The organism is Vreelandella rituensis, assembly GCF_003336665.1.
GTDB lineage: Bacteria > Pseudomonadota > Gammaproteobacteria > Pseudomonadales > Halomonadaceae > Vreelandella > Vreelandella rituensis.
Genome location: NZ_QPIJ01000001.1, coordinates 53964 through 108233 on the forward strand (window position 1 = coordinate 53964; position 54270 = coordinate 108233).

The 54270-nt window shown below is 58.1% G+C and carries 69 protein-coding genes (2 of these 69 running past the window's edge); 27 read left to right on the forward strand and 42 right to left on the reverse strand.

All coding sequences use genetic code 11. The features are described from left to right. From DU506_RS00350 to DU506_RS00375, 6 genes are all read right to left on the reverse strand, one after another. On the reverse strand, positions 1-1268 hold the 5' portion of the coding sequence (locus tag DU506_RS00350) for a hypothetical protein (protein ID WP_114484968.1). The gene continues 790 nt to the left of window position 1, outside the view; the window shows 1268 of its 2058 coding nt (coding positions 1-1268); its start codon is at positions 1266-1268; the stop codon falls past the left edge of the window. 279 nt (positions 1269-1547) lie between these two features. After that, entirely contained in the window at positions 1548-1754 is a 207-nt protein-coding gene (locus DU506_RS00355; protein WP_114484969.1) for a hypothetical protein, read from the reverse strand. 28 nt (positions 1755-1782) lie between these two features. Then, positions 1783-2460 carry a hypothetical protein gene (locus DU506_RS00360; protein ID WP_114484970.1) on the reverse strand — a complete coding sequence of 226 codons (678 nt, stop codon included), beginning with the start codon at positions 2458-2460 and terminating at the stop codon, positions 1783-1785. Next, a complete protein-coding gene (locus DU506_RS00365; RefSeq protein WP_114484971.1) occupies positions 2429-2974 on the reverse strand; it encodes a hypothetical protein in 546 nt (181 codons plus the stop codon). Before DU506_RS00365 ends, DU506_RS00360 begins: the two co-directional genes overlap by 32 nt. A 351-nt stretch (positions 2975-3325) precedes the next feature. Further along, complete coding sequence (locus tag DU506_RS00370; RefSeq protein ID WP_114484972.1) at positions 3326-4483, reverse strand: RNA-guided endonuclease TnpB family protein; 1158 nt, start codon at positions 4481-4483, stop codon at positions 3326-3328. A 31-nt stretch (positions 4484-4514) separates the two neighbouring features. Then, a complete protein-coding gene (locus DU506_RS00375) occupies positions 4515-4844 on the reverse strand; it encodes a hypothetical protein (protein WP_114484973.1) in 330 nt (109 codons plus the stop codon). A gap of 173 nt (positions 4845-5017) precedes the next feature. Between DU506_RS00375 and DU506_RS00380 the strand changes: the two genes are divergently transcribed. Continuing rightward, positions 5018-5551 (forward strand): hypothetical protein, encoded by a 534-nt coding sequence (locus DU506_RS00380; protein ID WP_114484974.1) that lies wholly within the window; start codon positions 5018-5020, stop codon positions 5549-5551. Between the two features lie 77 nt (positions 5552-5628). Here DU506_RS00380 and DU506_RS00385 read toward each other — a convergent pair whose 3' ends face one another. The 3 genes from DU506_RS00385 to DU506_RS00395 all read right to left on the reverse strand — a co-directional run bounded on the left by DU506_RS00385 (position 5629) and on the right by DU506_RS00395 (position 9703). Further along, the gene (locus tag DU506_RS00385; protein ID WP_114484975.1) at positions 5629-8304 is read right to left on the reverse strand and encodes a hypothetical protein; all 2676 of its coding nucleotides are present in this window, start codon (positions 8302-8304) and stop codon (positions 5629-5631) included. 65 nt (positions 8305-8369) lie between these two features. Further along, positions 8370-8720 carry a hypothetical protein gene (locus DU506_RS00390; protein WP_114484976.1) on the reverse strand — a complete coding sequence of 117 codons (351 nt, stop codon included), beginning with the start codon at positions 8718-8720 and terminating at the stop codon, positions 8370-8372. A 35-nt stretch (positions 8721-8755) separates the two neighbouring features. After that, a complete protein-coding gene (locus DU506_RS00395; RefSeq protein ID WP_114484977.1) occupies positions 8756-9703 on the reverse strand; it encodes a recombination-associated protein RdgC in 948 nt (315 codons plus the stop codon). Positions 9704-9850: 147 nt separating this feature from the next. Between DU506_RS00395 and DU506_RS00400 the strand changes: the two genes are divergently transcribed. The 12 genes from DU506_RS00400 to DU506_RS00455 all read left to right on the forward strand — a co-directional run bounded on the left by DU506_RS00400 (position 9851) and on the right by DU506_RS00455 (position 19368). Then, the gene (locus DU506_RS00400; protein ID WP_114484978.1) at positions 9851-10063 is read left to right on the forward strand and encodes a DUF1289 domain-containing protein; all 213 of its coding nucleotides are present in this window, start codon (positions 9851-9853) and stop codon (positions 10061-10063) included. A 148-nt stretch (positions 10064-10211) separates the two neighbouring features. Continuing rightward, on the forward strand, positions 10212-10490 hold the full coding sequence (locus DU506_RS00405) for a hypothetical protein (protein WP_114484979.1): 279 nt from the start codon (positions 10212-10214) through the stop codon (positions 10488-10490). A 109-nt stretch (positions 10491-10599) separates the two neighbouring features. Then, positions 10600-11124, forward strand: coding sequence for a hypothetical protein (locus tag DU506_RS00410; protein ID WP_114484980.1), 525 nt, complete (start codon positions 10600-10602; stop codon positions 11122-11124). A gap of 60 nt (positions 11125-11184) precedes the next feature. Beyond that, positions 11185-11448 carry a hypothetical protein gene (locus DU506_RS00415; protein WP_220254260.1) on the forward strand — a complete coding sequence of 88 codons (264 nt, stop codon included), beginning with the start codon at positions 11185-11187 and terminating at the stop codon, positions 11446-11448. Positions 11449-11605: 157 nt separating this feature from the next. Further along, complete coding sequence (locus DU506_RS00420; RefSeq protein WP_114484981.1) at positions 11606-11992, forward strand: hypothetical protein; 387 nt, start codon at positions 11606-11608, stop codon at positions 11990-11992. A 3-nt stretch (positions 11993-11995) separates the two neighbouring features. Further along, positions 11996-12646 (forward strand): hypothetical protein, encoded by a 651-nt coding sequence (locus DU506_RS00425; RefSeq protein WP_114484982.1) that lies wholly within the window; start codon positions 11996-11998, stop codon positions 12644-12646. Positions 12647-12786: 140 nt separating this feature from the next. Continuing rightward, positions 12787-13653, forward strand: coding sequence for a hypothetical protein (locus DU506_RS00430; protein WP_114484983.1), 867 nt, complete (start codon positions 12787-12789; stop codon positions 13651-13653). Positions 13654-13811: 158 nt separating this feature from the next. Beyond that, on the forward strand, positions 13812-14093 hold the full coding sequence (locus DU506_RS00435) for a hypothetical protein (RefSeq protein ID WP_114484984.1): 282 nt from the start codon (positions 13812-13814) through the stop codon (positions 14091-14093). A 167-nt stretch (positions 14094-14260) separates the two neighbouring features. Beyond that, positions 14261-15160 (forward strand): hypothetical protein, encoded by a 900-nt coding sequence (locus DU506_RS00440; protein WP_114484985.1) that lies wholly within the window; start codon positions 14261-14263, stop codon positions 15158-15160. 11 nt (positions 15161-15171) lie between these two features. Next, positions 15172-18276 carry an SNF2-related protein gene (locus tag DU506_RS00445; protein ID WP_114484986.1) on the forward strand — a complete coding sequence of 1035 codons (3105 nt, stop codon included), beginning with the start codon at positions 15172-15174 and terminating at the stop codon, positions 18274-18276. Positions 18277-18288: 12 nt separating this feature from the next. Then, entirely contained in the window at positions 18289-18573 is a 285-nt protein-coding gene (locus DU506_RS00450) for a hypothetical protein (protein WP_114484987.1), read from the forward strand. 183 nt (positions 18574-18756) lie between these two features. Continuing rightward, positions 18757-19368 carry a hypothetical protein gene (locus DU506_RS00455; RefSeq protein WP_114484988.1) on the forward strand — a complete coding sequence of 204 codons (612 nt, stop codon included), beginning with the start codon at positions 18757-18759 and terminating at the stop codon, positions 19366-19368. Between the two features lie 149 nt (positions 19369-19517). On the opposite strand, the gene DU506_RS00460 is transcribed toward DU506_RS00455, so the two are convergent. Then, positions 19518-20366: a hypothetical protein gene (locus tag DU506_RS00460; protein WP_147273697.1), complete on the reverse strand. Its 849-nt coding sequence runs from the start codon at positions 20364-20366 to the stop codon at positions 19518-19520. 346 nt (positions 20367-20712) lie between these two features. Between DU506_RS00460 and DU506_RS00465 the strand changes: the two genes are divergently transcribed. The 3 genes from DU506_RS00465 to DU506_RS00475 all read left to right on the forward strand — a co-directional run bounded on the left by DU506_RS00465 (position 20713) and on the right by DU506_RS00475 (position 23086). After that, entirely contained in the window at positions 20713-21525 is an 813-nt protein-coding gene (locus tag DU506_RS00465; protein WP_114484990.1) for a hypothetical protein, read from the forward strand. A 110-nt stretch (positions 21526-21635) separates the two neighbouring features. Beyond that, positions 21636-22082, forward strand: a complete 447-nt coding sequence (locus DU506_RS00470) for a hypothetical protein (protein WP_147273698.1) — start codon at positions 21636-21638, stop codon at positions 22080-22082. Positions 22083-22126: 44 nt separating this feature from the next. After that, positions 22127-23086: a hypothetical protein gene (locus DU506_RS00475; protein WP_114484992.1), complete on the forward strand. Its 960-nt coding sequence runs from the start codon at positions 22127-22129 to the stop codon at positions 23084-23086. A gap of 85 nt (positions 23087-23171) precedes the next feature. On the opposite strand, the gene DU506_RS00480 is transcribed toward DU506_RS00475, so the two are convergent. Then, on the reverse strand, positions 23172-23513 hold the full coding sequence (locus DU506_RS00480) for a hypothetical protein (protein WP_114484993.1): 342 nt from the start codon (positions 23511-23513) through the stop codon (positions 23172-23174). Between the two features lie 73 nt (positions 23514-23586). After that, entirely contained in the window at positions 23587-24228 is a 642-nt protein-coding gene (locus DU506_RS00485; RefSeq protein ID WP_114484994.1) for a hypothetical protein, read from the reverse strand. A gap of 204 nt (positions 24229-24432) precedes the next feature. Here DU506_RS00485 and DU506_RS00490 point away from each other — a divergent pair, with 204 nt between their 5' ends. From DU506_RS00490 to DU506_RS00515, 6 genes are all read left to right on the forward strand, one after another. Further along, positions 24433-24720 carry a hypothetical protein gene (locus tag DU506_RS00490; RefSeq protein WP_114484995.1) on the forward strand — a complete coding sequence of 96 codons (288 nt, stop codon included), beginning with the start codon at positions 24433-24435 and terminating at the stop codon, positions 24718-24720. A gap of 14 nt (positions 24721-24734) precedes the next feature. Beyond that, positions 24735-25490, forward strand: coding sequence for a hypothetical protein (locus DU506_RS00495; protein ID WP_114484996.1), 756 nt, complete (start codon positions 24735-24737; stop codon positions 25488-25490). A 58-nt stretch (positions 25491-25548) separates the two neighbouring features. Then, positions 25549-26604, forward strand: a complete 1056-nt coding sequence (locus DU506_RS00500) for an AcrVA2 family anti-CRISPR protein (protein ID WP_114484997.1) — start codon at positions 25549-25551, stop codon at positions 26602-26604. Beyond that, positions 26601-26825, forward strand: a complete 225-nt coding sequence (locus tag DU506_RS22730) for a helix-turn-helix domain-containing protein (RefSeq protein ID WP_114484998.1) — start codon at positions 26601-26603, stop codon at positions 26823-26825. Before DU506_RS00500 ends, DU506_RS22730 begins: the two co-directional genes overlap by 4 nt. A 93-nt stretch (positions 26826-26918) precedes the next feature. After that, positions 26919-27953: a hypothetical protein gene (locus DU506_RS00510; protein ID WP_114484999.1), complete on the forward strand. Its 1035-nt coding sequence runs from the start codon at positions 26919-26921 to the stop codon at positions 27951-27953. Positions 27954-28123: 170 nt separating this feature from the next. Next, positions 28124-28585, forward strand: a complete 462-nt coding sequence (locus DU506_RS00515) for an antitoxin Xre/MbcA/ParS toxin-binding domain-containing protein (protein WP_114485000.1) — start codon at positions 28124-28126, stop codon at positions 28583-28585. Between the two features lie 80 nt (positions 28586-28665). Here DU506_RS00515 and DU506_RS00520 read toward each other — a convergent pair whose 3' ends face one another. From DU506_RS00520 to DU506_RS00550, 6 genes are all read right to left on the reverse strand, one after another. Next, the gene (locus DU506_RS00520) at positions 28666-28956 is read right to left on the reverse strand and encodes a HigA family addiction module antitoxin (RefSeq protein WP_114485001.1); all 291 of its coding nucleotides are present in this window, start codon (positions 28954-28956) and stop codon (positions 28666-28668) included. A gap of 13 nt (positions 28957-28969) precedes the next feature. After that, positions 28970-29248, reverse strand: a complete 279-nt coding sequence (locus tag DU506_RS00525) for a type II toxin-antitoxin system RelE/ParE family toxin (protein ID WP_114485002.1) — start codon at positions 29246-29248, stop codon at positions 28970-28972. Positions 29249-29316: 68 nt separating this feature from the next. Further along, positions 29317-29766, reverse strand: a complete 450-nt coding sequence (locus DU506_RS00530) for a GNAT family N-acetyltransferase (RefSeq protein WP_114485003.1) — start codon at positions 29764-29766, stop codon at positions 29317-29319. Between the two features lie 48 nt (positions 29767-29814). Next, positions 29815-30462, reverse strand: coding sequence for a hypothetical protein (locus DU506_RS00535; RefSeq protein WP_114485004.1), 648 nt, complete (start codon positions 30460-30462; stop codon positions 29815-29817). A gap of 175 nt (positions 30463-30637) precedes the next feature. Next, on the reverse strand, positions 30638-30874 hold the full coding sequence (locus DU506_RS00540) for a TrfB-related DNA-binding protein (protein WP_114485005.1): 237 nt from the start codon (positions 30872-30874) through the stop codon (positions 30638-30640). A 409-nt stretch (positions 30875-31283) separates the two neighbouring features. Then, positions 31284-31556: a hypothetical protein gene (locus tag DU506_RS00550; RefSeq protein ID WP_114485007.1), complete on the reverse strand. Its 273-nt coding sequence runs from the start codon at positions 31554-31556 to the stop codon at positions 31284-31286. A 328-nt stretch (positions 31557-31884) separates the two neighbouring features. Here DU506_RS00550 and DU506_RS00555 point away from each other — a divergent pair, with 328 nt between their 5' ends. Further along, positions 31885-32637 carry a hypothetical protein gene (locus tag DU506_RS00555; protein WP_114485008.1) on the forward strand — a complete coding sequence of 251 codons (753 nt, stop codon included), beginning with the start codon at positions 31885-31887 and terminating at the stop codon, positions 32635-32637. A gap of 106 nt (positions 32638-32743) precedes the next feature. Here DU506_RS00555 and DU506_RS00560 read toward each other — a convergent pair whose 3' ends face one another. Further along, a complete protein-coding gene (locus tag DU506_RS00560; protein WP_114485009.1) occupies positions 32744-33046 on the reverse strand; it encodes a hypothetical protein in 303 nt (100 codons plus the stop codon). Between the two features lie 389 nt (positions 33047-33435). On the opposite strand from DU506_RS00560, the gene DU506_RS00565 reads away from it, so the two are divergent. Together DU506_RS00565 and DU506_RS00570 are read left to right on the forward strand one after the other, a co-directional pair. Next, positions 33436-34296 carry a hypothetical protein gene (locus DU506_RS00565; protein ID WP_147273699.1) on the forward strand — a complete coding sequence of 287 codons (861 nt, stop codon included), beginning with the start codon at positions 33436-33438 and terminating at the stop codon, positions 34294-34296. A gap of 153 nt (positions 34297-34449) precedes the next feature. After that, positions 34450-35118, forward strand: coding sequence for a hypothetical protein (locus DU506_RS00570; RefSeq protein WP_114485011.1), 669 nt, complete (start codon positions 34450-34452; stop codon positions 35116-35118). A gap of 100 nt (positions 35119-35218) precedes the next feature. Here DU506_RS00570 and DU506_RS00575 read toward each other — a convergent pair whose 3' ends face one another. Beyond that, complete coding sequence (locus DU506_RS00575) at positions 35219-36004, reverse strand: SIMPL domain-containing protein (protein ID WP_114485012.1); 786 nt, start codon at positions 36002-36004, stop codon at positions 35219-35221. Between the two features lie 269 nt (positions 36005-36273). On the opposite strand from DU506_RS00575, the gene DU506_RS00580 reads away from it, so the two are divergent. Continuing rightward, a complete protein-coding gene (locus DU506_RS00580) occupies positions 36274-36753 on the forward strand; it encodes a hypothetical protein (protein ID WP_114485013.1) in 480 nt (159 codons plus the stop codon). A gap of 14 nt (positions 36754-36767) precedes the next feature. Here the strand turns inward: DU506_RS00580 and DU506_RS00585 are convergent, their stop codons facing one another. The 22 genes from DU506_RS00585 to DU506_RS00685 all read right to left on the reverse strand — a co-directional run bounded on the left by DU506_RS00585 (position 36768) and on the right by DU506_RS00685 (position 53896). Continuing rightward, positions 36768-36959: a hypothetical protein gene (locus tag DU506_RS00585; protein WP_114485014.1), complete on the reverse strand. Its 192-nt coding sequence runs from the start codon at positions 36957-36959 to the stop codon at positions 36768-36770. 68 nt (positions 36960-37027) lie between these two features. Further along, a complete protein-coding gene (locus DU506_RS00590) occupies positions 37028-37318 on the reverse strand; it encodes a hypothetical protein (protein ID WP_114485015.1) in 291 nt (96 codons plus the stop codon). 129 nt (positions 37319-37447) lie between these two features. Continuing rightward, the gene (locus DU506_RS00595) at positions 37448-37708 is read right to left on the reverse strand and encodes a transcription termination/antitermination protein NusG (protein WP_181870646.1); all 261 of its coding nucleotides are present in this window, start codon (positions 37706-37708) and stop codon (positions 37448-37450) included. A 303-nt stretch (positions 37709-38011) separates the two neighbouring features. After that, a complete protein-coding gene (locus DU506_RS00600; RefSeq protein WP_114485016.1) occupies positions 38012-38497 on the reverse strand; it encodes a hypothetical protein in 486 nt (161 codons plus the stop codon). A gap of 111 nt (positions 38498-38608) precedes the next feature. Further along, complete coding sequence (locus tag DU506_RS00605; protein WP_220254261.1) at positions 38609-38839, reverse strand: TrfB-related DNA-binding protein; 231 nt, start codon at positions 38837-38839, stop codon at positions 38609-38611. A gap of 87 nt (positions 38840-38926) precedes the next feature. Then, positions 38927-39367, reverse strand: coding sequence for a phage protein NinX family protein (locus tag DU506_RS00610; protein ID WP_114485017.1), 441 nt, complete (start codon positions 39365-39367; stop codon positions 38927-38929). Between the two features lie 18 nt (positions 39368-39385). Next, positions 39386-39613 carry a hypothetical protein gene (locus tag DU506_RS00615; protein WP_220254262.1) on the reverse strand — a complete coding sequence of 76 codons (228 nt, stop codon included), beginning with the start codon at positions 39611-39613 and terminating at the stop codon, positions 39386-39388. A 48-nt stretch (positions 39614-39661) separates the two neighbouring features. Further along, positions 39662-39967, reverse strand: a complete 306-nt coding sequence (locus tag DU506_RS00620; RefSeq protein ID WP_114485018.1) for a hypothetical protein — start codon at positions 39965-39967, stop codon at positions 39662-39664. Positions 39968-40111: 144 nt separating this feature from the next. Beyond that, positions 40112-40480: a hypothetical protein gene (locus DU506_RS00625; RefSeq protein ID WP_114485019.1), complete on the reverse strand. Its 369-nt coding sequence runs from the start codon at positions 40478-40480 to the stop codon at positions 40112-40114. A 92-nt stretch (positions 40481-40572) separates the two neighbouring features. Further along, positions 40573-41577, reverse strand: a complete 1005-nt coding sequence (locus DU506_RS00630; protein ID WP_114485020.1) for a hypothetical protein — start codon at positions 41575-41577, stop codon at positions 40573-40575. After that, positions 41577-42629 carry a DUF2442 domain-containing protein gene (locus DU506_RS22055; protein ID WP_235825395.1) on the reverse strand — a complete coding sequence of 351 codons (1053 nt, stop codon included), beginning with the start codon at positions 42627-42629 and terminating at the stop codon, positions 41577-41579. The genes DU506_RS00630 and DU506_RS22055 overlap by 1 nt, the downstream gene beginning before the upstream one ends. Before the next feature lie 107 nt (positions 42630-42736). Beyond that, on the reverse strand, positions 42737-43744 hold the full coding sequence (locus DU506_RS00640) for a hypothetical protein (protein ID WP_114485021.1): 1008 nt from the start codon (positions 43742-43744) through the stop codon (positions 42737-42739). Then, entirely contained in the window at positions 43741-43866 is a 126-nt protein-coding gene (locus DU506_RS22420; protein ID WP_268877296.1) for a hypothetical protein, read from the reverse strand. Before DU506_RS22420 ends, DU506_RS00640 begins: the two co-directional genes overlap by 4 nt. Before the next feature lie 54 nt (positions 43867-43920). After that, positions 43921-44589: a cold-shock protein gene (locus DU506_RS00645; RefSeq protein ID WP_114485022.1), complete on the reverse strand. Its 669-nt coding sequence runs from the start codon at positions 44587-44589 to the stop codon at positions 43921-43923. A gap of 118 nt (positions 44590-44707) precedes the next feature. Next, positions 44708-45655 carry a hypothetical protein gene (locus DU506_RS00650; protein ID WP_114485023.1) on the reverse strand — a complete coding sequence of 316 codons (948 nt, stop codon included), beginning with the start codon at positions 45653-45655 and terminating at the stop codon, positions 44708-44710. 41 nt (positions 45656-45696) lie between these two features. After that, positions 45697-46584 (reverse strand): hypothetical protein, encoded by an 888-nt coding sequence (locus DU506_RS00655; protein WP_114485024.1) that lies wholly within the window; start codon positions 46582-46584, stop codon positions 45697-45699. A 72-nt stretch (positions 46585-46656) separates the two neighbouring features. After that, positions 46657-48378, reverse strand: a complete 1722-nt coding sequence (locus tag DU506_RS00660; protein WP_114485025.1) for an ATP-binding protein — start codon at positions 48376-48378, stop codon at positions 46657-46659. Between the two features lie 21 nt (positions 48379-48399). Beyond that, positions 48400-49257: a hypothetical protein gene (locus tag DU506_RS00665; RefSeq protein ID WP_114485026.1), complete on the reverse strand. Its 858-nt coding sequence runs from the start codon at positions 49255-49257 to the stop codon at positions 48400-48402. Between the two features lie 52 nt (positions 49258-49309). Then, positions 49310-51481 (reverse strand): helicase-related protein, encoded by a 2172-nt coding sequence (locus tag DU506_RS00670; protein WP_114485027.1) that lies wholly within the window; start codon positions 51479-51481, stop codon positions 49310-49312. Positions 51482-51513: 32 nt separating this feature from the next. After that, on the reverse strand, positions 51514-52311 hold the full coding sequence (locus DU506_RS00675) for a hypothetical protein (protein ID WP_114485028.1): 798 nt from the start codon (positions 52309-52311) through the stop codon (positions 51514-51516). 2 nt (positions 52312-52313) lie between these two features. Next, complete coding sequence (locus tag DU506_RS00680) at positions 52314-53201, reverse strand: hypothetical protein (protein WP_114485029.1); 888 nt, start codon at positions 53199-53201, stop codon at positions 52314-52316. Next, entirely contained in the window at positions 53198-53896 is a 699-nt protein-coding gene (locus DU506_RS00685) for a hypothetical protein (RefSeq protein ID WP_114485030.1), read from the reverse strand. Before DU506_RS00685 ends, DU506_RS00680 begins: the two co-directional genes overlap by 4 nt. A 160-nt stretch (positions 53897-54056) precedes the next feature. Between DU506_RS00685 and DU506_RS00690 the strand changes: the two genes are divergently transcribed. Then, positions 54057-54270, forward strand: partial view of a hypothetical protein gene (locus DU506_RS00690; protein ID WP_147273700.1) — the start only. Its footprint extends 518 nt past the window's final position; 214 of the gene's 732 nt are visible here — the first part of the coding sequence; it begins with the start codon at positions 54057-54059; its stop codon lies off the right edge, out of view.

The window sequence follows — 54270 nt, forward strand, 5'->3', positions numbered from 1 at the left end:
CTGATGCCTGAAGTGCTTTCGATCTTCTCGCGCATCGCCCGGCCAGTCTTTTTATGAGTCAAAAAGTCCTCATAGGTACTTATAGTGACGGGATATCCTGCCGTTTTTTTGGTGTAATAAAGGTCGTAGTTTCTCCAGTCCCAAATGAAGTCAAATAGCTGTTCACGACTAGGGTTGCAGCTACGCCCGATTCGTCCGGTCCCCCCGCAATAAATAGCAAAGGGATTCGGATTGCCAGACACTTCTATTCTATTCACCTCACCATTAGGTCTCTCGACAAGTTTATGGCCAAAAATCTCGCTACGCTTCAGCTTTTTTAGAAACGCAGGACTTTCTATCCTATGAAGTGTCAAGCTATACTTTTGCTGACGAGCGTTAGTGTAATAATTGTAGAGAGAGCCAGAAACATTGCGACGTATATGGCTTACAACAGAATCACGTTCGCGTTTGATGGAAGGTCCAAGTTTGATCCATGAGTCGCGCAGCTCATTACGCGCAGGAATCCATATCTTATTGAACTCTGCATCAGATATGCCTCGCGAATTATATGTCGCTTTTCGGCTGGCCTTTAGATAATCATCATAGGTGGCTCTTAATTGAGGCTCGTATTGTAGATATGACGCATAGGTTTCATCCATCGCCGACATGGCGTGAATGGATGTGTAGTAAATCAGGCCTTGTTTTGCACCCTTCGCCTCAAAAGGCCCGGAATTAAGGTTTTGATTCCTAAGGCCCTCGTGCATGGACCCTACCAATGGAAAAGAAGCCAGGTAGGTCATAGCTTCTGGATGATGAGGGTCTACCATCATCTCCTCACGATATGGAAATTTTCGAGTGAAGCCAGACGCATGCAAGCGCTTTGCGTAATCCATTGTGACAGCGATATAGCGATCTTCGGCATTTGACTGTTTGACAAGCCCTTGCTCAATTAACGTCTCCGTTGCGAAATAGAAAATAGGCCCTATGGTAACCAACGCCAGGAAAAAGGTAAGCATGGCGCCCTTAATGGTAAATGCATCAAGCCCTCGTATCTTGGCACTAAATACGCCAAATAGAGTAATTGTACAGCCGACACTTGCTAAAACTCGGCCAAATAATTCGACTTGATGGAACTTTTCGTCATCGACAGTAAAACCACTAGAAACATTCAGCAGCATCGCGTTAAACATAAACTCAATGACTACATAGAGAAGAATAAAAGCTAGAAAAAACCAGATCCATATCCGATAGTTTCTCTTTTCTTCGGCAGATATCATAAATGGGCGCATGTAATTCCCTTTGAAAACGGTGTGCTTAGTTTATTGGCGCCACAATGGACTACAGGAGATAGGCGGGAGGACCGTCGCCTTCCCTGGCTTAGCAACCCTAGAGCAGCAGTGCAGAGGGAGCCGGCGACTGGGCCGGGCCAAAGAATACCAGATAGTCCGTTGTCTCGGGCTTGCATGCGTTAGGCCTTGATTCCCTTCGAAGTTGGGAAATGTCAGCCGGGAAACCGGTAACGTTTGGTTTGGGTACCCTTTGGGACGCTAGAAGATCACTCTATTGGGTCACTTCCGGCGTGGTTGTGGTGAATCGTTAATGACTCGGTTAACGGGCTCACCGTCGCGGGAGGTGCCAAGCATGGGCTTCTGGCCATCCTCCAGCACCCAGGGCATGACGGTACCGCAGGCGTGACAGACTTTCTCATTGAGGCTCGAAAAATGTCGCAACACCTTGCTATCGCAATTCCAGCAGGCTTTGGTCGTGCGTTTCATCTTGTTTTTCCTTGTTGTAGTGCTCAGGCTATCGAAAAGCCACGTCGCGGAATGTCAGTCGATAGGGCCGATCGTCGTCTTGGGGGACTTCCGCCTCGAGGATCAGCCCCGGAACAGTGGGGTGGAACGCCAGGCGCATGGGGTCTCGATTGTTCGCTTCGCGGGCGATGATCCCGGCGGGTACCAAGCTTTCGCCATGGATCAGTTGTGCGGGAAACTCGTATTGATGGTACGTGATCTGTTTTATCTTGCCTTGGTGGTCGGCATACGCCAGTGAGCAGGGTGACGCCTCGGGGCAGGACTGATTACGGGCATCGCGGGATAGCTGATAGAGCATCATCTGGCGATCCAGAAGGCCGCTGAGATCCGCCTGACTCATGCGGTGCTCTTTCTTAAATCCAAAGGTGCTTTGGGCGCTGACATAGAGCAGGGGCGTGAGGGTGTCGCTCATGTCCAGGAACCGGCTTCTCTCCGTGGCGCTGGCAATCCCGCCCGCCTTGCCTTCCATGCTGCTTTCCACACGGTACTCATTGAACGCCAGCTGGTGCTCGATGGTAGTCACGGGCATGCCTGGCGCATCCAGCCGGTAATGCGCCTTGAAGCCGTTGGCGGGACTGTCGGCCGCCTGCCCACTGTTGGCGGCGGCGGGTGAGGTGGCGAGCAGGGCGGCAAGGCTAGCGGTCGAGACAAGAAATTTCAGGTACATGTAACGGTTCTCCTGAGTCCTCGGCGGACTCGATGACTGGCATGGCGTCTGGCGCTGGGCCATCGGCATAGCGCACGGTCACACCCAGATAGCGATAATGGCGAAAAGGCGGGTTGGGGTTTTCAATCTCAGCAATCGCCTTGTCCAGGACCTGGAAAACCTCATGTGCGCGTTTGACCGGCTCCGGAATATGCGGGTGGCTGATGCCGTGATGGCTGTTTTCCCCATAGCCCAGCAAGGCCTTGGCCTGGACCATCAGGGTATCGAGCGTGGTGCAGGTATCGGGCGTTGCCTGTGGGTTGTGATCGACAAGCGCTCCCGGCGCTTTTTTCGGCGGAAACGACTGCGGTTGCATGTTTGAGGTGGGCAGGTGGCCGAGACGTGCCAGCATCGAGACTTCATCCAACTTTCCCTGACAAAGCGCGGTATATAGGGCCAAGGCTTTAGCGTTCGCCTCGGCCTGCTCAAGAGTGATGGTTAACTGGATGCGTCGGGTTGGGTCTCGGCTTAACATGGCTCAGCTTTCCTGATGAAATAACCCTTATTTTCTCACATCGCCCCCGATTCAGGGGGCGAGGCAATCCCGGTCAGGCGGCTTTGAGCGATTGCGCCGAAGGGCGTAGCTCGGGGTGGTAATGTCGGGCATCCCCATGCAGGCGCACCGCCATGGCGTCCGTATCCACGATGCGGCACAGGCTTTTGCGCGCCAGCGATCGGGCGGCACTGTGCCAGTCAGCAGGGATGGAGATTTGACCTCCTCACCGCCTGAAGGACGGTGATTCCCGGTTGTCGCCTTCCGGGTTCCTGCTTCGCAGCCCGTTGCCCTTGGTGATGGCACCTCGGGTCTTACACAAGCTCCACAGGCTTAACCTCCCGTAAGCCCTACGGTAGTTTTCTCATGCTGGCGGAGCTTGTCAGCACCCGCCAGAATGGCTTTGCCCGATTGCAAAATATTGCGGGCAGCGTTCACATCCCGGTCGATACCTTGAGTGCCACAGCTTGGGCAGTCCCAGGTACGGACGTTGAGCGGCATCTTCTCGGTGATATGGCCACAGTGAAAGCAGCGCTTCGAACTGGGATACCACTTGTCGATCTGGACGAAATCGCGCCCGTACCGCTCGGCCTTGTACGCCAGTTGTTGCGTGAGCTGATGCCAGCCCACGTCGCTGATGGCTTTGGCCAGTGAGCGGTTTTTCAGCAGGTTCTTGATCTGCAAGCTCTCGGCAGCAATGACTTGGTTCTCGTGAATAAGCTGCGTGGAGAGTTTGTGGGTGGCGTCGCGGCGTTGGTCGGCCAGCTTAGCATGCACCTTGGCGACCTGAAGCCGCGCCTTGGCGCGGTTATTCGAGCCTTTCTGTTTGCGTGATAGCTGGCGCTGTGACCGCGCCAGCTTGCGCTCGGTACGACGTAGAAAACGCGGGTTGGGGATTTTGTCGCCGTGACTGGTGATAACGCGGTGGGTTAGCCCCAGGTCGATACCGACCATCTTAGGTGTCACGGGGAGCGGCGTCACCGCTTCTTCCACCAAAAAACTGACGTGGTAACGGCCAGCGGTATCGCAGCTCACCGTGATGCTGCTCGGTGTGCCGGAAAAATGCCGACTCCAGCGGATATTCAGCGGGTCTTTGTGCTTGGCGAGCCACAGCTTGCCATCGCGCCAGCGAAAACCATTGGCCATGTAAGTGGCTGATTGCTTGCGCTGTTTTTTCTTGAAGGTGGGATACCGCGCTTGGCCTTTGAAGAAGTTACTGAACGCTCGATCCAGATGCCGGAGCGATTGTTGCAAACAAACATTGGACACCTCAGCCAGAAATGCTGTGTCCGGCTGTTTCTTGAGGATGGTGAGCGCTTTGGCGGTGGCGTTGTAGCCCATCCGCTCTTGATGCTCGAACCAGGCATCGGTGCGCTGGCGGAGGAAGTGGTTGTAAACGTACCGCACACAGCCAAATGTCCGGGCAAGCTGGTCGGCCTGTTCGGGCGTGGGGTAAAACCGATAACGGTAGGCGCGATGTACGGTGGTCATGGTTAGAATCTAGCGTGGTAATAATAGCAAGTCAACCAAGAGGCGCTACGCGCCACGCGCTATCCTTCCTCGCACTAAAAGTACGAGGTTTGTCGCGCATTTGATCAAGGGTGTCGGCAAGGGCAGGATTGATGCTTTCCCAGTGCTGGGCCTCAAGAATGAGCCCTAGCAATAGCTGGTGTTCGTGCTCGCTCAGCGCCGCCAGCTTGAGTTCCAGGCGTTTGGCGCGACGCAGGGCGTCAGTGGCGCTTGAGGCAGCCATCGGATAGAGGGCGTGTCCCTGTTCCGAGGGTGCCTCAGCGGGGGCGTGGGTGCTCCATTGACGAGTGGTGCGGCTCTTGGCAATGATGAAGGTTGGCATATTGCGCTCCTTATTGGATGACCCGGTTGGGTGCTTGCTAATATACTGGTTGCATACAGTTTATATATGAGTGGTACGGCACACAACCTTTGATTGCATAATTCAGTAAAACCCCACGGCTGGCGCCTATCCAGCGCCAAGGCGTGACACATTATTCTCAAGAGGGACGACATATGAGCAGCGACATTACTATCCAGCCGGTTAAGCAGGGCGACGACACAACCGGCTTTGCGATTGTCCAGAATGGCCACATCCTTCGTGAACTTGCCTTTTCCCTGGACCTCAACGAAATTAATGACATTGCCGTGGAGGTTGCCGGGTGCGAGCTTTCTCTTGAGCAGGGCTTCGAACTCGAGATCATGGTGCACGATGAAACCGTCAGGGTTTCTCATCAGGTGGCGAAGCGTCTTGAGGGCCTTCCGGCAGGGACGGTCGCCGTGTTCGATGAGTGCGGCCTTGTTGGCTGGGTAACGTCCCATCACCCCGGAAAGTTGCTGGTGACGCCGGTGCCTGCCGAGTCGATCGATAGCGCCAGCGATCCGGAGCAACTTGGCGCGATGACGCCGGAAGATTTCGATGGCAATGCCCATGATGTGGTCAATGAGGTACTTGTAGTGTTTCGCGGGTGGCGCGATGCCGAGACCCCCAAGACACACCTTGTGAACCCTGAGCGTATAACCTTCCCGCTGGCATACCCCACTGAGTAGGCCGCCCCTGACGCTGGTTGAGAGGGGCTTTCCCCTCTCAGCCGTTTATCTGTCAGGGACTTCCCGCTAGAGGGTATTCACCCGACGCTGCATGCCAGATAGCGCCGCAGTACCGTGGGGTCGATCGGGGCGTCATCGTAGCGTTTGGTATTGATAGGGCTTGCGTCACCGGCCAAGGTGAATGAGATACCGTTGCGTGATGGGGAGGGCATGTCACCCATGATCGATTGGTACTCATTCATGACCAGGCTATCGATCTCTTCATCCAAGGGGATGTACCCCTGACCAGCGGCGATAATGTACAGGCTATGGCGAAGCTGACCGATGGAGGTAAAGGGCTGCAGGGTCACTTGGCGAACCTCGGTGATTGCCAGGCGCGGCTCGCGCTTTTTCTTGCCTTTGGGCTTTTCCTTGGGCGTGTCCGCCTCGCTTTCGCTGTTATCCGGCGCTATTACGTCACTCATCGAGACCAAGCGGGTAATGGCCTGATTAGCCCGTAGCGTGAAGTCGTCGGACAAGCACGCGAGCATAGCGAAGTAGGTATGCCAAATCCTGGAGGCCTTGTTGCCGGGGAAAGACAGGCAACCGCTTTCCTCGATCCACAGGCCGCATCGCGCTTCCAATTCCAGCGCTGAGATCTGTCTGGGGCGGTACCCAATCAAGTGACAAAAATCCTGCAGGTTTCCGCCCTGGTCGCGCAGCACGCAGAAACGCTGCATCAGGTAGCCTGCATGGCTGGCCTTGAGGAGGCGCGCCTTAATATCCGCCTCGGACAGGGAGAGAAGGGCCGTGTCGCGCTGCACAAGAATACCGGCCACTGCGTCCAACATCGCTCTTCCGGTGAGCATGGGCCTGCCGGCGACCAATGGCGTGCCGACGTCGGCATCAGGCAAGTCGCCGTCCCCGCTGGGCAGGATGCCATAATCGTGATTCTCCCAGCCGGGGGCAGCCTCCACGTCATCAATATCGATTTCGGCTATGTCGTTGCCATCAATTACGAGTTCGGCGGGCGGCGGGGGTAGCGGCTCAGGGGTGTCCTCAATCGCATCCGCTTCGCAGGTGTAAGGGGCAGGGCCCGGCGCCGAGGCGGCATCCGTTGGCGCTGATTCGCGGCGACTTCTAACACAGCTCAGAAGAAGGTCAACTGCGCTGCGTTTTTGGGCCGGCGCCTGATTCACACCGGTATCGGGAGTCACGGTGGCGAGTGGCGTAGCGCTCGGGGGCCTATCGTCTGAACTTGCGGGCTGCTCGGGTGCTGGGCCGTGGAAAGCCGACAGGCGTTCAAGAAATGCCGCATCACCATGCTCGAAGGTATCGAATAGCTCGGCGACCTGCTTGAAGGTGTTGCGGGGCACGCTGTTCTTGGCCTGCAGAATCGATGCGAATAGCTCTTGGGCGCCGGGGCTTGTGATGAGGTCGGCGTGATCGGCGGCGGCAAGACACGTCGGGTCGCCGGAGGTTGCCGCGTTCCGGTAGAGCTCCAGCATGCGCAAAACGGTGTGTTTCGGATCGCCGTCACGAAAGCTTTGCATATGCCAGGAGCCATGATTGACGCTGAACTGCTTGTTAGCCGTGTAGAGCCGATCCTCCAGGGCCGGATAGCGCTTGATCACCTTGAGCCCGTCATAGGTGCTGAACAGGAACAGGCCACCGCTGCTTTGATCATGCTCGGGGTCGCGATGATTGATCGCGTCGATGATCTCACGGTAAAGCCCCAAGCAGACCTGCAGCCGGCCTTCGTTGAGGGCGACATAAGACTCAAATTCATCGACCAGCCACAGAGGGAAGACCTGGCAGCGCCGAATGAAGTTGATGGTGGACAGGATGAACGTCGTGCCTTCCATGACGTTGAACTTCGAGGACACCATGCCCTGATCATGCTTGGCAATGAAGCGATTGATCGGTCCGCAGCGCGAGTTGGAGCTATTTTTGACCCACTGCTGCATGGCTTCGATAAATTCCCGCACCACGCCATCGAGGTCGTCGTCTGGGGCTTCCTGAGTGGCGTCTCTCTTCGTGCGTTTTGATTTCTGGCAAGCCCGCACGAAGGCACGAAAGGCAGGGTGGGCTTCGCTCTTCTTCGTCGTCTCGAGTAAAGAGGTGATAGAGGGCTTGCCAGGCTTGGAGTTGATGTACTCGGCGCAGGCGTGAAACAGAACAGGGGCGAAGAACAGCGCGCCCAGCATATCCTCAGGGCGAAAGATTCTGCTTTGCGGGGCGGTGTAGGTCACCGGGATTGCGCCTTCCTTGCGCGCCAGGTGATGGATCAGCCTCAGCAGGGTGGACTTGCCTTCCCCCATCTCGCCGATGATCAGGCGGGTGATCGCAACGGGTTGCCGGATACGGCTGGCAATCATCTGGGTGGCCGTCTCAAGGCGTGGCGACAGGTGCTGCATGAGCCAGGGATTCGGCTGCCCCTGGCGGATGGCTTCGATATCCAGAAAGGCCTGGCGCGGCGTCCGGTCGGGGCTTTTCTTCTGTAGGGTGCTCTGGGTGATGGTCAGGGCGTCCGCGTCGGCAAGACCCGGGGCATCGAAGGCCGCTGCCAGGGCAACCTTCAACCGCGCAAGGCTGTCCGGGGGGAGGTCGGCAAGGTTGGCGCCAGCCATTTGATCGAGGTAGTCCCAGGCGTCTGGGTTACCAATACCGTTTTCACGATAGCGATTAGCTGCCGCCAGGGAAAAGGTCTCATCGGCAAGCAAGCGCTGGGCCTGCTCCATTCGTTCGGTCTGTGCGAGCTGCAAAAAGTCCATGGAATCTCCCTGATGGCTGGCAGCAATAAAGCAAAGGCCGGCAATCCTTGGATGCCGGCCTGGGGTCATGCCGTCTTGCGGTGGTCGTCTTCGGCGGCGATATCCCCAAAGGGATCGATGGCGGCGTTTTCCACCCAGTGCTTGATGGTCTCGGCGTAGTGGGGTTGCATCAAACCGACGATCAGGCGGGCACGGGTCTGTTGATGTAGCCGAGATACGTCACGCGGCTTCAAGGGCCAGAGGGTGCTGGCGCGGTCGGCATGGCGAAGGATCTGCGCCGTTACCACCGGGCTTTTGCCGCGCTTGTCCAGGCGCAGGAACACATCGTATTCGGCGCCGTGCTTGACAGAAATGATTGGGCTCTCCGGGGTTTCCGGGTAGGAGATGGTGATTCCCGAAATCTTGGCTACGGCCATAAGGGTTCTCTTTTTTCCGTGGTCGTGTATGCGCGTCAGGCAGCGTCGCTTGCGGGTTCAGGCTCGGACTCAGGCTCAAACGCAACCTCGCCGCCCAGGCAATCAATCAGCATGTCGATGGTCTGGGTAAGGGCGCCGGTCATCAGGTGGAAGTCGGTTTCCAGGCGCACCAGGGCATCATCGCCGTCTTCGGTGTGATCGGCTTCTTCGATGAGGGCCTCGGCAAAGCGGATGCCCTTCAACGCGAGGTCGTCGGTAAGCACGCAGCTGGCCTGTTTCTCGATGCTGATGGCGAGTTGGGAGGCCTGGCAGCCATTGGCCAGCATGGTCTGGATCTCTTCACCATCCAGGTCCGCACATCGAGCGGTAAACACGGTATCGGCCTTGTCCTTGAGGGTGGCCTTGTCGCCCATGACGAGCCAGGCGGGGCGAGTAGCGGGATCGGTGAGCCAGGCGGTCATTTTGCCAACCGGCAGTTCCTGGGTTCTCAGCGGAACGACCTTGAGGCTGCCCAGTGTTTCGCGCAAAAGGTCGAGGGCGTCCTCGGCGGTCGTGCGGCTCGAGGCGTCAACACAGATAAGGTCATTGCGGGTATCCCACCACAGGAAGGTGCGCTTGGAGCGGATGAAGGCGCGAGGCATCAGGGCTTCGGTGATTTGCTCCTTGATCGCGGTCTTTTCCTTGCGGGTGACTTTGCGGCCTTCTTTGCTCTCGATCTCGGCCACGGCGTCTTCGACTTCTTCTTTCACCACGGAGGCGGGCAGCATGCGTTCCTGGCTCAAGACGCTCAACAAACGCTGGCCCTGAACCTCATGCACCAGCATGTTGCTGGCGCGACCGGCAGGCGCCGTCCAGGCGTGGCGGCGAGCCTGAGACTCCCCCAGCGGCACTGCGCGGTGCTCACCAAGGGCATTTTCGAGGGCATCCAGCGCAATGGCGGGCTTGTTACGCAGACGATAGAGAAGTGCGTTCTTGAAAAACATGGGGCGCTCCTGGGCTGACGGGTGACTTTTCACCTTCAATTTCTTATGACCATGATACCCTGAAAAAGATGTTATAGGGTGGATACCAGAACCTGCAAAAGGGCTGGGCCACGTCAATCAACCCCCAAGCAACGGTAGGTATTTCCCATGGTGAACTGGCCCGACCCCTCGCTGCCCCCGATCAACCTTAATAACGTCTGGCACTTGGAGGGCTCGCCTTGTGTGGGCCGGTGCGAGTTGCAAGAGGGCGTCTGCCAGGGGTGCAAGCGCACCCAAGACGAAATCCAGGACTGGTCCCTGATGGACAGGCGCGAGCGGGAAGCGGTGAAGCGCCGGATCAGGCTGGCACCGGACGAATGAGCGTGGCGGGGGATAGCGAGCAGGGCACCAGGCAGTCACAGCTATTTTCCTTATATGGGTTGCATTAATCCCATATATGGGTTAAAGTGTACTCATTGAAGCGGCAACCGCTGCTTCGTACTGGCAACCGCCACAGGAGATCCTTTCTATGCACTGCTTCGGCCAACTGATTTACGAATCCGGCAGCTACGCCGCCCCCCTGCCCGATGACTTCCAGGAATGGGAGTCGGTCACCGACGCCACCAATAGCCTCGCGGGCACCTGGAACGACATGGACGTTGATCCCGCAGAAGGGCAGGGCGTGACACTTCTGCTCTGGTTGGGCAAGCCCGACCCCGAAGCGCCGTTCCCCTGCGACGGTGCCAACTTCCCCCACGACCGCACCTACCAGCTTGGCCCCCGCTGCGGCGTCCAGCGCCTTGAATAGCGCCAGCTGCCTATTTAGTTAGTGGTTTGAGTTTCATCCCCCGAATATCGAAAGGTTGGCTGGCCGGGACGTACCGGCCGGCACAATCAGAAGACAGAAGGAAAAGATCATGATCAATGCCGAACAGAACGCCATCGCCACCCTGCGTGCCTTGGGCCAGAAGATGCTCGCAGAGGCAGAAATAAGAAGGGCTGAGCCGGTTTATCAGCTGCGTGAAACGATGGTTCAGGAATCTGCCAGCAGCACGAACTACGGGGGATACGACAAGATAGTGTGGGTCAATCAGGGAAGCGGCGATGACGCCTTTGCTGAGGAGGTGGCGCTGTTGCCCCAAGACCCAGAGCCCGAGGACTCAGACGTGCTGTACTATTTTCAGGAGGACGATGATTTCGCCACTTCCACCGAGCCGACAGAGTTTGATAGTGAAGGTGCCGTGTTTCGCGCCGTCCCGATCAACGTCTTCCACTACTGGCGGACAGTCCAGAACTTCTTCACTCGGGACGCGGCCAACGCCTACCTCGAAACCCATGGCCACGCGCTCAACGAGCCGGAGATAGTCGTGACAAGCGGCAGTGGCCATCCCGAATGGTGCGCCCTGCGTAAGGCGGCCCTGGACCTCGCGCAAGCCGACTAACTCACCCTCACCCAAAGGGAGGCTCCTTTCCTGAGCCTCCCTCAGATGGAGATAACCAACATGGCAATGCCCCAAACGCGTATCACCGGCGGCCCCGATACAACCCCGACCCACGCACCCAACGCAGGGGCGCTAGCGCGTCTCGATGCACTTTGGCGTGAGCTTGGCGATGTGCCGACGCGTGAAGACCAGGAGGGCGCGCTGGTGCTTGATGCGGGCTTCCAGTTGTTCGATCCCGGCACACCGGTCGAAGATATCTGGCACTGGTTCGAGGCGCAGCACGCCGGATTCAAGGTTGCCGAGAAGCTGGGTTGTGCTGAGTGAGCCGCTGGGTGGAAAGCTTTTCAGGTGGCATTATATATGGGTTGCGTATTACCTATATATAAATTAATATTACCGGACCGGCTGGCAAAGAGAGCGCCAGCCGCCCATGCCAGAAACGCCTATTTTGCATTCATGAAGTTGTAGGAGGACACCCCCAATGCTACCCCATGATGACCTGCTGTTTGCCCGTTACCAGGGCTTCTTCGAGCGTATGACCGTGGGCAGTGCCGCCGGTCGCACCCATGAAACCAGCGACGACTGGAATGAGGCCTATGACGCAGGCATGAATGATGCGGAAGTCTTTAATGCGTGGACCTCCTGCCACCAGCAAGCGGCGTTGCAAGAGGGCTGGGGGATGTTCACCACCGATGGCGCCGTGGCCGAGCCATGGAAAAATGACCTTCTGTTGATCAACCGTGTGGACGAGCGCGAGGTGTTCGCCACTGACCAGCAGGCCATGATGCACGTCATCAAGATGGCCACGGCCGGCAGTGAGTTGCACCAGCGGGCCTTGCGGTTTCACATGACTATTGCGGAGGACTGAGCCATGGGCTGGCTAATTTCCAATGATCCGAACTTTGGCCGCAAGGAGCAGGTGGCCGAGATTCTCAACAGCTACAAGCACAACCGGTATCCCTACTCGACGCTGGTGGATCACAGCCAGCGGGGCAATACCCTCTACATGGTGCTGCACAACCCTACGCGTCGGCCTGCCAATGGCGTCGAGATAGACCGTAGGGATCAAGCGATAGACCTCTCTGCGCTGTCCTTCGATCTTTGCGGCAACTACCGCTTCATCGCGGTCTATCTGCTCAGCGGCCCCAAGCGAGGCGAGGAAGGTGGCTGGGGCTACAAGTCGATGGACGAGTCGGCAGGGCCGGGGGTGAATGACTGCCCCGAGCGCTTGCTCAAGCAATCCCAGATGGATGACCGTTACGACTGGCGCAAGGGCTGCCGCGAGGTTCGGCGGTTGGCCAAGGTGCGCCGCGAGTGGGCCAAGGGGCTCAAGGCGGGTGATACCGTGCTGTATCCCGCCGGTTTGGAGATTGTCGATGGCAAGTATGTGTCCAAGATGCGACGTATTACGTTCCTGCGCGACTATAGCAAGACCTACTTTGTCGGCCAGGGTGAGAAGGGGGTACTCCGATTCCGTTGGGATCGCGTGGAGTTTCCGGAAGCAGTCAGGGCGGCCGCCTAGTGACCCGGGCCGGTGGATAGCGCGAGAAAAACAGCGGGTATCGGCCCAATTGCTAATATATTGGTTGCGTTGTACCTATATATTAAATACACTATGATCATTACCGCAGCAGCCGCTGCAGCACCCAGGAGGCAACCGCCATGAGTATTGATTTTAGTGCCGACACGATCAAAACCGACCTCAAAGATCGCATGTACCAATTCCTGCTTGCGCGGGAAAGCCATCGCCAGGCGTGCGCTGTCTATGAATCCCTTGGCCTACGTCGCCAGGGAGATGCGCCCAGCCTGTTCTGCTACGGCTTTGCCAACGACTTCGAGGCCGTGGTGAATGCCTATTTCGCGGATCTTTGCGCCAAGCTCACCGCCGAGCACGCAGCGGGCACCCCGGCTGAGGTGAGTCTTTGCAGCGATGATTACCTGCCGGATCGTGATGCGTTGGCCGCACGTTTTGAATCCTTGGCAACGGCCGTGCCACCGGCACAGGTGACCGCCTTTCTAAATGAGTTGGACGGCCTGAGCTACGCGACGATCCAGGCGGATATCGAAAAGCAGCTGGCGCAACTTGTGGATGTGGGCCTTGGCAAGATGGCAAACCGGATCAGCAGCGAATTGGGTTTCTGGGGGTATGGCGACAAGGGTTACAAGTCCGGGCGCTTCGTGACCTCGATTTCCCATCCCGACTACTTCGATCACGGGTCTGTACGGTCGCTGACAGGGGCCGATGAAGCCTTGGGCAAGGTCGCCGAGGCGAGCGGTATGCGCTTCGGGCAAGCTATCGACACCCTTGCGCGAGCACTTTTCGAACGACGCTATGGGGAATCCATTGCTACGCGGACGGTCTTCGGCAAGGGGCAGCCCCTTGAAATCTGTTGCTTCAAGAGCAAGATCGAGCTTCGCTGGTCACGGGAGGCATTCGAAGCGGTGCAGGCCTTTGTGACGCTCCACGGCGGGGAGAGAGAAGTGGATGCCGTCATGCAGGTGGCGGAACTGGACAAGGCGGCCGCCTAGTGACCCGGGCCGTTGGATAGCGCGAGAAACAGCATCTATCGGCCCAACTGCTCATATATTGGTTGCGTCATACCCATATATGAAATACACTATGATCATTACCACAGCAGCCGCAGCAGCACCCAGCCCGCAACGACACATCAGCCAAGGAGACCAGCATGACACTGACCGATCAACAAAAGGCCGAGCTTCGCCTGACCACCGACTATGAATGGCTTCGCGGTCTAGTCGAAGACCACCTCAACGGCATGGACGAAACCATGGCGAACTACGCCGGGGTGGAGGAGCTTCGGGCCGAGCTTTCGGAGGCCTTTCACTATGAGGCGGCAGACGAGGACACCAACATCGACAATCATCTTGCCGATAACGACGCGGCATTGCAGCTGATCTGGGAAGACCTTTCCGATGAGTTGCCGGAATCAAGCCTCACCCTGAATTGACCCAGGCGCCAAGCGCAATACGCAGACCCGGGGGAGAAATCCTTCCGGGTTTTTTTGTGTGTGGGGGGCTGTTTTATCTGCTATATACTAGTTGACATAAACCCATATATAAAATAAGCTGGCCTTACTGCTACCGCAGACACCACAGCCATTTAGGAGCAACCGCCATGATCACAGCTGACAGCCTCAAAATCGGCATTCGCCAGCGTATTCGGGATTACATTGCCGCCCGCGACCAGTACGCGCAAAGCGTGAAAACCTTGTGCGGCCTTGGCCTGGACAGATCCGGTCGAGATCGCTTTAACCTCTTTGCCGGTGAAGACGTTTTCCAGATTGTTGCCTGCTACATGGATGAGCTTTGTCAGATGCTGAACGCCGAGTTTGCCAAGGGCACCCCGGCCCGCATCGAAACTGCGCTGTTGCTGGGTAACGCCCTGCGCGGGCGGGAAGCGCTGCATCAAGGCGCGTGGGCGGCGGACTTTCTGAACCCGTCAAAGCCGTTTGATCCGCTCAAACAACAGGCTTACGCCGATACCATCCTGGCGTATGTCGAGCGCATCGACTTTGAGGCCATCGCGGCAGGCATCAACGCACAGTTGCCGGCCCTTGAAGGGAAAGGCTTGGCCCAGATTGCGCGTGAACTGTCGCTAAGCTTCCGTTTTAGAGCGATGGCAATGGGCAGCTACCAAACGCCGCTGGTGCAGTTCAAGGCGGGACGGGTGATTACCAAGGGCGGCACCTTTTCCGGGGGCCAGGACAACTGGGAGCAATTCGAGACGCTACGCGCCGGGATCGAACGGGTGGCCAAGGATGGTGATATTGCGTTGGGCAGTGGTCTTGGCGACCTGAGTTCCGCCATTGAAGACCTGTCTTGGGGTGATGCCATCGCCTCGCGGAGTACCTTCGGCAAGCGTGACGCACTGGAAATCCGCTGCTTCAAGGACAAGTTCGAGTATCACTGGTCGCGTGATGCCTTCGATGCCTTGCAGGCATTCATCTGCCTGCACGGAGAGCCAGAGGTGGCGGATGTGATGATGAGCGTCGCCGCACTCGACACCGCCGCCTGAGAGAGGGAATCATGAGCCATTGGACCGCACTCGACCGCATCGCCTCTCGCGGCAGTCAAGCGCAGAAAGCCGGGAGCCTTGCGGGGCTCCACGCCAAGCGCCAAGAAGTCCTGAGCCAGTATTTCACGCCGGAGTGGGTGGTGGGCTTCGCTTGGCAGGCCATCGCGCCAGCCTTTGCCGCAGGCCAGCGCTATCGGCTACTGGATAACAGCGTCGGGGCGGGCTCATGGTTCCGCTTTGCAGACCCGGCCCGGCACAGCCTGCATGGCCTGGATATCGATGGCGAGGTGGTGGCGCGGGTAACCGATGTGCTCGACGCCTCGGGCTTTACCGTGGATATCCAGGCGGTGGGCATGGAGACCGCCAAGCTGGGGCGCTACAGCGCGGCGCTGATAAACCCACCGTTCTCCATCACCCTATCCAGTCCACACCTGACGCCCCGCAAGGGCATTACCCATTACGGACGCCATGGGCCGGACAGTTCGGCATTGTCCCATGAGTACGCCCTGGCCCAGGCGCTGGATCACGCCGATATCGTTTGCGCGGTCCTCCCGCGCACGACCACTCAACGCCTGGAGGCTGGCGCCTTCGGGGATAGCCTCCATCGCTTGCGGGCGGTGTACGCACTACCGGTCACCACCTTCCAGGCGGAAAACGTGGCCTCGGTGAGCACGGATCTTCTGATCTTCGGGGGAAGCGCCCATCAGGGGGAGGTCATCCACGCGCCGATCACCGAGGCCAGCCGGGCGCATCCCCTTGAGGGGCTATGCTGCGCCAGCGAAGCCGACTTGGGGGATCAACTCCAGCCGATCGGGGAGGTCGGGGTGAATGACGCCGAGGCGGTGGTGACCCTGCCGGCCACCGGTGACCGCCGCGTGACCCTGACTCGAGCAGGGCGCCAGATTGCCTTGCGCTTTCGGGATGGGGCAACGCAGGTGCGGGTATATAACGCCCTCTACCAAAGCCGCCTGCATTCGACCCATTTGCATCGTTACCCGGCGACCACCCGCTATGCAGGCCAGATGAAATTGAGTCTTGATGTGCTGGCGCTGCAACCCGATCCCGAGGCCGCCCTTGAGCAGGTGGCCCAGATAGTGCAGGAAGCCGGCGGGCAGCCGGTAATCACCGATCAGTTGCGCTACGGGCTTCGCGCCCTGGTGCGCGAGCATCACAAGATGAGCGTGCCCTATGGCCGGGTGGTCTACCGCAAGGGAACGCCGAGTTTCACCGCGACCGCCCGCAAGATGGCCATGCTCAACCGGCGCCAGCGTGGGGCGGTGGTTGCCATGGGGGAGGTGGTCAAGGGTGAGCGCACCAGTGCGGGCTTTGCGATCAGCACTTCACGCGGCACCTTCGACTGTGACCACGATCATTTCTTCACGGTATTCGACATGCAGGGCGAGGCGGCCAATGCCGACTACTGGGAAGCCGTGCATCCCCCTATCCGCGAGACGTTCCCCCAGGCCATCGCTCAACTTGAGCGCAAGGCGCTGGCGCTGGGCCTCGACAAGTGGCTTAGCTGGGATTTCCAGCTTGAAGACCTGTGCGAGCTTGCCTTTCGGCCTCGCGGGGGCGTTTGCGGCTGGCAGATGGCCTTGGGCAAGACCCGGCTGGCGCTGGCGCTGGCCATCCTCCAGCAGGGGCATTCACTTATCGTGGTGAAGTCGCGCCTGGTCGATGAGTTCTGCCGAGAGCTACAAACGCTCGGGGTCGATGAGCGCCAGTATCAGCTGATTAGCGGTGCCTCCGATACCCATGACCTGCGCAAGATCAACATCATCAGTTATGACCGCTTGAAGCGCCCCTTGGACACACGCTTTCCCCGGCTCACCCTCGCACGGCGTCTGAAAGGTCGCATAGCCACCGTGATCTGCGATGAGGGCGGGGTACTTTCCAATCCGGATTCTCAGCAGAGCCGCGCCTTGTGGCAGCTGGGCGGCAAGCGCTGTTACGCCTTCGATGGCACGCCAATGGCCAACTACCCGCGTGAAATGCTGCCGCTGGCCAGCTGGGCGATCGGCGAGGCGCGCAGCTACCAGCCCTATTCGATTTCTGGCGGGCATATCCAGGCGTCCTTGATGCAGAGCGCCAGCCAGCAACGCACCGGCCGCCAGGCGTTCATGGATGACTTCGTATGCATCGATTGGGCAACCAATGAGTTCCTGGATACGGGCAAGGGCGCCAAGCGCGAGATCCCCCGGATTCGTGCCGGGGGCATGGCGGCCTTTCGCCGCTGGATTGGCCCCTTGATCAAGCGTCGGGTTCAGCAGGAACCGGCGGTGACCAAGCATGTGCGTTTTCCGGTACCCACCCTGCATCCGCCGATAACCGTGGATTGGGACTTTGATCACCTGGTGCTCTACGTCCAGGCGGTGGAGGAGTTCGCCGACTGGTACCGGCGTTATGCGGAAGACCGTGCGGAGAACCAGAAGGCGCTTAACCTGACGGTGATTCTCGCCCGGCTGGAGGCTTGCTTTAAGGCGACCAACGCCCCGCACACCGTCTCGGGCTTTGCCAAGCCGTACCTGCCGTTGACCAGCAAGCAGCGCCGCTGCCTCGACCTGATCGAGGACGAGATAGCCCTTGGCCGTCGCCCGATTGTGTTTGCCCGCAACCCTTCCACGTTGCGCCGGCTCGCCGCAGCGCTGGACGAACGCGGCATTACCCACATGGTGTTCACCGGGGAACAGACGATCACCGAGCGCACCCGGCGCCTCAATGCGGATATCCGCGAAGGGAACAAGCAGGTGATGCTGGCCAGCATCGGGGTTACCCAGGACGGGCTTAACCTGCCGGAACTGAATACCTTCATTTTCTATAACCGTAGCTTCAAGTCACGAGAGGAGTTTCAGGCGATTTATCGCCTCATTCGCTCGACCCAGACGCGGGATGTTTACGGCTACTTCCTGCATATGGCCGGCAGCATCGATGAGTACATGGGGCAAATGATCGAATGGAAGGCGCTGGCCAGCGAGGCGGGGCTGGATTACGGGGAGTCGGACAAGGCAGACAGTGATTTCGTCCACTTCGATACCTTTTTCCATCGGTTCATCGCCTCGCTGCCCGAGCTTCGGGCGCGCATCGATGCCTATGCCGGCCAGCGCCTGTCGGCCTAACAGGAGTGAATCATGAGCAACCCGCGCACCATCAAAAGCCTTGCCGTGGATGACACTACCTTGATCCTGCGCATCAAGGGCTCCACGCGCCCAATCATGGCCCGCATTCTGGATATTACCCGTGATGCCCAGGGCCGCCCGCTGTACTTGTGCCTGGATCGGCTGGTGCATCGTGCCAATGAGCAGGATACCGATATGAAGGTCGATATACCTGAATCTCCGCTTTGTCGAGTGAGCGTCCAGGGGTGTTACGCCACTGAAATGGTGCTGGAGTACGCGCCGGCTCATGTCGCCTAGCGATGCCAGCGCGGGCTCGAGGTGACTAGAAGTAATCAGTCGGATTTACCTGCATAGCTAATTATTAAGGGTTAGCGGGCTGTTATCATGGCGTGATTAAACCGGGCTGATTCATTCGTGAGTGAATTGGCCATCAAAAACGATAAATGGGCCGGCTAGGCAAATACCTAAGGCGAGGGACGCATGGATACCAAAGACTTTCAGGGCGAATACATGGACGGGTTGATCGACTCCATGCGGCGCGAAGGCAAGATGGACGATGGTCAGTTCTTTGAGCTGGCGCTGGATAATCTCAGAAGCGACCATCGTGATGAAAACCTCTGGGCGGCCTGTCTGGCGCATTGCGAGTTCAACACAAAGCCCGCCCAGGCCATGTACGTGCGCAAGATGGCAAGAGCCTTGGAAGAGCGGCATGCCTTGCGGGCAGCCGAAAGGCAGCGGCAGGAAGAGCAGAATTACCGCCAGCAACAGCAACAGGAAAGAGAGGCGGAAATACTGCGCGAAGTGGAACAAGAATGGGGGGTAGAGCGCGAACAGCGCCGCCAGGAGGCCAAGCGAGAAGCCGAGAGCCAGCATCAAGAGCAGATGGATGCCTGGCTGGAAGGTAGGGCTGAGCATCCAAACCGGCTTAGTAGAGTGAAATGGGCAATCTGGGGCGGCGTCGTCATGGCGGTATTGTTGTTCAGCGGGCCTGGCCCCTGGGTGGGGTTTTGTATTGGGGCGGTGTGTGGGTGGTTGCTCGCCCACTTGCTTAACAGTGCGGTGGAAGGGAACCACGTTGAACGCAAGCGTTGAGTCGACGCCGACCAGTCACGCGAGGTTTTCACGGGCTCGAATCTCCATGGAGATTTTGGCGTTCGGGTATTTCTCGGTCCAGGGGAAAATCTCCATGGAGATTTTTACTACCGGTATGAGAGGACGGCTGTCGTTCAAAATGGATTGACTCAATGGGGCTGGCGCCTCTCCTGAAGCTGGGCATCACGCAAGGCAAGCCAGTCGTGGGTGGTGACCCAGTGATAAAGGGTAGCTTCCGGCCGGGGGTCGTCGCCCCGCGCCAGGTGGTCACGCCAGGCGGTCAGGGCGGGAACCGTCCAATGGGTGGTGTCGCCGCGTAGTGTCAGCCCCCGATTGCGGGTATCGATCAGCAGGTTCAGGGCGTCCAGGCGGTGATGCTGCCAAAGTGACGTCAGGGCGTAGGCGTCGGCAAACAACTCCACAGGATAGCGGTCATCAGTGGCCACCCCGAGCGATTGGGGCGGGCGCTGCCCCTGTGCATTAGCCAGGGCGTCGTACAGGCAGTGGCCGTACTCATGCCAGGCGACTAGCTTCTCTGAATGGTTGATCGCCTGGGAGGCTGGCGCCTCGAGCAACCTGTCCAGGGTATCCATTACCGCGCTTTCGAGCAGACAAACCGCATGGCCATTGACCCGCAACGTCACCGCAATGCCTTCCTGGCCGCCGCCGGCGACATAACCGTGGTAGGCACCCAGCAGGGGTGACTGCCAGTCTCGTTCCCGGTCACGCATGGCCGCGTCACTCAGCCCGAAAGCGCGAGCGTTCCACCAGGTCGCCGGGGCGTCATCCCGGGTGACAAAGATAGCAGGGAGCTTCCAGCGTGATGTTTTCGGGGCAGGGGAGGCTTGCATGTAGCGCTCGATCGGGGCGAGCCGTACCTCGGGATGGAGGTTGAGGATGGGGCGGGTGGCATGCTCCCCACGGTAGGGGGATTCCCCGGCGAGGGCCGCAGAGCAGACCGACGACAGGAGTAAAAACGGGAGCAGGCACTTGTACATGGTTTTTATTAGCCGATGGTGATCGTTATGTATGGCTGTATTGTACCTGCCAAGGGCGCAGTCGAGGGAAACAGTCTGTGCAAGCGCACCGTTGCGCGGGTGCTCCCGGCGGGGCATAATCGAAAGATCAGGTGGCTCTGTACTGTCGTTGAGTGCAACCGGTCGTCTGATGTGTCGCTGAACCAGCGGCGCGCGCTGCCCCCGCGATTTATTCGCGAGCGCAATCAGATCACGCCTTTAAATGCTCGCGGTTGCTAGCATGAATGCGGTAGATGGACGGAAAGGGGCAGACGACCAAGGCTTGAATACCGCACACACTTCATGTGAGTAAACGGAGAGCTATTTGATGCATCCAACCTCGATTAATATTTCCGGCATTAGCGAAAAGCGCTTTGAGCAGAACCTGCTCGCAGCCGTCGCGGCTGTGACTGGCGCCGAAATTAAGAAACGCAGCAAGATTAATCAGCTGAAGACCATTGCGGTATTCGGGGATACCGCCCCGGGCCACAATGAGCACACTTTACGCCAGCATTTTACCGAAGTTGACCCTGCCAACGATCATGCGGGCGAACGGGGCCGCCAGGCGGTGAGCGCCTTGTCTTCCTTGCACCCGGAGTTCGATCGGGAAGTGAGCCTGCTGTGCGCCCTTTTCCCTGAGCTTGATCGCGAATTGCTACGTCCACGTGAGCTTTTTGCGGCGATGAAGTTTGGGGCGCTGGATGAAGGGGTTGGGCTGTTGGCGCTGTCGCTTTGGATTCTCGATGATGCGGGTTATAGCGACGTTGATACGATCCGACTCAACCAGCACTTCACGAGCCCACTCTCAGCATGGATCGGTTCGCTCAAGCTCAAGGATCGCAGCGGTGAGATGATCTCCGGCGTGCATTGGAATGAGCGTCTGCAGTGGGCGGCAGGACAAGGCCCACTGGAACAAGCCGTGGTGTTTGCAGCGTTTGAACTAGAAGTGTTGGCGAGCTTCGAGCCCGGGGGTTCACCGCAGCTTCGTCAGAGCGATCTGTCGGTCATTGCTGAATTGACCGCAGTGCCGCTGGCGTGGCGTCGCCGGGTCATGGGCGCGGTTCAGCGGTCGATCGATGGCGCGGCTTCCGCGCACAACACCATCAGGACCCTTATCGAAAGCGACGATACCTTTCTCTAGCTGGGGGTGGTCCGGGTCACAGCACCTATTTTCACGCTGGCGCAAATGATGGATAGCAATAGGGTCGCTTTGAACCCTCCGACGATTCATTCAAAGAATCGAATCGCAGCATGCTGCAGGATGTTTTTCAATTAGAAGGAATTGCAATGCTAAGAATGAAAAAACACCTGATTTTGCCACTCCTGTCTATCGGGATTGGACTGAATGCTATGCCGGCTTCTGCTGAAATAATTTGTAAATCTTCCGAAGCAGCTTTTCTATCAGGGATTAGTTGGGATGTAGAAACTGGGGGGGCGCGCATCAAGTTATCGGACAATAGTATTTATACCGGCAAGGTGGTCCATTCCAGACCACACAGTGATTATGGCGACAAGCTGAACATACTGATCCCTGTCGAACATGACATATTCAGCATGGATCACGCTGAGTTTATCACTTTCCGTACCGATGCTACTTCCAATTATCGCGTTTTAGGCGCCGGCTTTATTACGGTCGATGGGGAGCGGCGAATCGATTTATCCTTCTCTTCGACAACCTATGATTGCATCGAGATGTGATCATGATTCACCGAAAAACAACATGCCAAGAACAAGGTAATGCCATGCTGACGATCACTCGCTGCAAATCTATTCCGGCCTTCACGATCGACGCGGCGTTATATGACAATCCCGAACGTGCGCTTGCGGCCGTGGTGGTTAGCGCTGTAGAACCGTCCCCGGCGTATGTCGAGCGTATTCAGGCGATTGCCGAGGGCATGCCGCTACTGGCTGGCAAAACCTTGCAGTACGCCGAGATTTCTCTTGAAAAGCTAGAGGATGGGGACCTGAACCCCAGTGATAGCCAGGGTATTCGGAGCGTGTTCTTCGATCATCCGGCGATGGTGATCATGGATACGACGCCCATCATGTTTATTCATCATGACCTGGTGAAAGAGTTGGGCGGCATCGATGAAAGCACGCTGCATCATGAGCTGGTGCATGCCGAGCAGGTGTTGAGGGGTGACAGTAGGATCACTGAGGAAGGCATGCACTGGAAAGAGGATTTCCAAAGCAAAGAGGAGGCTTTCAATCTGAGTGCGGCCTTGCATGCACGAGACCCAGGGGCGGTCTATGTGTACCTGAACCTGCCCTGGGAGGAGGAAGCCTTCCGGCGCAGTGAAGGCGATGATAGCTATTTCAACAAACGCATGGATGCGGCAATTAAAAGCCTTTTCTTCAATGTTCAGCAACATGGGCGTGTGGACGATGATCCCTTCTCGCTCGAGGATTACCGCTATGGGTTTCTCTCGTTGTGCGCAGATGCCTTGGGTCAGGAGGGAGCGGGGAGTGACATGGAGGCGGTGACCGGTGCCGCTTTTCAGCAAGTGCTGGAAGAGTGCCATGTCAATCTGGACGATGCCCAGGTAGCGAGTCTGCGAGACGTGATCCATGCCACCTTGGCCCAGGCGGGAGAGGTGTCGCCATTCCCGATCGAGCAGGATCGAAACCAGGTATGCATCAATCTGTATCTTGCCTGCCAGGTGTGGCTGCGTGCGGAATATGCGCGCCAAGAACAAGGCTAAGGATTGCTCGAACCAATGGTTCAGACCGAAGACAAAAGGCGACGTGAGCTTTCTCATCGTCGCCATTGCCGGCCTGCTTTTGCGTTTACCCGCGCCCGATCTGATCGGATTCCTGGCTATCCTCGGCCCGGGTATGCAGTCGGCCAATTTCGATTTCTAAGCGACGCGGCCACCTTAGGATTCCCTTGCGATCATGCTCCTCAAGCAAGCCCTCCAGCACCTCCCTCTGCCACCTCGCTTTGACCCTTTGGCGTGCCGTGGCGTAGTCAAGGCTGTCGGCTTCAGAGCCACCCTTGACGGTAAACAACAGGGCTTCCAGCTCATCCAGTAGCGCAGTCACTTCCTGGGCTTCCATGGAAAGCGTGGGAGCGGGGTTGTTACCGGCGTTTGCGATGCGCGTCCGTAGTGCTTCTATGTCGATGGTCATGGCTGTCTAATCCTGGAGTTGTGACGGTCCCGGCTCTGGGTTGGATGCCCCGGCTCGGCCGGGGCATTGACTGTCACGCGGCTTTCTTTTCACGTTCAAGGGCTTCGGCGGCGGCGATGATCACGTTCAAAGGCGTCATCTTGCCGTTCAGGTAGTAGTAGGTCCGCAGAAACCAAGTGCCGTGTTGGTTGATTACTGAATGTGTATTGGCGTACACAGGCAGGCCGTTGAAGATACGCCCCAGCTCGATGGCCTCCAGGTACTGGGCCTTACGCTTTTCGATCAGCTCTTTCAGGGTCATTTCGGCCTTCACCTGATACTCGCTTGGCTGTTTCTTCGGGGTGACCTTCTCGATGGGAGCGGCCTTGACGGCGGCGCGAGTCTCCAGCAGGAAGGCCATGCGGTTGGCAATATCGTCGCTCAGCTCACGGGTCTTGGCGATGTGGCGGTCGCGCACATGGTGAAGGTCGAAGGGCAGATCGTATGGGTCGACGGTGGAGGTAATGAAGGCGGTCCAGGTTTCGTGATCGGCCGTTTCCCGATCCCCCTCGAACAAGGCCCAGACCACGGTGCTAAAGGCATTACGCAGCAGGTCAAAAGCGCGGTTCAATTTATCGTTGGCATCTTTCTGGGCGCTTTTGCTTCTAAAGCCGGCATCCAGAGCAGCGAGGGCCTTATCGGTGCGAATCTGAGCTTGTTCGAGATGGATGTTCATGGTGACTTCCCCTTTGGTGTCCTTGAGTGCATGTGCTCATAATAAAGGATATATATGCTGCATTCAACCCATATATGGGAAATAAGTTCCGCTTTATTGACTGATTTCGTCTTGACGATACGCGCAATGCGCGTATATTGAAAAGCATGCAAGGCATTAACCGCGCCGGCGGAACCCGGTAAATCTCAAAAGGAGATATCCCTCATGAAGACCATCCAGTACACCACGCCAAAGGGCGGCTTTGTCGTCGTCTTGGAAACCGGTCGCACCCAGAGCGCCCCCGGTGAGTTCTTTTCAATGCTCGAGGGGCGCAAGCCTGCCCAGGTGAGCCTGCCCGATCGCTACCTGATTCAAGATGCTCCGGGAGATGGCTTCGTGCATACCTATGCAACGCCGGGCGTCAACACCCTCGAGGAGGCGATCGCTTACGCCGAGAACCAGGAAGCGCAAAGCGAAACCCTGGCGGCCATTGCCTCCACCATTGCCAAATAACAAGGAGCGTTAACATGGCCACAGCCACCCATTGGACAGTCGAGCAGGGCTTTTACGCCGAGGCACTGGATGATGTGTTTGTTCATGAGGGTATTCCAGTGCTGGTGCACAGCGCCGGTCTCTCACCTCATGCGGTCAGTGAGCATGGCGAGTCGACCCGCGACGTGCCGCACTTCACGATCACCTACTGCAGCAGGACGACACATCCCACTCATCTGGCGCCGCGCACCACTTACACCGATATCCAGGTCACCGGGAATCATGAGTGGGAGCCCAGCGGCATCCGAAGGGTTTTGACCCTTTGGGAAAAGCGACTGTCGGACGTCACGGACCTTGCGCCCTATATCGAGCAAGCCAAGGCCCACCTGGATGTGGCGCTACTGCGGGCCATTCCGGCGCGCTATGCCGAGGCGGATGCCCGCATCGATCAGGCGAACGCATACCCCGACTACCTTTCGCGCCAAGCGTATGAGACTGCCTGTGAGGAAGTGGGCGTGCGATGTTTGGACGATGCGCAATGCAATGGATTGGGCGTTTTCTCGTACCCCTTCTATGACGCAGACACGGTGTTGAGCATGCGCCTGGCTGACAAGCGCTGGCTGCAACGTAATCAGGACGCGAAAGCCAAGGCGGCAGAGGCGTCAATACCTCCGCCACCCGTCTGGGAGATTCCCAAACGCAATGGCCAACTTTGGGAACCCTGCGAGCACTGCGGCAAGGAGCCGATCTATATGCCGCTGCATGTCTGCATGGACTGCTGGCCCAAGTAACCCCCTGAGGCGGCTCTCATAGCCGCCTTTTGCATTTCATTTTTGACTTCGAGGGCCTATGGGTAATCACGCTCCCCGTCCCAAGCAACACCTGATTGCCGCCGGCAAACTTTACCCGGGCGCTTGGCGTGCGGTGGACGACTTTCGCGCCAGCAGAGGGCAGGGCCTTCCCGATTGGCCGGATTGGTGCTTCATCCCGATCGCCGCCACCTTAGCCATCGTGGCTGATGATACGGGCGTCGACGCTGCCATGCTGGGCGTGACCAATCTTGAGCGGGTCGCGGATGCGGCGCGTCTGGCGGCGCTGGCAAGCTGGCGGGTAACCCAGGGGGTGTATCGCTTTGATGAGACGCTATACCCCTGTGTTTTGGATACCCCCCTGGATCGCGAGTTGCCGGTGGAATTGCTCTACCGTCTCCCCGAGTGGTGCGTCTACGTCGAAACGCCGGGGCGCACCTGGATGGAAAGTCCCCTGCATGGGTTCTGGGCGCACCTTGAATTTGATGTGAATACCCAGCGCCATGAGCTGCGCTTACTGCTCGACAGCGAAGCCGTCCTGGCACCGGTGATCCTGCATCTGCATGCCGGCACCTTGCTTGATGCCCTGGAGAGCGGGGTGAAGGAGTCCGTTCGCCAAGCCGTGCGGATCGGGCTTACCCGACAGGCCGCCCAGTTTGTAGATGCTAAGGATGAGATTCGCGCCCTTGCCGAACAGCTGGCGCCTTTGGTATCGCTGCTGATTTATCTGTGCACGCAGGCCGCCGAGGTCGGGACGCCTGATAATCGCCCGGTCAATCCCCGTCCTACCCGCACCAAGCAAGGCTGGCGCCTGTTTCCCGCTCAAAAGGTCAAAACCTGGGAGGTGGGGGTTCGGATGGGGGCCGCCCTGCGTTCTGCCTATCAGCAGCGTGAGTTGGCGGATGTCGCCCCAGAGCCGAGTGATACGCGCCAGCGACCCCACATACGTCGCTCTCACTGGCACGGCTTTTGGACAGGGCCGCGAGATCCAAAGCGCAGCCAGGAGCGGCGTTTCTCGGTGCGCTGGTTGCCACCCATCCCGGTCAATGTCGATGATGTGGCGGAGCTGCCGGTAACCGTGAGGCCGGTGAAGTGACCCCGGCACCCAGCCCCCGCGTATCGCCGACACCGGAGCACATCCGGGAGACCCGCCTGAAGGCTGGGTTGACCCAGACCCAGGCGGGCGCGCTGGTGCACACCACCTGCCGGACCTGGCAGCAGTGGGAAGCCGGCGACAGGGGGATGCACCCAGCGTTCTGGGAGTTGTTCTGCCTCAAGCTTCCCTCAGTGATGGATGAAAGCGTTGGCGATGCCTGAGCGGCGCCAGCCTAAGGGTTGCGATCCAGCAGCCAGGAAGAACCGCCCCGCGTGGCGGAAAACACACAAAAGCAAGTCAAGTAAGGAGCAGGTATGGATGCGGCGTATGTAGAGGCGAGCTACAAAATTGAGCAGGCGTTGCTCGACGCTTATCTCAATGGGGAGGGTACACTGCGTGAGCGCGAGCAAAAAGTCAGGGAAACGCACGAAACACCGGTACTGCCGAACGTCCCATTGCCGGGCATGGTTATTCCAGCGAGCTTTGCTCAGGTGCAGTTTTCTGGGCGAACTTATGAATGGATTAATTGCGTCGGCGGCGCCCATAGCCAGCAGGTTAAGGATGTCCCGGTAACAGATGCGATGATCAGGGAGGCCAAGGATTTTGTGGGAGAGTTGCTGGGAGAAGATGTCCAGGCGATTCGGGTCGTCAGGGTTGCGCCCGAGGTATGGGGTGATCGTGCAGCAGAGGGATTTCTACGTGAGGCGGGCAATGAACTCCCCGTCGTCTTCGTGCCAACAGTGTTTACCTGTCCGGTCGAACTTTTGTGTCACGAGCTGGCGCATGCCGCCCATACGATGGTGCGCCGTCGCACAGGCGACGCGGCCATGGCGCTGGCAAGGCCTGCTAGTGCCGAATTCATTGCCCACTTCGTGCAGTACCGCTATGTGATGGCCTACCTCCAGGAGCAGGATCTGGCCCTTGCCATGGGCCAGCTGACCACAGCGATGTACGCCAAGGCTATCCAGGCCTTCATGTTATCCCAGAAAATCACCACCGGTGAGGAGCTCTGGGACAAGCGAGTGGCACTTCTTGAGTCCGGCCCCGCAAGACCTTTCTTGGAGGCGCTTCCAGACTCAGTTTTGCTCCGTCAATTGCGGGTCTTCGCGGAAGGGCGTCAGGGTCTTGAGGCTGAGTCGGAGCGAGCTCTGGGCATCATGCTGGCGCTACTGTTTATTGATGACCCCAAGGGGGTGAGGGCCTACATGGCGATCGACACCCTGGCGCGCAGCATCGAGGACAAGGTGGCCGAAGCGTTCTCGGCCAACCTGGATGAGCTCTTGCCGGCAGTGGAGGATCGCCTGGAAAGGCTGGTAATTGAGTTGCGTGAGGCGGCCTTGGTAGAGTGATGGCTTCGATCGAATGGGGCTGACACCAGTAGAAGAAGGGCTTCCCGGGAGGGCAGCCCTTCTGGCTTGTGCGAGAGGCGCCAGCGGGATGGCAGTTTAAGGAGGCTCACAGCCGCTAGACATGTCTGGCTGTGAAAGGCGAAAGGACTCAGCAATGGATAGGGGGAGTTGTGGCGCAAAAGGGAATTGCACGCCAGCAGGACGAACGTGGTGCCATGGAGGCCAGTTTCTGGCTGTTTACGCACAGCCTGATGGAGCTCAGTGGCGCTGCGCGCCAGAAGCGCCTCCAGGAAGGGCTTTCCGCAAGTCTGTTTCTGGCGGTGGCGGCAACGTTCCAGCTGAATGACAACCAGGTCGCAATCTTGATTAACGCATCGACCCCCAGATTTGGGCGTCGCAGCGGTGACCGTGAGAAGCGGGAGCGACGGGTAGCCGAACGGCTCGGGAGAATTGCGGCTCTTAGCCATTTCGCCCTGGCGGTGTTCGAGGATGAGCGTGCGGCCACCGACTGGCTGTCACGCCCGAACGAGTCGCTGGGAGGGCAGGTGCCGGTCATGCTCTGTGAAACGCATGAAGGCTCTAGGGAAGTGCGCCGCGTGCTTCATGCCATGGAGTGGGGTGGGGTGGCGTGAAGGCCTAATGAGCTGCCAGAATACAAACGAACCGAGGCGACGGCCTTTGATCAATGGCCGTTGCTCTGCTCGCGCCTTGGTCAGGGTGAGGCTATGGATTGCAATGCTCGGATCGGCGGCTGAGGGTGCTGCTTAGCTTGAGCCAAATCATAGTTGGACTGCATGGCAAGCCAGGCGCGAGCGGTACTAACCCCTGCCATTTCCAAGCGCAAAGCCAGGTCGGGGCTGATTGCCGCCCGACCGTTCAATACGCGAGACAAGGCCACGCGTGACATTCCCAGCCGGTCGGCAGTTTCTTTAACTGATAAGCCAAGCTCGGTAATCACGTCCTCGCGTAGCAGTTCGCCGGGGTGCGGAGGATTCATCATCATGGTGTGCTCTCCTCTAGTGGTAATCAATATAGTTGACCAGTTCAACATCAACCCCAACAAACCGGAAAGTGATGCGCCAGTTGCCATTCACACAGATTGACCAGTATCCCTTCAAATCACCTTTGAGCGGGTGCAGTTTGAAAGAGGGAATATTGAGGTCATCTGGGCTTGCAGCAACATCCAGTAATGCCAGGATACGCCGAAGCTTTGCAGCGTGCGCTGCCTGAATGCCTCGGGTTGTCCCGGTACTATAAAAAGCTTCAAGCCCTTTGTGCCGAAATCCTGTAATCATGCATTCATCGTATCGCGTAACGTTACGCGATACAACTTGTTGAGGCAGATTTTGATGGCGTCAGCGGCTCAGTGACCCAGCACCCCTGTTCCCGGTCGTCGGTAAAGGGTTTCCGAGATGGCGTAGTCCTTGTGCCGCCCCTTGTTCTCAATGAACCCGAGCCCTTGATAGAACGCCTTGAGCCTGGCTTTGCTGCCCCCGAAATCGGTGGTGGGGCTCAGCGCCAGCGTCTTGCCTTGCTGATCGGCCCAGGCCATGACCGTTGCCATGACCGCGGTACCCAGCCCCTGGTTGCGCTGATCCTCGGGTATCACGATTCGCCCCAGGGTGATGACCTCCTTACTGCCGCCCAGATCAAGCTTCAGGCCGGGGTACTGCTCCCGCAGGCTGGCGGATAACCCCTGGGGAGATAGTCGCTCAAGGGGTGGACGCTCTCCGGCTGGCGCGGTCTCAAGGCCAGCATGGGGCTGCTCTCCTGCCGGTGTTCTGGTCTTACCGCCATCGAAGGGAAGGCTCATGGGGTGTAGCTCCTGGTTGGGGCTGGGCGCCGGGGATGGTGACTGTCATCAGGGTGATTTTCCCGCAGGAGACATGATGCCGGACGGCAAGAGATCGCCGGCCGCATTGTCATGCATATCAAGAGCGTCTTGCTCGAGGTCGGCGATGAGGGTGGCCGTGGCGATGCGATTGTCCAGCTGGCGGATGCCGAGCTTGAGCCCGTCAATCCCGCAAGCCCCTTCCGCCTTGAATACCTTGAGGTTGACGTGAACGATCGTTTTGTTGCGTAGCAGCGCCATGGCTTTCGTCAGGCGCCGAGCGTAGCGGATCACCATGGCCCCGTAGGGCGTCTCGGCATCCATGCGCACAGTCAGTTCATTGATGATCTGTCGTGCTTCCTCAAGGTGAAGGTTCAGTATCTGGTTGATGGTGCCCTGGGTATGGCGTGCCTGGGTCAAGGCTTCCTGGAATTCGCCCATCAGCATGGAAAGCCTGTACCTGGCCGAGTGCATCTCTTCCAAGGTGTTCATGGGAAGCTTTGAAAGCTGCATCAGGCGTTCCCGAGAATCCTTGGCCACCACATCAATGTGCATGGCGCCTTTCAAGCAGGCGTGAATCTCCTGGGTAAGGGCACGGCTCACGCGATGCACCGGGGCAAGCTCTGGCAGGTAGGCGGTGGAGGCAAGCAGGGCATTCAGTGCGCTCGAGGGGGTCATGGTGACTCCTTATCAGGCCGGGTTGTCGGCATGTCTTGGTTAGCCAAGGCCCTGTGCAGGCAAAGGGACATATCGCTCCCCCATTGTACCTGCATACAACTTTCTCATGCTGTGCTGACTGCTTTTCCCGGCGTTGTGGTGAGGGTCTGCAGGATGGCTGGCGCTGGCGCGGTGATTATGGGTTGGTGGGCGGTTTATGGCGGCCTGTGGTGAAGTGTTCGCAGATCAGGGCGTAGGCATTCTGGTAGCGATGCACGGCGTTGTAGACGGCGTTGCGCGACGCCCCGGTTGCGCGCATGGCCTCGGCTTGGGCAAGGCCATCGACCAGCACCAGGCGGGCTGCTTGGGCAGAGGGCGAGGCGGTATCCCCGCGGATCAGCTTGGCGATGGTGGCGAATTGCCCTGGGGTCATTTCATTGCTCCGTGTTGCACAGTCAAAAGCTGGGAGAGGCCATGCCCAGGCTGGCGCCTGGGCAAGGCAAGTCAGGTGTTCATGCTTTCTGCCGGTTCGTGTGTGCTGTACGTCACGGCTACGTGCACAGTGACCGTATAGGTGGCGTTGCAGTCACGGCAGGTGATTTCTTCGTGGGATTTATCCGTTACCGAGTCTTCATCTATATGAAGAGCCTCATAGCCACATGATGGGCAGGTGGGGAGCAGGTCCTGGACTGGGAGGACGGGAAGAAAGTTTTCCATGAATGTTCCTTGAGGTTAAGCGGTTGCTTCTGGTTAGCGGCGGTTGCCGCAACTCGGTTTCAGTGCATCTTGCCAAGGGAAAAGCCTCCTCAGATGGGCTTGAGGAGGCTGGGCAGGTAGTAGCCTCAGTCGATGTTGTTCGCAAGAGATTCAACGGCGGTCTCAATGCCTTCTAGGTAAGCCGGGTCTGTTACGTCGATACCGGCGCAGTGGTGCGCCAAAACAAGGCTTTCGATGGCGTCCATCGCGGCCTCGTATGCCTCTGAGGCGTCTGGCAAATGAGCTTCGTGCAGGTCGGAGGTGATTGCGTTGTTCTGGATCTTGATGCCGAAGCAATGCAGCTCAATGAGTTCGTTGCTGGCGTCAGGATATTGCTGTGCGAGGCTGATGTTTTTCATGGGTTTTTCCTTCAGGTTGGGCGGTTGCGTTGGTCTGCGGCGGTTGCCGTCTGACCCCTTGATAATACACACGCCTAGCGATGTGTGTAAATAAAAAAGTGTCATGGTTAGTGCATTATATTATTAGGCATGGCCGGCGCCTACTCGCGGGGATAATTGGCGGTAGACCCGGACAGGAAGACCTTGCCCATGGCCGGTATTGTCCCGGTTTAACGATCCTGCCTTTGTGATTTTACGCAGCGATAACCATTAACCCTGGAGCACTTCACTGATGCTTGGCCGTCACCGCTTATTGGGTGCGACTTACCCGGGAACCTAAAGGATGTTTATGTTCACGAAACTCGTTCATTTCTGGAATGTGCTGCAGACCTCTTGGCAAGATGACCCGGCTGCACGCGGAGCAGCCAAAATGGCGGTAGGCGCGATTCTTACCTTCGAGGGGCTGTTCGGCTCGCTTCGAGACATTGCCGATGGCCCGAACAAGAAGACCGGCGGGATCTTCAGCAACGTCATCGCCTTCGGCATTGGGGTGGCGTTGATCTTCGGCGGCGGCCTGGTGGAGGGGCAGCTGGGCATGAAGGACCCCGTGGAAACCCAGGGCGTGGTGGTTAAGCACGAGCGGACCAAATCCAGCGATAAAATCATGTATCGCGAATACTTTGAGTTCATTGACCATTATGGTCAGACGCAAGTGGTTAGCTCCCGAAGCCGTAGCACCCACCCGCTGGCGATCGGCAAGGAAGTCGTGATCAAGTATGAGCGCAACAACCTTGAACAAGCCGTGCGCGCTGATGGCATCGAAGGGCTGGCGCTGCGTGCCTTCGGGCATTTTGATGTGATTTTGAAGGTGCTTGGCTGGGTTGCGATCGCCTTTGCAGTGGTGGCGTTCACGATCAATGTGGCGTTCATTGCCTTCGGTATCAAGCTGCTTATGGGCGGGCGCCGTGAGCGTGCACAAGCCGGGCAGGACACCTCCCTGGTTAACGATCTGTTCAGCCTTTTAAGCCAGTTGAAAAGCGGAGAGCTAAGTGTGAAGAACACCGCGGCGGGACGCTCTGGCAGATCTCATGGCGGGGATTAGCGGGGAGGGGGTCGTTACGCTTGCATAGCAGCCTTGTCGTCTCTCCAAATACAAAAACAGCTCCTCAGGAGCTGTTTTCGTCAGAACAGGGTGTGAGCAAAGAGAATCAGCTCGCTGTGGTGTTCGCCGTGCTATTGGACTTCTGCAGCATTACCACGCCGCCGACAACACTGCCGGCACCCAGCAGCAAGGCAACAATGCCCGGCATGTAGGACGCCTTGGCCATGCCCATGGCATTGACAGCCTGCGAGCCAAAGCCGCCAAGCATTGCCGAGGCCGAGGCTGCCCCTGCGGCGATTTCGGAGTTTCCCTGGTAGACGTTAAAGGTGGCGATCAAGCCAAATAGCGCCAGCAGCGCACCGATACCCATCAATGCATAGCCTATGACTTTCAGGTTTTGTGCCGACATGCTTTTAATCCTTTACTAACGGTGAAACGCATCCCACGTGATGCGCATTAACTTGCTTCCCGAGATGACGAAAAAGCAGGTGCTTTTATAGCACAAACTCTAATTAAGCACCGGCATTAAAATTAATTTTTTAGAAGAATCACATGCATTTATCACCCTATCTGAATTTTCAAATTAGGCCGGTCTGGATCTATGGGGGCATGGGGCATGGGGGAAATAGAAGATGAGCGAGGCCATCACGCCGGGGTGCGCCGTCTATCAGCAGGGAGACGGATAGCGGGATGGATAACCGGTGGGGGTGGCCGCGCACAGGCTTTTCCGCCATGAATGGCGCTTTTGGTTCATTTAGCGGCCCATGGGTTACTATATTTTCTTTCGATTAATCGTTGATGAGTTTTCCCATGAAAATAAACGCTGGACCACTGCTGGATGCCTTGCATCAGACGGACATGCCGGCGCAAGCCCGGCCGTTGTTGCTAAAAAAACTCAAGGAACACCCGAACCTGTACTTTTGCATGAGCTCATTTTCGGTTTCGCCGCCGGCTGACGAGAACGATTGCGCCCAGGTGGTGGCAAGCTTTAAATGCCGCGTGGATTTGTATCAATACACCACGTCCGTTAGCGGCCAGCTGACAGTGGGTTTTACCCTGACGGCCGACCTGAATGCCGGAGATCCGGCGGAGCCTCTGGCTTATCATTTTCCGTTGGATGTGGCGCCTCAATGCACGTTCAGCCAGCCAACCAGTGATCCGTTGTACATGCGGGACGACGATCAGTCAGACTATGGAACGGTTCCTCCGCTGCCCGATGTTTCCGACGATGAGTTGGCGGGCTTTATGGTGAATTTGGCCTTGTCGCGACTGCCGGAAACCACCGAGGACGCGGAGATCTATTTGGAGCAGGGCGACATTGGGTTGTTCGGATTCTATGTTACATGCCGTGTGCCGAGGACCGATCAGCCTGACCTTTTGTTCGACGGCACGCATCTCCAGGAAGTGAGTGAGCAAACTAACGAGAAAACGATTGTTACCCTGGCGCTGTATCATACGCGTAAATCGGGGTATGTCGCGCACAGGCAAACGGAGACGGGGAACCGCAAGCGCCTCGCATCCGGTCACCTCAATTGCTTTTCGGTACACGAAGGGTTCGTGGCTGAATCTCCCGAGGCGATGATCGAGGCGCTGGGCTTTGGCGATGCCGAAAAGGCGCTGTATGAGGCGATGGCGTGGGAAACGGCGCAAAGGATTTAATCCGGCGCGGGCAGTGTGAGCGGGTCATCTCCATGCTGCGCTCCAGACAGTCCCGGGCAGTGTGGGCGCCGGGGTGAAGAGGACTATAGTCCGTGGTGGCGTAACGCAATGCGTGATATCAACCCCTGGAGCGCTCAACCCTCTGGAGACATCATGCCCCGTTCCCCGTTTCGTACCGTTTGGCACCTATGGATAGACCCTGATTTCAGTCGCATCGAGAGCGGCGAGTTGCCAGCACCTTGGGTGGATCAAACCCGCCTGGATTTTGGCCAGCTTCGTGATCTGCTCAGTAGCGCTCTCGTTCATGAGGGCATCAATCTTCGCGTGCCAAATGACATCATCGACATGGTGACGTGCCAGAGCCGGATTGATGAGGAAGGCGCGGATGCGCGCTGCCAGGATCTGGCCAAGCGTTTGCGCCTGGAGGCGCGAAAACAGACTGGGCCGGTCATTGATGTCGGCAAGGTCTGGGCAAATCGCCAAACCTTGCCGGACCGTCGAGAGGTGCCGCCGCCAATGGTGCTGCCGATGGTGATCGAAACCGACGATTACGAAGAAATGATTCACCTCAGACTCGATACACTGATGCGGCTGGGGGTCGTGAAGGAACACCCAGTGGCCCGCCTCTTCAATGCCGCGGCAGAAGGGCGTTCTGAGATAGCAGCTGACGATCAGGGCGAGTCGCATGTGGGTGTGTTGCCCGAGTCACTGCGTCTGGCCTTCCAGGATATGTTCGGAATCGCGTTTCACCCCAAGGTGATGCTGGATACCGCCTCCACCGATCCCTTGCCCGCCTGGGCGAAGCGGTATGACATTCAGTAGGTCACCGGTGCTGTAAAAGTCCGAGCGCAGAACAAAAGCCCAAAGACGGCCCTCACTTTGAAGGGCGTTTTTGTTTGCCAGGGGAACCTTGGGATGCATTCTATTTTGCGGTGACTTCCCAAGTGACGTTGGCCTGAGCTGTGACCGTGATCTCTCCTGGGCGATATTCCGGCGCTTGTCCGGCTGATGCCATATGGGACTCTCTCATGCTGGTGTAGGGCTGGTTTGGCGCGACGTTGGGCTTATTCCCGCGAGACACGCTGACCACGCGCCCGATATCAAGGTCGAGGCCTGCCGCCATGACCTCGGCCTCAAGGCGGGCGTGGTCGATGGCCATGGCCAGGGCCTCACGGTGGGCGGCCTCCATGTCCCGAATGCGGTAGTCCACGCCGCCCAGGTGATTGACGCCTTGCCCCGTGAGGATATCGAGCACCGCAGGGACCTGCTCCAAGTCGTGGAGAGTGATCTTGATGGGGCGTTCGACCCGGATGGCGATCATGCGTTGATGGGTACCGTTAGCCAGCCGATCGTGGGTCTGGGTGTGCCCGATGTGAAGGCTGCCGGCGTCAATGTGACGGGACGCGATATCCATTCCTTCCAGGGCGAGGATTACCTTACTCGCCCGCGCCAGGACTTTCTGACGGGCCTTGAACATGGCGTCTGGCTTGAGTTCGTCGGGATGCTTGGCGTCGGCTTTCGCAAAAGCGGTCTGTTCCCATAGCCTTGCCGTGATGGTCGCTTCGCTTGGGGCGAGGACCACTTCACCGGTGCCGCTCGCCTGGAGGTGGCCTGGCTGACTATGGTCGGCGGCCATTGCCGGCACGGATAACGCGGCGACCAGGGCGAGGCAGAGGGTCCAGGGGGCGTGCGGGGTGTGTCGGCGCATGATGGGCTCCAATAAATGATAGCAGCATCACAATACCAGTTATGACGGATTGGAGGGGTTAAAGCGTGGACACATCGAAGGCTCATGCTCGGCCTCTCACTACGTGGTGGCTGTTGGCGGGTAGGGCGTCTGGTTGCTGATTCTGTCACTCCGTTGATTCGCTTTCCTGCGGGGAGACGATCTTGTTGGCTACACTCAAGAGAAAATGATTAAGCCAATGGGGTGCGGGTGGCCGCGTGGGCTGACACACCACCAAGAGGCCTGTGGCCATGAGTGATTCGAAGAGACGGTTGAGCGATGACCTGCGAAGCAGGCGGGCCTGGTTGCTTCTGGCCCTGGGCGCCAGCATGGCGCTTTCTGCTGTCGTTTTGATCTATGCCCTGATGGCGACGGGCGTTGTGAATGCCGGCGGTGTCGCTTCGCGGGATGGCGAGCATGTCTTTGCCCATGAGGTGGTGACCTCCAATCCGGGCCAGGCGCTACAGGCCTTGGGTGGGATGCTGACCCAGGGCGGGGATCTCTTCGACGGGAGCGAGGCCTTTAAACTGGAGATCTACGCAACGGAACGCATCCCGGACGGGGGCGGTGGCTTTAACCTCTTCCCTCACGCCTACTCACATACGGTGATCACGGCGCGAGCAGGTGACGTGATCTCTGACGTGGGGCGCCAGCTAATGGGGCGTGACGTCGATATCCAGGGGAATCATGAATTCTGGGTGCTGGTGTTCATTACGCCAGTGGCGCCTTGAGCGCTACCCGGTGCTCAATAATCTTCCGGGTGCGGCTGGGGCGGTCCCTGATAATGCGGATTGGGTTCCCAGATATCCCAAGAGGTCGAAATCCAAGCTCGGTCACGCCGTTGCTCGCCAATATAGGCCGCTTGATCACGCATAAGCTCTGTCTCACTGGAAGGAACGCCGTCCTGCGGCAGGTCGTATGATTCTGAATAATCCATGACAATTGCCTCTTCCTCGAACTACGCGAAATAACAGCGCCAGTTTTTTGCTGGCGCCAATCAAAAAATCAAAGGTAATCCTTCTCCGCTGCGATATACGCATGAAGTTCGACAAGCCGTTGTGCGGGCGTGGCCTCCCGCCAGTCTTCGTCGGGACCGCTGAACATCACGCTCGCCACGCCGCCGTCGTCAACACCCATTAGCTGCTGAACTTGAAAAAGCGCCTCGTTAAACGCATCAGAAGTTTTGTCATCAATATGGCTCGCCTTCTCGATCGCTGCCTCGACAGCGGGGGAGTAGGTTTCTCCCATGAGAGTGGTCTGGCTGTTGTTTTGAGTCTCACTGTTAGTGTCGCGCATAGGATTACCCCTTTCCTCTAGTCTTGTACCGAGTGGATCATCAAGCCCCTTTTGTCAGGGGCTTCCTTTTGGCTGTTAATGAGTTCAATTCTTTTCCTTGAAGGCCCCGGCGAAGCGGGGCGAGCCAGGTCAGATGCTTTGTCGGGTTTCAAGCTTCAGTTTATCCGGGGATACCGCGAACCAGTAGCAATCCCAGTCCAGATAGATGAACGCTTCGGGCCGAAAGTCAGGATCAATCTCGCTGACGAACCCAAGGATTTTCACGCCTGGTATTTCGTTACCGTACCCGTTCGTTACGGTCACAGTATCTCCAGGCAGAAAATCGCATTCAACAGGCGCTACTTCTACGATATTTTCTTCAGCAAACCGGCGCATTTGCTCATTTGTCATGGAGGCTTCCTCGGTAATTGGGATTGCAGATCAGTAATCTTTCGGTCGCATGTAAAATGGGCGTCTTGATTCGTCTTGATGGGTTTAATGTACGCTCCTAGCAACGTACAATCAAGTTTTTATCACTCTATTTTTCAACAATTATGCGGCCGGATTCCCCGTATCAACTGGCATCAGCCAGTGATGCGCGGTTTTGGATTGCTTCTGCTTTGCCTCCCCTTAAACCGTGAATGCTCCCGTGGCACGTACAAAAACGCCCAACCAGGTTGGGCGATTGGTGATGCGTGTTACGTGCGTTGATGGCTAGTCTATTGCCACCAGACTTTCGCTATCGAAATGCTTGCGGGTAATCCATGTCAGTCGGTTCGTCGCATCGACGTTCTTTTCTAGGTAGAGGCCGTCCTTGCAAGCGTACATGGTCGTGATGTTTTCGCGTAGGTGCTCGCTCATTAGAAACCAGTGGTCGCCATGCTCATCGTTTTGTCCCATCGCATCCGGGGTGAGTATCTCCAGCATCTCCATGTATTTTTCTTCGGTGACAGGAACAGGCGAGTGGCATAGGTAGTGGCGCCAGATGAACCGCCTGTACTCGACAAGATAAGCCGCTTCGTCCACGACCATGAGGCCAGTGGGGTGGCGGTTTTGGACAGCAGGGTGAGCCGCATATTGATTCAGCGTCAGCCCATCAAGCCCAAGGCTGCGCTGCATTTCTTTGATCACGCCTCCGTTTAAATACGCGACAATTTTGCCGGTGTACTCCTGGTCAATAACAATGCCAGCTTCGATCATGGGAACTTCCTCGGTGATTGGGATTGCAGGTCAGTAATCTATCGGGCGCATGTAAAGTGGCGTCTTGATGGGTTTAGTGCGCGCCCCTAGATGCGTACAATCAAACTTTCTTCACACTGTTTTCTCCACCCCGTATGCGACTCGAATCAAACGGTCTGCCTCCTGATAGCGGGTGACGGCATCGCTCACTGTGGAGCGCGTGGCACCCGTTTCCCGCCTAGCCTCCGCCTGGGTTATGCCATCGACCAAAACGCGCCTTGCGGCGCGGTTGGCGGCACTCTCGGGGTTGCCGCGCATAAGTTTCACCAGGGCGTCGTACTCGGCGCCGGTCATTACTGCCATCAAAAAATCTCCGTCAATATCACCCAGGCGGGCTGGATCGCCCGCACAGGGCGTGGGAACGCTCCTAACGGCTCTTTTCTCTTATTGCTATTGCAGAGCCATTGATGCCTGCTGGCGCAAATGTGCGGGCACAGTGATAGTGTCACCCATCAAGGATTTCACCAGTACGCGCATCCCGGCCACCAGATAGCCATCGTGCTTACTGTCATCTACCGCTCTGGCCGTGTTATGTGTGATGAACTCTTCGGCCAGCCACTGCGCATCCGTGATGGGGCGGACGGAAATGGCGTACTCGCTGAGCAGTGGGCCACCTTGTCGCCAATCCGAAGACGGCCGCCAGATAGATTGCCCGCACGCGGCTTGCCCTGCCGGATGTACCGGGCCTACCCAAGTGCCGCTCTCCACGCCCACAGTCTTGAGGCGATAAAACGTCTGATCGCCGGCATGCTCTGCTGTCAGCGTGCCAATGGCAACGGCAACCGCCCAATCCAGCAGCGGCCCCATCAAGTCTTCCGTATTGATCTGCATATCGTGTTCCTGTGATGGTCACGCCGAGGCGGTGCGCCGGTATCCGTGCCTGCGCATCAGCGCCAGCGTGGCGGTGCGCTGGGGCTCCACAAGGTATTCGAGCAGGTGTTCGGCCTCTGCATCGGATACCTCCGCATACGCTTGCTCTACAGTAACTTCGTAGTGCTTCGCGATGGATTGCAGGATCATCTCTTTTGTCTTGGCGTCGACAGTCGAAAGAAATTCTTGGTTAAGGTTGGGAATCACGGCAGTTCTCCTATCTATTTTTCGTTGACTGCAGACCCTATTAGGTGGTTACCGTTTAGCCGCGATCCAGTCGGCATAAGGAATGCGGTGCTGATTAATCTTGTCGCCGCGCTCCGTGTCTGAATACTGCGAGTATTCATCACCGAGATACGAGAGATCGGAAACATCGCATTTCATTAGCTCATTTGGCTCACACGCATCTTCAGCGGCTTCAGCGGCTTCAACAAGCGATGCGTAGCCCGCACCACTACAGCCGGAATCTCCATTAAAGACGTCATCTGTAAACCAAGCGCAGTGGCCTGATGTTGAGAGGGTATTGAGAACAATCACTGGACGGGTTTGATTGATATCCATGCCTGTACCTCTTTGGTCAGTTTTGTCGCAACGCGAACTCGATGAATCTTTGCCTATGGGTCGCGTTCGGCAGCCGACTCGGCCTGAGATCGGCTGGCGAAAGCCCCCTGGCGCACCAGGGAAGGCTCTTGCTTGCACCTGATACTAGAAGGTGAGTTGGGGGGAGTCTGAGAGGCGCGAATAGAAGGTGCGACGTACAAGCATTGCTTCTGCGTCTTCGGGCGTCAGCGAGCAGTCTTGAAGCTGACCGGTCGCGTGGTCGATACCGGTAATCACGATATTGCCGGGCAGCCATTCATCGAAGAACGTGGTTCTTACCAGGCTGGTACCTTCACCCAGCGTGAGCATCCCTTCATCATCGGCGTAAGCGTCGTGGTCATGGTCGGGACTCCCTGCAGGCCCCATGTCTCGACAACCGATAGCCGCTTGCATGGCACGGCCAAACTGCATCTCGCTGTCCTCGGGAAGGTCGATGTAACGCGCTCCGCTGGTGTTGAGAATGATGGCTTTCATTGTTAGTTCCTCGGAAGGTGATTTGATAGGCTTAGTGTACGTCCCTAGAAGCGTACACGCAAGCGCTTTTCTCCCTCGGACTTCTATGCGCCCTAGAGCGTGCTTTCCATGAGCCGATCCAGGTCTGCGTTCATGATCACGCGATAGGGTTCCGGCGGCCCCTGGACGTGGGCGAAATGGATTTTAAGCTGTTTGATCTCCCGGGCGAGCTCCAAGCTTGCCTGCTCATTGGCCCAGGCGACCACCTCTTCAAACCAGGGGTCCAGCTCAAACATTCCCAGCTGGTGCAGGGCGTCTTCGATATCCGCGCAGGGCAGGTGGGCCGCATCCGCGGGGTGGACAAGTGCCACGATCCAGAGGGGGTCGGGAATCCCCGGGCCTGCCTGTGGCTCTCGCAAGATGCCGATGCGGGCGGGGATCGCCTGGCTTTTGGCGAGGGTCTTCAGGGCGCGGTCCGCCAGGTCGTGCGCCAGGCGCTTGGTGAACAACGTCAGCTCACCGCGAACGAGGTTTTCCGACAGAGACAGCGGTACATGCTGGCGCTCAACGCGATTCTCCCCGTGATCGACCCGGTGCCTGGCCATGGGCAAAAGCTCAGCCCTGATGGCTGTGATATTGCCCTCAAGGCGCTCCAGCAAGTAGGCGTGCAAGGACGTGAAATGATAATGGCGCCATTGATCGTTGCGGCGCTCCACTGCCTCAAGGCTAATGCGCTGGCGCTGATGGTGCAGATAGGCCGGCAAGGGTGGGATCGACGCAGGATCGTGTTCAAGGTGGGCGGCATGGGTGGCCTTTGCATCCTGCTCGATCATCTGGGCCAGGGTCGGCATGTCACTTTGGAAGACGTGCCCCAGGTTGTGCTCAAGATGATGAAAATGGTGTTCACCGGTGCCCATCAGCAGGGAGACAACCTGGTAAGCCGGTATCTTGAGGTCCTTTGCCTCCAGGAAGTCCTTCGCCCGGTCGATTAGGGTGCTGTGGTCGTAAGGCCCGGGACCGGCACTGGCATAAAACTGGTCGCGCAGGTCAGACATGTCTTCAATGGCCATCTGCTGGCGGAAGTCTTCAAGGGCGAGGTGAAATGCGCGTGTTGCCATTATGTTTTCTCGGTTGGACTGGGCCTAAGCGGGTGATCGCTGTCCGGGGCCCTACGGGTGTGAGTGATGGCATCAAGCGGGATGCCCAGGCAACGTCCATCGCTTAACTGCAGGTGTGCCGTGTCGATTCCATGACCGACTCGCTCTATTCTGGGTGTCGGGGCGTCAATGAACCGGGCGCGTTGCCCCGAGCCGATGGTGAGATCCCCGCGACCGGCGAACAGGCCATCGACACTGATATCTTCGTCCACGCCAGGCCAGTGGATGCCGAGGGGCGAGAGTTGGGGTGACCCCAGGCTTGCGCTATCGCCACGTTCAAGACGCGGAAACCAGTCGATCGGGCAGCTGACCCACCGGCCATCGGCCAGACCCAGCAGCAGACGCTTGCGCTCGATGTGCACCCAGACGGGGGAATCAAGGGTGGCAGGGCTCGTGGGTTGCTTGGCAAAAGTCTCGAAGGCGGTCTCGGCATAGGCGGCATCCGCCTCCAGTACGTCCTGCGTGGGCTTGCGAACACCGGCAGTGCGCTCAAAGTCCGCGAGTTCGCTATCGCTCAGGGCGTCGTTGTCGTGGAGGGCGCGCATGGTCTCGAGCACTGAGGCAATCTCTTTGGATCCGCTGGCGTCCTCACGGGCCTCGGCAACGCGCAAGGCGTCATTAACGATGGTCAGCACGTCTTGCCAGATAGCCGGCTGGCGTTGATGCAGTCGCTGGCGAACCGCGGTGACCAATACCCTGGCCGCCCGGGGCAACCACTCGATGTGCTCTGCCCGCCACTCGCGCCAGCGGAGACCGTCACGCGGAGCGAAGAGCAGCTCACTGGGCAGCATGCCTGCGACGACCGCTTCGGAGAGCTCCACGACCTCGCCCTCGGGGGTGATGATGGGACTGACCTCCCCGTAGTGCTGGCGCTCGTAGGCCTCGATGTCATTGATCAGCGCATCAAACCGCTGACCTTCGGTAGTGGCGGGGTCCGGTTCAGGTATCCGGTCAAACAGTGAAGATACCTCACGCAGAGCCGCCCGGTATTCGGCATCGCTTTGTAGGGACATTGATTGCTCGCTTTCTCGTGGTCACCAGTTTGATGGTAGCACTCGAGGCGGGTGGGCGAGCTTCTAATCCTGTAGGCGGCCCGCGACCGGAGGCGAGCGCTCTTTTTTCAGGAGGTGGCTTGTTCGGGGCTGGGGGCGCTGCGCAGCCCCAGCAGGAGGTTGCTGCCCACGATCAGCGTCGATGCGGCGATTTCATACAGCGTAAGAGGCCGGCCTTCTATCACCGCAAGCGTGAGGACCGCGCCGATCGGCATGAAATACCAGAGTGCGCCAATGGCGGCATTGTTGGCACGATAGATCGCCAGATCGTAAAGCAGGCTTCCCATGCCGAGGATGGCGAAACCGACGAAGCCGATGAGAACTAAGCTCGCCATCGGCATTTCGAGGGGTGTGTTTCCGAACAACAGGAAAGCCCCGATCAGCAGCGGAGCAGCGACGGAGCGAACACCGGCTTCCGTGAGCACCCCTAGCTTGAAACCGTCCAGATCCAGCCCCTTTTCGGCGGAAATGGCTTGCCAGGTGTCCATGCACCGCAAGCGGAAATAGCAGTTGAGGGCCATGGCTAACCCGCCAAGTCCCGCTAGCCCCATTACCATGAGCGCACTGCCGCTCAGCGCGCCATCCTCCATCGGGCGATAGTTCGACGCCGTGAGCAGCAGAAACCCGGCGAAGGCCGCGCCGACCAGGGCGAAGTCCTTCCAGGTAGTGCTTTTGCTTTCCCGGCGAAGCGCGCTGTCGAAATAGAAAAACAGCAGCGGCCAGGCCTCGAAAACCAGGATGGCGAGTACGTCGAACTGGGTGCTTGCCTGAAGGGCGAAGTAGAGCAGCAGGTGGTTTGCGCTGATCAGCACGCCGGACATCAGCGTGGGCAGGCTCAGTCTCGCCAGGTGATCGGCACTCAAGACAGGGGTTGCTGAGCGCCTGCTGGGGGCTATCACCAGGAACCAGGCGAAGACCGCCATGCTGACGGCTGCCAGTGTGTGGGCGACGGCCGCCACATAGAAGGCGCCTAAGGTGTCGATCAGTCCGTTGACCAGGGGCGGGTAGAGCATCCAGAGCGTAACAGCGGTGATCATGAGGGAGAGTGGGTGAGTGGCAATACGGCTTAGCGTCATACCGCTTCACCTTTAATAATCACCTCGGCAATAGCGTTGCCGAGGGAGCCGGATTGCTCACAGATGATAGCCGTATGAACGGTAAATTGACGGGCTTCGGGGATTGTTGTCACGGTGGTCATGCGGGCTCTCCGGGTCGTGGGAGGGGGTTGATGGGTTGGGTTGGGGTGGGCTGCTCACCGGCCCATGGCGAAAATAATCATCACAAAAATGAAGAGCCCAACCAGACTGAGGGCAAGCGAATAGCCGCTGGCGTCGCTCACCTTTTCATCGGCGATCTGGCGTGCGGGAAGCTGCCGCACTTCTTTCTCCACGTTCGCCCGGCTGGTGCTTGCCTGTTCTCGATCGGCGGTGTACTGGACGCGCTTCACCAGGGCGGGCTCTGCGCTCAGTACGTGGATGGTGTACTTGTAGTTATTCGTCCATGCCTCTCCGGTGCGCCGATCCCTTTGCAGGTTCACCAGGGCATTGCAGCCAGCGCTTCTCGCCTTGGCCTTGAGTTTGTCCATTGCGGCGTGAGGATCTCTGCTCTCGACAGTGACGCGCCCCAGCCGGTGGATCACTTCATTGCCCTTGCCGCAGGCCGAGGTTTTGCTGACGATCATGTCGGTCTGGTCGAGGGCTTGGTAGTGCTTGGCGGCGACGGCCTCAATCACCACGTTTTCGGCGGCCATTCCCTTGGGCGTCGGGCGCTCGCCGAAGGAGACAATCTTTCCGGCGGCGAGCTTTTCTCTGTCGGCGGGCCGGACATTGGAGGCATGGAAGAAAATGGATTCGCCTTTTTCGCTGTCGATGAAGCCGTAACGCTTCTGGGCTGAGTACGATTTGATGGTTCCGCTGGGCATAGGGGCTTCCTTGGTTACACGGTCCTTTTCACGGTCCTTGGGGGTTGAGGTGTCACGCCATGTCGGCCGGGAGCCCACTGGCGGGAGAGCGTGGTATGACTATTGCGTCGGGCATGGCCTATGCCGGTTGACTGAGGGTTGAGCGCGTCAAGGTGAAAGCCTGTTCTTGGTGAAGGTCTTTCGTAGCCCAATGCGACTCAATGGTATCGGCGTAGCGCTTTATCATGGCGCGTGTCTCGGTGGAGGTATTGCCGAAGCCCATTTCCACGATATTTTTCTGTATGACATCGTAGAAAACGTAACGGGGCTCGCCGGTAAGAACTCCGTAACGCGCGAGCAGAAGGGGGCATTGGGTCCAGATATGATCCCATTCCGAAGCCTGGGTGAAGTGAGAGCCGTCATGGATAAACAAGGTTTTTTCGCGGATCGCGTCATGGGGGCGCTGCGTCAGTATTGCCGCTTCGATGTCGGCTTTGCTGACTACCCGTGAGGCGGGAAAGACCGGAAAAAGATCTTCATCCTTGGGTTGAGCGGAAATATCAGGAACCCCGACATTGACCAAAATCGCCATTGTCCGTATGTCGATAATGACAGCGATCCACTGGCTAAACTCTTGCAGCCTGCCGTGTGTCTTTTCCTCCACTGGAAGAATCCATCGAGAGGGCGACTTGGTATAAATCGCGCTGCCGGCATCTTTGATGATGTCCTTGACGTTGGGGTGGTAGAGCAAGCGGAACTCAAGACCAGGATTTGAGACCCCGCCACGAACGACGCTTTCTCGTGACTGGGTTAGGCAGACCATGGTGTCGTGGGTTCGGAATAGATCGGCAATGCGTTGAAATATTTTGCGGTATCTTGCTTCCTCAATGAGAATGGTGCGGATTTTGTCGAATATCTCCTGATCCTCTAATCGCTTAAATCCCTCTAGGCGTAGCGTGTGCTCTGCTGATTGTGCCTCTTGCCACTCCGGGTAGTGATCGGGCAACTCATGCCGGTTGGATCGCCACTTTTGTTGCGCCATTATCTCGCGAGCGCGTTTTTGGTTTTCTGTCAGCCGTTTTGGCATGTTATGACTTCCTTGTGCGTACAGCGTTCTGGGGCGCCAGCTCAGTTGAGCATCTCGGGCGGCGGCATTGGCTTGGATTCATTGGCTGGGCATTCGTGTGCCGTCTCCGTTGGCCCGAGGGGGTATGAGAAGGACAAAAACAGGGCCGGGATGTCATCCTGGGTGCCAGGTTTAACATGGGGCTGTGCACTGCCTGCGGGCGTCGCACTCAGCATGGCCATGACGTTATCCGAACCGAGAATAGATGAACGTTTGGAGAAGAACGTGCTGTTGGGAATCCAGCGCAGCCAGGCCGCTTCCGTTGCCTGACAGGCGCCGTCCAGTGGGATCAGGAAGGTACCTTCTGAGACGTAGAGATCATCCCGTGCCTTGAACTGTTCCTCTACCAGGAAGACAGCCTCCATCGCTGGGGGAATACCCTCGCCAAGGCTACTCATGGCGACGCGAATCAGACCACCGGTGGGCTCACGCGTTAATACCCGGCTCGGCTCCGGGTTGTTTCTCCCCAACCGACCCTTGGGCATGGGAAGATTAGCCGCAATGCGTTGGGGGGCGGCTGTCATCAGCGCCAGGTCATCGCTGGGAATGCTTTGCACCGCGGTTGTGGTTCGTCCGGTTGACTCCATCGACCAGACATCATCGAACAGCAAGCCACCTTCAATTTTCAAATCGTTCTCGACGCAGTGGACGATGGTGTCGCGGATGTGGTCTAGCACCAGCGGGGTATCAAGTTCAGACAGTGTTGAGCCGGCGCGAGCCTTCAGTAGCGCACGCGTATGCGGCCACTCGAGTATGGTGGCGCCGTTGTGGGCAAGCACGGTTTCGTTGACCTGTTCGATGCCCCACTGGTGGCAGGCGTGCCAGTACACCGGTGCGACGAGGGTGTTGCCGAGTAGGGCGATGAAGGGGTCCGCGGTAGCTTGTGACATAAGCTGGTTCTCTATTTTGGGATTATCCAATTGACGTGAATCACACGCCGACGTGAAGGTGCGCAAATACGGTCACGACGCGGCGGCCTTGCGCGTTGAGCGCGTTGGCAAATCCTGCGCCAGCTTGGCGATTTGCTTGATGTGTTGGCCGTGCTCGCCCGAGGGGACGATCCCTTTTCGGCACAGCCCGGAGACATAGCGGCGGAAGAAGGCGTCAACGATCTTGCCAAAGTCGGGGTCGAGGATGGCTTCGTGAAACTGCTGGTAGAAGTCGTAATCATGCGAGTGGGTGCCGGAGGTGCTGTCGCCGTGGCAATACTCATGGACGATGAGCGCGACCAGCTTATTGACCCCGCATTTGTGGTGCCTGACATTTTTCAGGATGCCGCGGTCGATCTGGATGTAGCTGCAACCATCCGTCCAGGCTTCCACTTTGTCTGCTTTGCCCGCACTGATCTTCCTGACTCCCCCTGGCGCCCGGACAAGGTTGTAAATCTCGACATTCATGGCTCGGGCAATCCTGAGCACGAGCATTTCTTCGTTGGTGAGCTGGCTGTCCTTGATATCGTCCGTGGTGTCATCGAGGCTGTTGACGAAGAATTGAAAATCTTTGAAGTAGCTTTTGCCGTTGGGCGGAAATATAGCGAGTCGCTTTATCAGCCGGCCAATGATGTCGACGGCATCTTGGTCGGTTGGATTGCCTCGGGTCAGCATCCCAATGGTTTGCGGCATGATCACTGAGGCCATGCCTGAGCGGTGGACATGCTCGGCGATCGTAATGTGAGTGCGGTCGTGTAGGGTGAAACGTTCGGCTGTCAGCATCTTTTCGGGGGATTGCTTGTTGCCGAAGATATCCACCATGAATCTCAAGCTGCGAATCTTGCGCTGCAGCTCATGCGGAATGGGGTCATCGGTGTGGACGATCCACTCCAGCAGGGCGGGCACCTCGTGATCTTTTAGCTGCTGGACGCGTGCCAGGCGCTTTTGATAATGCGCCTTCAGCCTGAGTTTGATACGACTCCAGACGTCGCAGCCGCAGAGAATGGCGTTGCGCGCCATGTTCAGCGCAAGGGGTTGCTTGGTGTTTACCACCCCGCCAACGCCAAACCAATGAGCCTGTTGCTTTGCGACCATAACGCCCTTGTTGTAGATCAAAAGCTCCCAGTCCGTTCGGTTCAGGCTGTAGAAGGCGTGGTCGTCTTCATCGGTCCAGTCGGCTTGAGAGGGCAGTGTGTTGATGACCGTTCCATTGAAGGTGACCGGCACTGCGACGTAGGCGACCATCTCGGCGAGGTCTCTTTCCAGCGACTTGCTTGAGTGCGGCAGCGAGTAGGGCTTATAGGGGTCTGTCGTTCCGGTGACGGTGACCGTGCAGCCCTCGGCAAAAGTGTCATGCTCCTGGAGGTGGTAGCCGAAGTTTTCGACCTCGCCGGCCAGGTCCGCCACCATTTCATAGTGCCCACTGCGCCAGCTCACCTTGCCATAGACCATGATCTGCCCCCGGCCCACCCGAAAGCGGCCGTAGATGGCATCGCCTTCTTCGTGTGGCAGGCCGAAGGTCTCGAACACCTGGAGGATTTCTTCGCGAGAGCTAAAGCCTCGACCATCGTCCTTGATGGTGAGTGTGCCGTCCTCAAACGTAATATCGACCCTTGTCGCACCCGCGTCGACGCTGTTCATGATCAGCTCGGCAATGGCCTTATCGGGGGAGCCTGCCTGCTCGCGGATGATGGACTTGATGATAGCGGGATGTACGGTAAATTGCCGGGCCTCGGGGGCGGTAAGGGCGGTCATGCGTGATCTCTCTGCTAGTGGTCAATGGACTTGCTGATAGGGTTCAACTGATGCCATGTCTTGCATACCTGAAGAAGCAAGCTCGCCGACGTCAAAGGGGCAAGGCGCGCTCTGATCGTTTTGCACGAACACTCTGAAGAGATCCTTGCTGACGGGGCTGTCAACGAAGCAAAGGGTTGGCGTAGACGGTTCGTGGAGCGCCGGGGTGTCGGGAGAGTTCGGACTGATGCGAAACGCGATGCCTTCTTTGGCATGCCGGGGCTGCATGCCGGTTATGCCGCCATACATCCTCACCACCATGTGATCCATGTATTCGTCAAAGGGGATAACGCCCACATGGCCGAGCAGGCAGTAAAGGAAGTGCCGCAAGTCACGTAGGCTGACGGGCGGGACGATCGCAGGTTGCACTTCTTCGCGTTGATCCGTGGCCTCGCCCCATTGGATGAGGCCGATCGGGTCGAGGTGGGAAATGCCGTAATGGGCTCTTACTATCTGTTTATGCGCGGATCTGAGTTCACTGCGCGTGAGGCCATGGAGCTTTGCTAGCCGTGTTTTTTCCAAACGGCAAGAGGCCTGCAACATCGTCTTTATGCCAAACGGCGGTTGGTTGTCTTGATCGAATACGAATTCTTCAAAGGAGCCGCCGGCATCTCGGTAGCGTGAGAAGTGGTGGCAAAGCTCCACGGCGGTATCAGCTGCCTCGGCCTGCTTGATTATTTCAAACGTATCTATGTAGGCGTCGCGCTGAAACGTGGGTTTTTGCTGGTCGCCATGGGTTATCTGCAGGTTGTGATAGGCAACGGCAAAGGATCGGAGCTCTCCCTCGATGGCATCTCTGAAACTGGTGGGCGGGTTAACTTCTGACGTCGGTTCTGTCATGCGTGATCTCTTTTTGGGTCAGGACTGTGGCGGGTATTCAAGGTCGACGCTTTTAGCTCATACCTGGCTGTGGACCGCTGGCGCGTATAGTTGGCTGACCGGCGTTCGCTGGCGCGGTACCGGCCTGGTGATTCGTCGTCACATCGGGACTGTCCGACTCGGGCGCATCCAGCACCTCAAGCATCTGCTGGGCAACATCGAAGTGTTCCAGCGCCAGCTTGGAGTTGCGCAGGATACCGCCGTCACTGGCACCCGATTGGAGGTTGGCCTTGCTGGAGAGGTCCCCCAGACCGCGCTGGCGCATGTCCATCTCGGCCAGGGCGAAGCCGTCCTGGGTGGCGCACAGGGCCTCAAGGCGTTCGCGGGCCTTGTCGGTCAGGTTCTCCCAGTCCACAAAGAGATCGCAGCGGCCGTTGCCGCCCAGGCGGGCCACCCGACCGCGCAGCTGATGGAGTTGGGTCAGGCCCAGACGTTCGGCGTTGTACACGATGACCTGGCGTAGCAGCGGGAGATTAAGGCCGACTTCAGCGGCGGTGGTGGCGCACAGCACCTGGGCACGCCCAGAGAGCATGTCACCAAGGGAGACCTTCCGTTCGGCGGGCTTCATCTTGCCGTGCAGGGCGACGACCTTGTTTTCCCCACCGGCGCGCTTCCATTGCTCGAGGCCTTCTTCCAGGGGAATGACCCGGGACACGGGTTGGGCCTTTTGGTCTGGTTCGTCCTCAAAATCCAACTCACCGTCAGCGACAGGCGTATTGGCAAGCTTCTTGGCTTCCTTGGCATCCCGGGCGGCAAAGATCACCAGTACCTGGCTTTGCTCGGCGATGGTGTCGAGCAAGTCCTCGTAGAGGGCTCGCTTGTCATCCGGCTTGCCGGCATCTCGAATCTGGGTAGTGATGTGCTTTGGGGTGTGCGGCTTGGTCAGGCGAGAGACAGGTACCAGACCGAATTGGATCTTGGCCATGGTGCGGGGCATGCAGGTGGCCGTGGCTTCGAGCAGGTGACCGCTTCCCGCCACCAGCTGCTGGCGCTGATCGACACTGTATTTCTGTTCTTCGTCTACCACAGTGAGGGTTGGGCGCCAGCTATCAAAGCGGTGAAGCAAGGCGGTAGTGCCGAGTTTGAGCCGGGCGCCTTCGACGCTATCGGTTTGCTTCTTGCCGGTGACTTTCTCGATCTCGATGTCCGGCCACCAGTGAGTGATCTCCCGGGTGACCTGATTCACCATGTCGGAACTGGGGAGCATGACGGCCACCTCACCTCCGGCATCGTGCACGGCGGCTGCCAGTAGGGCGTAGACGGTGGTTTTGCCGGTACCGACATCACCACTTAACACTCGGTGCATGGGGCGACCGCTTGCCATGTCGGCCAGGCTGTCCTGAACCGCGGCGATCTGCTCTGCCGTGGGGGTGTGGCTCATGGCCTGGATGCGTGACTCCAGGGTCTGGGGGTCATGCGTCACTTGCTGGAAGACACCAGTCTTGGGACGTTCCCGCTCAGCGGCGCTTATCGCAGCCAGGGCTTCGAGATGGCGAACCAGCATCACTGCTCGGCGGCCTTGTTCGGGCGAGGTGGGCACATGCATGCGATAGAGAATGCGAGCGAGGTTGGTACGCTCCATGTGGTCAACACTGTTGACATGGCCCCAGGCCTTGAGCACGTCGGCTGGCGCGTAGGGGGCTAGGCGATCCACTACATGGTCGACGGCAGCGCGCATGTTGTCTTCATTCAGCAGCGCCAGCACGCGCTCACGCACTTTGTCACTGCCGATCACGCCTGTCTTTGACGGGTAAACGCCGATGGCCTTGCCGATATGGGCAGGCGGTATTGCGGTGGGGGCAAACAGCATTTGAAAGTCAGGCTTGACGAGAAGGTTGCCCTGCATGGCAACGAGGCTGTCGATGCGGCGCCAGTCCCCGGGCATCTGGTTAGGGTGACCAAAGGCCATCACCTGGAGTTCGCCGGCATCATCGGCCAGGCGCAAACTGAGGTGGGTGCGCTTCTTAACCGGGTCATACTCGGCAGGCCGGGTGATATACCCCTGAATGACACGGGGCTGTGCTTCCTCGGCGGGCTCCACCTGATGGAGGGCGGTCACGACTTGGCGAAGGTCCAGATAGCGATTCGGCGCCAGCAGCAATGCTTGCCAGGGGGCATCCTTATCAACCCCGAAGGCGGTCAGTCGACCGATGTCATCCTGTGGCTTGCCAGCAGTCGTGGCCATGGTGAGTCCCTCCGATGAGAAGCAGCCGTGTTCTAGTGAATAAGAGCATCATGATACAAGTGCCGGGGAAATGCCCTCATATTGCCACTTCGACGGGAATGCCCCTGACTGGCGCTGTCCGCCTGAAGGGGATGCTCCAGGGGGCTGGGGTTCCGCACTGTCTGGGGATTGGTCACCTCCAGGGATTTGCTCTCGACACTGGGCTTGGCCTTTGGCTTTGCTTTTGGCGTCTGCACGAAGAGGCGATCAGAGGTGGGATCGTCAACGCCATTGGGATTGGCTTCGTAGATATCGGCCCACATGGCTTTGTACCTGGCGCAGCAGCGATCGACCTCAAACTCATTCTTGCCATCAATGGGGATCAGCCATTCACTGTGGTAGCCAAGCTTGGCTGCAATGCCGCGGCGAAGCTCATCACAGGCCACTTCAGGCTTATTCATCAGCCCGCGAAGTTCGTTGAGCATGCTGACGAAGTAGTCGGCGCGGCGTGACCGCCAGAAGTTGGCCTCTATGTGCTGCGATGACTTGCGTGAGAGCTCCAGAAAGGAGTGGTAGAGAAGGGCGTGAATCAGGGCGTGGCAGCCATATAGCTCTGGATTGAAAGGGTGATTGCCCATGTCCTCGGCATCGAGCAACAGCAACTCAAGTGCCACCTCGGAGTGTCCGCAGGTGTTGGGCAGCAGGCGCAGATAGCTCCTATTGCCCTTGCTGGCCTGACCAATCGGCCGATCGCGCTTGTCTTCCTGACTACTGCCTGATGCGCTATCGCTCTCCATGTCGTTGTCGAATTCGTCGTGCATGTCGTGTTGCGCTATGAAATCGGTGAGCATCTTCAATCTTCCTTGGGGGCAGTGAGTGACTCTGGGGATTGGCCCAGATGCGTTTCGAGAAATTCCTTAAACGGGATAACGTCGACGCCTTTACCTTCCATGCCGGCTGGCGCAATTACCGTGGGCTCCTGGGGCAGACGAAGGCGGTGATGGATATTGCCGTTGGTGGCCAGGGCATGAATGGCGACTGGGCTGGGCGTGTTGTTCCCCTGAACCGTTTCCGGAACAGAGCGGGTGCCGTTCAGGTAGTCGTGCAGCCGGTCCTCGGTATCTTGGGGGGATGCGCCAACGTCATGCCGAGCCGTAAAGATGTCGATGACCGCATCGAACCCCAGGTGATGGGCATAGGCGGTGGGAATGACACGGATTTCCGGGAGGGAGTCACTTTTACCGGCGGCGATCTCCCATAGGGCGCGAGACTCATCCGCCAGGGGGTCGATGAAGAGATAGACCTCGCTGGCGCTGCTCTCTGCTGAGGGGGATAGCCCCGGCAGCCATTGGGTGATGATCGCCAAGTCCATAAAGCGGATGTCTTCACGAGCCGACGCTCCCAGCAGTTGCGTGGATAGCGGATTGCCCTGAGCGTCAAAAAGTTCGCCGAGCACATGCCCTCGAGATCCTTTGTGCGTTACGGCGAGCATGGAAGTGGATTCGGGAGACTGGGGATTGCTCACTTGCCAGGCCTGAAACCCGTCGAGGCGGGCATCGAGGGGCTTGATGGAAAGGCCGCTTTGGACCAGGGTTTTCAGTGAGTTGGTCGGCTCAACGCTATTCGTGTCACCGGTATGCAGGCCTGTGTCGGCGACGGTGCTAACCGCGAGGAAGGTCAGAAGCGCACCTGCGGCACAGCCTGCCAGGGCGGATAGCGTTAATTGGGATAGATGCTTCATGCGACCCCCTTGCCGGGATCAGGAATGTCGTACAAGGCTCGTAAGGTCGGAAAGTCGCCGCGAGACACGATGGCGTCCGTCGAGTCCTGAGGGAGGTCACTGCTTCCTGAGGGTGGTGCGTCGAGCGTGGCGGGATAGCGCCGAAATACCTGGAAAGGGGATACCCTGCCGTCGTGATAGACCTGGGCACGAACGATCAGGTGGCGCAACAGAGGGGGTGACAGAATAAGAGTGGCAGCCGTCAGGTTCACCCAGTAGATGGGGTTTGACCAGCTGAAGATGCTCATCGCCAGTGGCACCGACATTAGGCCCATGTACAGGTAGAGCGACTGACGGAGTACCTTTTGGGCTTTTGCATAGACGGCTTGGCGTTCTTGCTGGGGCACGCTGAGAGACCATGCTCCGCCTCCCTGCTTGCTTTCGTATTTCATGATCAGCGGCATCGCCTGCTTGTACTCAACCCAGGCAAGCTTCCGCTTTTCAGGGTTCATGGATTGCCAGCGATCCTGAATCATGGCAACGAAGTCGCCATCCGACCCCGGCAGTAACGGCGGCTCCGATTCGCGCTTGTGGGGCATGATGCGGTTTACGAGGCGAAAGCTGCTCGATAGACCCGTGCCAATATCCTTGTAGACACGAGCACGCCCAGACACCGGGAGCGCCAGCTTGCGCCCTGTCCACCGTATAAAACCCATGATCCCACCTCTTGAGTATGCTTGAAGCTTCAAATTCGATGTTCTCACTACAGCACTATAATAATCTAGTGTTGTGAGCAATTAAACCGAAGTTTGTCGGGTAAACTGTTACTTACCCCTCTCCAATAGGGGTCAAATCCGAGGCTTGAGTGAGGTTGAGATGAATAAATCAACGCTATCCAGATGGGGTGGAAGGGCGGCCATCGTGGGGGTGACCGTGCTGGGGCTACTCCCAATTCAGGGAATGGCCAATGAACGGTTGATTGACCAGATGAGTCGTAATCAGCAGGTGAATCGCAGTGACATCGAGGCGTTCGCTCGCACCGTGGAGACGGGCACCCACAACCTGAGCCCCATGGATGCGGTTGTCGCGG

Coding starts and splice junctions, on each gene's coding strand:
- DU506_RS00550 (WP_114485007.1), bottom strand. CDS start 31,556: ATGAAAAACATCAGCCTCGCACAGCAATATCCTGACGCCAGCAACGAA.
- DU506_RS00400 (WP_114484978.1), top strand. CDS start 9,851: ATGGTGAACTGGCCCGACCCCTCGCTGCCCCCGATCAACCTTAATAAC.
- DU506_RS00385 (WP_114484975.1), bottom strand. CDS start 8,304: ATGGACTTTTTGCAGCTCGCACAGACCGAACGAATGGAGCAGGCCCAG.
- DU506_RS00370 (WP_114484972.1), bottom strand. CDS start 4,483: ATGACCACCGTACATCGCGCCTACCGTTATCGGTTTTACCCCACGCCC.
- DU506_RS00415 (WP_220254260.1), top strand. CDS start 11,185: ATGGCAATGCCCCAAACGCGTATCACCGGCGGCCCCGATACAACCCCG.
- DU506_RS00525 (WP_114485002.1), bottom strand. CDS start 29,248: ATGATTACAGGATTTCGGCACAAAGGGCTTGAAGCTTTTTATAGTACC.
- DU506_RS00625 (WP_114485019.1), bottom strand. CDS start 40,480: ATGAAAGCCATCATTCTCAACACCAGCGGAGCGCGTTACATCGACCTT.
- DU506_RS00555 (WP_114485008.1), top strand. CDS start 31,885: ATGTTCACGAAACTCGTTCATTTCTGGAATGTGCTGCAGACCTCTTGG.
- DU506_RS00395 (WP_114484977.1), bottom strand. CDS start 9,703: ATGTTTTTCAAGAACGCACTTCTCTATCGTCTGCGTAACAAGCCCGCC.
- DU506_RS00510 (WP_114484999.1), top strand. CDS start 26,919: ATGGATGCGGCGTATGTAGAGGCGAGCTACAAAATTGAGCAGGCGTTG.
- DU506_RS00410 (WP_114484980.1), top strand. CDS start 10,600: ATGATCAATGCCGAACAGAACGCCATCGCCACCCTGCGTGCCTTGGGC.
- DU506_RS00605 (WP_220254261.1), bottom strand. CDS start 38,839: ATGGCAGTAATGACCGGCGCCGAGTACGACGCCCTGGTGAAACTTATG.
- DU506_RS00460 (WP_147273697.1), bottom strand. CDS start 20,366: ATGTACAAGTGCCTGCTCCCGTTTTTACTCCTGTCGTCGGTCTGCTCT.
- DU506_RS00355 (WP_114484969.1), bottom strand. CDS start 1,754: ATGAAACGCACGACCAAAGCCTGCTGGAATTGCGATAGCAAGGTGTTG.
- DU506_RS00540 (WP_114485005.1), bottom strand. CDS start 30,874: ATGACCCCAGGGCAATTCGCCACCATCGCCAAGCTGATCCGCGGGGAT.
- DU506_RS00565 (WP_147273699.1), top strand. CDS start 33,436: ATGAGTTTTCCCATGAAAATAAACGCTGGACCACTGCTGGATGCCTTG.
- DU506_RS22055 (WP_235825395.1), bottom strand. CDS start 42,629: ATGTCCCTACAAAGCGATGCCGAATACCGGGCGGCTCTGCGTGAGGTA.
- DU506_RS00445 (WP_114484986.1), top strand. CDS start 15,172: ATGAGCCATTGGACCGCACTCGACCGCATCGCCTCTCGCGGCAGTCAA.
- DU506_RS00535 (WP_114485004.1), bottom strand. CDS start 30,462: ATGACCCCCTCGAGCGCACTGAATGCCCTGCTTGCCTCCACCGCCTAC.
- DU506_RS00530 (WP_114485003.1), bottom strand. CDS start 29,766: ATGAGCCTTCCCTTCGATGGCGGTAAGACCAGAACACCGGCAGGAGAG.
- DU506_RS00465 (WP_114484990.1), top strand. CDS start 20,713: ATGCATCCAACCTCGATTAATATTTCCGGCATTAGCGAAAAGCGCTTT.
- DU506_RS00670 (WP_114485027.1), bottom strand. CDS start 51,481: ATGGCCACGACTGCTGGCAAGCCACAGGATGACATCGGTCGACTGACC.
- DU506_RS00640 (WP_114485021.1), bottom strand. CDS start 43,744: ATGACGCTAAGCCGTATTGCCACTCACCCACTCTCCCTCATGATCACC.
- DU506_RS00495 (WP_114484996.1), top strand. CDS start 24,735: ATGGCCACAGCCACCCATTGGACAGTCGAGCAGGGCTTTTACGCCGAG.
- DU506_RS00490 (WP_114484995.1), top strand. CDS start 24,433: ATGAAGACCATCCAGTACACCACGCCAAAGGGCGGCTTTGTCGTCGTC.
- DU506_RS00630 (WP_114485020.1), bottom strand. CDS start 41,577: ATGGCAACACGCGCATTTCACCTCGCCCTTGAAGACTTCCGCCAGCAG.
- DU506_RS00470 (WP_147273698.1), top strand. CDS start 21,636: ATGCTGCAGGATGTTTTTCAATTAGAAGGAATTGCAATGCTAAGAATG.
- DU506_RS00500 (WP_114484997.1), top strand. CDS start 25,549: ATGGGTAATCACGCTCCCCGTCCCAAGCAACACCTGATTGCCGCCGGC.
- DU506_RS00600 (WP_114485016.1), bottom strand. CDS start 38,497: ATGATCGAAGCTGGCATTGTTATTGACCAGGAGTACACCGGCAAAATT.
- DU506_RS00440 (WP_114484985.1), top strand. CDS start 14,261: ATGATCACAGCTGACAGCCTCAAAATCGGCATTCGCCAGCGTATTCGG.
- DU506_RS00365 (WP_114484971.1), bottom strand. CDS start 2,974: ATGTTAAGCCGAGACCCAACCCGACGCATCCAGTTAACCATCACTCTT.
- DU506_RS00610 (WP_114485017.1), bottom strand. CDS start 39,367: ATGCAGATCAATACGGAAGACTTGATGGGGCCGCTGCTGGATTGGGCG.
- DU506_RS00480 (WP_114484993.1), bottom strand. CDS start 23,513: ATGACCATCGACATAGAAGCACTACGGACGCGCATCGCAAACGCCGGT.
- DU506_RS00390 (WP_114484976.1), bottom strand. CDS start 8,720: ATGGCCGTAGCCAAGATTTCGGGAATCACCATCTCCTACCCGGAAACC.
- DU506_RS00520 (WP_114485001.1), bottom strand. CDS start 28,956: ATGATGATGAATCCTCCGCACCCCGGCGAACTGCTACGCGAGGACGTG.
- DU506_RS00595 (WP_181870646.1), bottom strand. CDS start 37,708: ATGACAAATGAGCAAATGCGCCGGTTTGCTGAAGAAAATATCGTAGAA.
- DU506_RS00380 (WP_114484974.1), top strand. CDS start 5,018: ATGAGCAGCGACATTACTATCCAGCCGGTTAAGCAGGGCGACGACACA.
- DU506_RS00430 (WP_114484983.1), top strand. CDS start 12,787: ATGAGTATTGATTTTAGTGCCGACACGATCAAAACCGACCTCAAAGAT.
- DU506_RS00485 (WP_114484994.1), bottom strand. CDS start 24,228: ATGAACATCCATCTCGAACAAGCTCAGATTCGCACCGATAAGGCCCTC.
- DU506_RS00585 (WP_114485014.1), bottom strand. CDS start 36,959: ATGGATTATTCAGAATCATACGACCTGCCGCAGGACGGCGTTCCTTCC.
- DU506_RS00570 (WP_114485011.1), top strand. CDS start 34,450: ATGCCCCGTTCCCCGTTTCGTACCGTTTGGCACCTATGGATAGACCCT.
- DU506_RS00475 (WP_114484992.1), top strand. CDS start 22,127: ATGCTGACGATCACTCGCTGCAAATCTATTCCGGCCTTCACGATCGAC.
- DU506_RS00655 (WP_114485024.1), bottom strand. CDS start 46,584: ATGTCACAAGCTACCGCGGACCCCTTCATCGCCCTACTCGGCAACACC.
- DU506_RS00420 (WP_114484981.1), top strand. CDS start 11,606: ATGCTACCCCATGATGACCTGCTGTTTGCCCGTTACCAGGGCTTCTTC.
- DU506_RS00450 (WP_114484987.1), top strand. CDS start 18,289: ATGAGCAACCCGCGCACCATCAAAAGCCTTGCCGTGGATGACACTACC.
- DU506_RS00645 (WP_114485022.1), bottom strand. CDS start 44,589: ATGCCCAGCGGAACCATCAAATCGTACTCAGCCCAGAAGCGTTACGGC.
- DU506_RS00575 (WP_114485012.1), bottom strand. CDS start 36,004: ATGCGCCGACACACCCCGCACGCCCCCTGGACCCTCTGCCTCGCCCTG.
- DU506_RS00680 (WP_114485029.1), bottom strand. CDS start 53,201: ATGAAGCATCTATCCCAATTAACGCTATCCGCCCTGGCAGGCTGTGCC.
- DU506_RS00360 (WP_114484970.1), bottom strand. CDS start 2,460: ATGTACCTGAAATTTCTTGTCTCGACCGCTAGCCTTGCCGCCCTGCTC.
- DU506_RS00435 (WP_114484984.1), top strand. CDS start 13,812: ATGACACTGACCGATCAACAAAAGGCCGAGCTTCGCCTGACCACCGAC.
- DU506_RS00425 (WP_114484982.1), top strand. CDS start 11,996: ATGGGCTGGCTAATTTCCAATGATCCGAACTTTGGCCGCAAGGAGCAG.
- DU506_RS00455 (WP_114484988.1), top strand. CDS start 18,757: ATGGATACCAAAGACTTTCAGGGCGAATACATGGACGGGTTGATCGAC.
- DU506_RS00620 (WP_114485018.1), bottom strand. CDS start 39,967: ATGGATATCAATCAAACCCGTCCAGTGATTGTTCTCAATACCCTCTCA.
- DU506_RS22420 (WP_268877296.1), bottom strand. CDS start 43,866: ATGACCACCGTGACAACAATCCCCGAAGCCCGTCAATTTACCGTTCAT.
- DU506_RS00685 (WP_114485030.1), bottom strand. CDS start 53,896: ATGGGTTTTATACGGTGGACAGGGCGCAAGCTGGCGCTCCCGGTGTCT.
- DU506_RS00650 (WP_114485023.1), bottom strand. CDS start 45,655: ATGCCAAAACGGCTGACAGAAAACCAAAAACGCGCTCGCGAGATAATG.
- DU506_RS00675 (WP_114485028.1), bottom strand. CDS start 52,311: ATGCTCACCGATTTCATAGCGCAACACGACATGCACGACGAATTCGAC.
- DU506_RS00590 (WP_114485015.1), bottom strand. CDS start 37,318: ATGCGCGACACTAACAGTGAGACTCAAAACAACAGCCAGACCACTCTC.
- DU506_RS00560 (WP_114485009.1), bottom strand. CDS start 33,046: ATGTCGGCACAAAACCTGAAAGTCATAGGCTATGCATTGATGGGTATC.
- DU506_RS00665 (WP_114485026.1), bottom strand. CDS start 49,257: ATGACAGAACCGACGTCAGAAGTTAACCCGCCCACCAGTTTCAGAGAT.
- DU506_RS00405 (WP_114484979.1), top strand. CDS start 10,212: ATGCACTGCTTCGGCCAACTGATTTACGAATCCGGCAGCTACGCCGCC.
- DU506_RS00375 (WP_114484973.1), bottom strand. CDS start 4,844: ATGCCAACCTTCATCATTGCCAAGAGCCGCACCACTCGTCAATGGAGC.
- DU506_RS00660 (WP_114485025.1), bottom strand. CDS start 48,378: ATGACCGCCCTTACCGCCCCCGAGGCCCGGCAATTTACCGTACATCCC.
- DU506_RS00580 (WP_114485013.1), top strand. CDS start 36,274: ATGAGTGATTCGAAGAGACGGTTGAGCGATGACCTGCGAAGCAGGCGG.